Annotated in this window: 48 protein-coding genes and 1 riboswitch (2 of these 49 cut by a window edge); of the genes, 25 read left to right on the plus strand and 23 right to left on the minus strand. The window is 66.9% G+C overall.

The genetic code is table 11. The features are described from left to right. Positions 1 to 1076, minus strand: the 5' portion of a protein-coding gene (locus tag RIC54_RS21260; protein WP_350088914.1) for a GNAT family N-acetyltransferase. Its footprint begins 100 nt before the window's first position; the window shows 1076 of its 1176 coding nt (coding positions 1-1076); the start codon lies at positions 1074 to 1076; its stop codon lies beyond the left edge, outside the window. A gap of 30 nt (positions 1077 to 1106) precedes the next feature. Beyond that, positions 1107 to 1574 carry a RidA family protein gene (locus tag RIC54_RS21265; protein ID WP_350088911.1) on the minus strand — a complete coding sequence of 156 codons (468 nt, stop codon included), beginning with the start codon at positions 1572 to 1574 and terminating at the stop codon, positions 1107 to 1109. A gap of 466 nt (positions 1575 to 2040) precedes the next feature. Between RIC54_RS21265 and RIC54_RS21270 the strand changes: the two genes are divergently transcribed. The 3 genes from RIC54_RS21270 (at position 2041) to RIC54_RS21280 (ending at position 5940) form a co-directional block, all read left to right on the plus strand. Continuing rightward, positions 2041 to 3456 (plus strand): aminotransferase family protein, encoded by a 1416-nt coding sequence (locus RIC54_RS21270; protein ID WP_350151397.1) that lies wholly within the window; start codon positions 2041 to 2043, stop codon positions 3454 to 3456. A 74-nt stretch (positions 3457 to 3530) separates the two neighbouring features. Then, positions 3531 to 4727: a pentapeptide repeat-containing protein gene (locus RIC54_RS21275; protein WP_350088905.1), complete on the plus strand. Its 1197-nt coding sequence runs from the start codon at positions 3531 to 3533 to the stop codon at positions 4725 to 4727. Positions 4728 to 4797: 70 nt separating this feature from the next. Beyond that, positions 4798 to 5940, plus strand: a complete 1143-nt coding sequence (locus RIC54_RS21280) for an aminotransferase class V-fold PLP-dependent enzyme (RefSeq protein WP_350088902.1) — start codon at positions 4798 to 4800, stop codon at positions 5938 to 5940. Positions 5941 to 5971: 31 nt separating this feature from the next. Here RIC54_RS21280 and RIC54_RS21285 read toward each other — a convergent pair whose 3' ends face one another. After that, positions 5972 to 6598, minus strand: coding sequence for a hypothetical protein (locus RIC54_RS21285; protein ID WP_350088899.1), 627 nt, complete (start codon positions 6596 to 6598; stop codon positions 5972 to 5974). A gap of 283 nt (positions 6599 to 6881) precedes the next feature. On the opposite strand from RIC54_RS21285, the gene RIC54_RS21290 reads away from it, so the two are divergent. The 8 genes from RIC54_RS21290 to RIC54_RS21325 all read left to right on the plus strand — a co-directional run bounded on the left by RIC54_RS21290 (position 6882) and on the right by RIC54_RS21325 (position 15877). Next, on the plus strand, positions 6882 to 8180 hold the full coding sequence (locus RIC54_RS21290) for an MFS transporter (RefSeq protein WP_350088896.1): 1299 nt from the start codon (positions 6882 to 6884) through the stop codon (positions 8178 to 8180). 3 nt (positions 8181 to 8183) lie between these two features. After that, the gene (locus RIC54_RS21295) at positions 8184 to 9662 is read left to right on the plus strand and encodes an NAD(P)-binding domain-containing protein (RefSeq protein ID WP_350088893.1); all 1479 of its coding nucleotides are present in this window, start codon (positions 8184 to 8186) and stop codon (positions 9660 to 9662) included. Between the two features lie 66 nt (positions 9663 to 9728). Then, positions 9729 to 10415 carry a 3-oxoacid CoA-transferase subunit A gene (locus tag RIC54_RS21300; protein WP_350088890.1) on the plus strand — a complete coding sequence of 229 codons (687 nt, stop codon included), beginning with the start codon at positions 9729 to 9731 and terminating at the stop codon, positions 10413 to 10415. Beyond that, a complete protein-coding gene (locus RIC54_RS21305; protein ID WP_350088887.1) occupies positions 10412 to 11110 on the plus strand; it encodes a 3-oxoacid CoA-transferase subunit B in 699 nt (232 codons plus the stop codon). Before RIC54_RS21300 ends, RIC54_RS21305 begins: the two co-directional genes overlap by 4 nt. A 260-nt stretch (positions 11111 to 11370) precedes the next feature. Further along, positions 11371 to 12444 carry an ABC transporter ATP-binding protein gene (locus tag RIC54_RS21310; RefSeq protein WP_350088884.1) on the plus strand — a complete coding sequence of 358 codons (1074 nt, stop codon included), beginning with the start codon at positions 11371 to 11373 and terminating at the stop codon, positions 12442 to 12444. Positions 12445 to 12583: 139 nt separating this feature from the next. Then, entirely contained in the window at positions 12584 to 13918 is a 1335-nt protein-coding gene (locus tag RIC54_RS21315) for an ABC transporter substrate-binding protein (protein WP_350088881.1), read from the plus strand. A 74-nt stretch (positions 13919 to 13992) separates the two neighbouring features. Continuing rightward, entirely contained in the window at positions 13993 to 14949 is a 957-nt protein-coding gene (locus RIC54_RS21320; protein ID WP_350088878.1) for a carbohydrate ABC transporter permease, read from the plus strand. 16 nt (positions 14950 to 14965) lie between these two features. Further along, the gene (locus tag RIC54_RS21325; protein WP_350088875.1) at positions 14966 to 15877 is read left to right on the plus strand and encodes a carbohydrate ABC transporter permease; all 912 of its coding nucleotides are present in this window, start codon (positions 14966 to 14968) and stop codon (positions 15875 to 15877) included. Between the two features lie 11 nt (positions 15878 to 15888). On the opposite strand, the gene RIC54_RS21330 is transcribed toward RIC54_RS21325, so the two are convergent. Further along, a complete protein-coding gene (locus tag RIC54_RS21330) occupies positions 15889 to 16863 on the minus strand; it encodes a putative bifunctional lysylphosphatidylglycerol flippase/synthetase (protein WP_350088872.1) in 975 nt (324 codons plus the stop codon). 335 nt (positions 16864 to 17198) lie between these two features. On the opposite strand from RIC54_RS21330, the gene araD reads away from it, so the two are divergent. From araD to RIC54_RS21360, 6 genes are all read left to right on the plus strand, one after another. Continuing rightward, complete coding sequence (gene araD / locus RIC54_RS21335; RefSeq protein ID WP_350151399.1) at positions 17199 to 18923, plus strand: L-arabinonate dehydratase; 1725 nt, start codon at positions 17199 to 17201, stop codon at positions 18921 to 18923. 13 nt (positions 18924 to 18936) lie between these two features. Beyond that, positions 18937 to 19650 carry an SDR family oxidoreductase gene (locus RIC54_RS21340; RefSeq protein ID WP_350088866.1) on the plus strand — a complete coding sequence of 238 codons (714 nt, stop codon included), beginning with the start codon at positions 18937 to 18939 and terminating at the stop codon, positions 19648 to 19650. A gap of 42 nt (positions 19651 to 19692) precedes the next feature. Next, positions 19693 to 20568, plus strand: a complete 876-nt coding sequence (locus RIC54_RS21345; RefSeq protein ID WP_350088863.1) for a TauD/TfdA dioxygenase family protein — start codon at positions 19693 to 19695, stop codon at positions 20566 to 20568. Positions 20569 to 20667: 99 nt separating this feature from the next. Next, positions 20668 to 22089, plus strand: coding sequence for a cytochrome ubiquinol oxidase subunit I (locus tag RIC54_RS21350; RefSeq protein ID WP_350088860.1), 1422 nt, complete (start codon positions 20668 to 20670; stop codon positions 22087 to 22089). 5 nt (positions 22090 to 22094) lie between these two features. Next, positions 22095 to 23126, plus strand: coding sequence for a cytochrome d ubiquinol oxidase subunit II (locus RIC54_RS21355; protein WP_350088857.1), 1032 nt, complete (start codon positions 22095 to 22097; stop codon positions 23124 to 23126). Positions 23127 to 23260: 134 nt separating this feature from the next. Next, positions 23261 to 25126 carry a HAMP domain-containing sensor histidine kinase gene (locus tag RIC54_RS21360; RefSeq protein ID WP_350088854.1) on the plus strand — a complete coding sequence of 622 codons (1866 nt, stop codon included), beginning with the start codon at positions 23261 to 23263 and terminating at the stop codon, positions 25124 to 25126. Positions 25127 to 25138: 12 nt separating this feature from the next. On the opposite strand, the gene RIC54_RS21365 is transcribed toward RIC54_RS21360, so the two are convergent. The 3 genes from RIC54_RS21365 to RIC54_RS21375 form a co-directional block, all read right to left on the minus strand. After that, positions 25139 to 27184: an oxidoreductase gene (locus RIC54_RS21365; protein ID WP_350088851.1), complete on the minus strand. Its 2046-nt coding sequence runs from the start codon at positions 27182 to 27184 to the stop codon at positions 25139 to 25141. Between the two features lie 49 nt (positions 27185 to 27233). Next, positions 27234 to 29084, minus strand: a complete 1851-nt coding sequence (locus RIC54_RS21370) for a TRAP transporter permease (RefSeq protein WP_350088848.1) — start codon at positions 29082 to 29084, stop codon at positions 27234 to 27236. A 78-nt stretch (positions 29085 to 29162) separates the two neighbouring features. Continuing rightward, positions 29163 to 30107 (minus strand): TAXI family TRAP transporter solute-binding subunit, encoded by a 945-nt coding sequence (locus RIC54_RS21375; protein ID WP_350088845.1) that lies wholly within the window; start codon positions 30105 to 30107, stop codon positions 29163 to 29165. 222 nt (positions 30108 to 30329) lie between these two features. On the opposite strand from RIC54_RS21375, the gene RIC54_RS21380 reads away from it, so the two are divergent. From RIC54_RS21380 to RIC54_RS21390, 3 genes are read left to right on the plus strand one after another with little or no spacing between them, the layout of a single operon-like run. Then, positions 30330 to 32123: an autotransporter assembly complex protein TamA gene (locus RIC54_RS21380; RefSeq protein WP_350088842.1), complete on the plus strand. Its 1794-nt coding sequence runs from the start codon at positions 30330 to 30332 to the stop codon at positions 32121 to 32123. A gap of 6 nt (positions 32124 to 32129) precedes the next feature. Continuing rightward, entirely contained in the window at positions 32130 to 36518 is a 4389-nt protein-coding gene (locus RIC54_RS21385) for a translocation/assembly module TamB domain-containing protein (protein WP_350088839.1), read from the plus strand. A gap of 55 nt (positions 36519 to 36573) precedes the next feature. Further along, positions 36574 to 37005 (plus strand): acyl-CoA thioesterase, encoded by a 432-nt coding sequence (locus RIC54_RS21390; protein ID WP_350088836.1) that lies wholly within the window; start codon positions 36574 to 36576, stop codon positions 37003 to 37005. 8 nt (positions 37006 to 37013) lie between these two features. On the opposite strand, the gene RIC54_RS21395 is transcribed toward RIC54_RS21390, so the two are convergent. After that, positions 37014 to 37271 (minus strand): hypothetical protein, encoded by a 258-nt coding sequence (locus RIC54_RS21395; protein WP_350088833.1) that lies wholly within the window; start codon positions 37269 to 37271, stop codon positions 37014 to 37016. Between the two features lie 153 nt (positions 37272 to 37424). Between RIC54_RS21395 and RIC54_RS21400 the strand changes: the two genes are divergently transcribed. Then, positions 37425 to 37703: a helix-turn-helix domain-containing protein gene (locus RIC54_RS21400; protein WP_350088830.1), complete on the plus strand. Its 279-nt coding sequence runs from the start codon at positions 37425 to 37427 to the stop codon at positions 37701 to 37703. Positions 37704 to 37716: 13 nt separating this feature from the next. Here RIC54_RS21400 and RIC54_RS21405 read toward each other — a convergent pair whose 3' ends face one another. Further along, entirely contained in the window at positions 37717 to 38658 is a 942-nt protein-coding gene (locus RIC54_RS21405; RefSeq protein WP_350088827.1) for a 2-hydroxyacid dehydrogenase, read from the minus strand. A gap of 19 nt (positions 38659 to 38677) precedes the next feature. Continuing rightward, complete coding sequence (locus tag RIC54_RS21410) at positions 38678 to 39220, minus strand: DUF924 family protein (protein ID WP_350088824.1); 543 nt, start codon at positions 39218 to 39220, stop codon at positions 38678 to 38680. A gap of 157 nt (positions 39221 to 39377) precedes the next feature. On the opposite strand from RIC54_RS21410, the gene RIC54_RS21415 reads away from it, so the two are divergent. Continuing rightward, positions 39378 to 39977 carry a hypothetical protein gene (locus RIC54_RS21415; RefSeq protein WP_350088821.1) on the plus strand — a complete coding sequence of 200 codons (600 nt, stop codon included), beginning with the start codon at positions 39378 to 39380 and terminating at the stop codon, positions 39975 to 39977. Between the two features lie 25 nt (positions 39978 to 40002). Here the strand turns inward: RIC54_RS21415 and RIC54_RS21420 are convergent, their stop codons facing one another. From RIC54_RS21420 to RIC54_RS21445, 6 genes are all read right to left on the minus strand, one after another. Next, positions 40003 to 41796, minus strand: a complete 1794-nt coding sequence (locus tag RIC54_RS21420) for an acyl-CoA dehydrogenase (RefSeq protein ID WP_350088818.1) — start codon at positions 41794 to 41796, stop codon at positions 40003 to 40005. Between the two features lie 88 nt (positions 41797 to 41884). Beyond that, on the minus strand, positions 41885 to 42679 hold the full coding sequence (locus RIC54_RS21425) for a hypothetical protein (RefSeq protein WP_350088815.1): 795 nt from the start codon (positions 42677 to 42679) through the stop codon (positions 41885 to 41887). Between the two features lie 143 nt (positions 42680 to 42822). Continuing rightward, a complete protein-coding gene (locus RIC54_RS21430; RefSeq protein ID WP_350151402.1) occupies positions 42823 to 43617 on the minus strand; it encodes a hypothetical protein in 795 nt (264 codons plus the stop codon). A 121-nt stretch (positions 43618 to 43738) separates the two neighbouring features. Beyond that, the gene (locus tag RIC54_RS21435; protein ID WP_350088810.1) at positions 43739 to 44518 is read right to left on the minus strand and encodes a hypothetical protein; all 780 of its coding nucleotides are present in this window, start codon (positions 44516 to 44518) and stop codon (positions 43739 to 43741) included. Positions 44519 to 44580: 62 nt separating this feature from the next. Next, a complete protein-coding gene (locus RIC54_RS21440) occupies positions 44581 to 46026 on the minus strand; it encodes an FAD-binding oxidoreductase (protein WP_350088807.1) in 1446 nt (481 codons plus the stop codon). A 125-nt stretch (positions 46027 to 46151) separates the two neighbouring features. Continuing rightward, positions 46152 to 47114 carry an L-threonylcarbamoyladenylate synthase gene (locus tag RIC54_RS21445; RefSeq protein ID WP_350088804.1) on the minus strand — a complete coding sequence of 321 codons (963 nt, stop codon included), beginning with the start codon at positions 47112 to 47114 and terminating at the stop codon, positions 46152 to 46154. Between the two features lie 118 nt (positions 47115 to 47232). Between RIC54_RS21445 and parA the strand changes: the two genes are divergently transcribed. Beyond that, positions 47233 to 47889, plus strand: a complete 657-nt coding sequence (gene parA, locus RIC54_RS21450; RefSeq protein ID WP_350088801.1) for a ParA family partition ATPase — start codon at positions 47233 to 47235, stop codon at positions 47887 to 47889. Here parA and thiM read toward each other — a convergent pair. The 5 genes from thiM to RIC54_RS21475 form a co-directional block, all read right to left on the minus strand. After that, the gene (thiM, locus tag RIC54_RS21455; RefSeq protein ID WP_350088798.1) at positions 47849 to 48700 is read right to left on the minus strand and encodes a hydroxyethylthiazole kinase; all 852 of its coding nucleotides are present in this window, start codon (positions 48698 to 48700) and stop codon (positions 47849 to 47851) included. The genes parA and thiM overlap by 41 nt on opposite strands. Before the next feature lie 56 nt (positions 48701 to 48756). Beyond that, positions 48757 to 48852, minus strand: a riboswitch (TPP riboswitch). Positions 48853 to 48885: 33 nt separating this feature from the next. Beyond that, a complete protein-coding gene (locus RIC54_RS21460; RefSeq protein ID WP_350088795.1) occupies positions 48886 to 49746 on the minus strand; it encodes an NAD-dependent epimerase/dehydratase family protein in 861 nt (286 codons plus the stop codon). Positions 49747 to 49809: 63 nt separating this feature from the next. After that, positions 49810 to 50241: a hypothetical protein gene (locus RIC54_RS21465; protein WP_350088792.1), complete on the minus strand. Its 432-nt coding sequence runs from the start codon at positions 50239 to 50241 to the stop codon at positions 49810 to 49812. 3 nt (positions 50242 to 50244) lie between these two features. Next, positions 50245 to 51015, minus strand: a complete 771-nt coding sequence (cysQ, locus tag RIC54_RS21470; RefSeq protein ID WP_350088789.1) for a 3'(2'),5'-bisphosphate nucleotidase CysQ — start codon at positions 51013 to 51015, stop codon at positions 50245 to 50247. A 16-nt stretch (positions 51016 to 51031) separates the two neighbouring features. Then, the gene (locus RIC54_RS21475) at positions 51032 to 53365 is read right to left on the minus strand and encodes a xanthine dehydrogenase family protein molybdopterin-binding subunit (RefSeq protein ID WP_350088786.1); all 2334 of its coding nucleotides are present in this window, start codon (positions 53363 to 53365) and stop codon (positions 51032 to 51034) included. A 106-nt stretch (positions 53366 to 53471) separates the two neighbouring features. Between RIC54_RS21475 and RIC54_RS21480 the strand changes: the two genes are divergently transcribed. Further along, a complete protein-coding gene (locus tag RIC54_RS21480) occupies positions 53472 to 54176 on the plus strand; it encodes an SOS response-associated peptidase (protein WP_350088783.1) in 705 nt (234 codons plus the stop codon). An 85-nt stretch (positions 54177 to 54261) separates the two neighbouring features. Beyond that, positions 54262 to 54519, plus strand: a complete 258-nt coding sequence (locus RIC54_RS21485; protein ID WP_502989667.1) for an EamA family transporter — start codon at positions 54262 to 54264, stop codon at positions 54517 to 54519. Here the strand turns inward: RIC54_RS21485 and RIC54_RS21490 are convergent. Both RIC54_RS21490 and RIC54_RS21495 read right to left on the minus strand, forming a co-directional pair. After that, on the minus strand, positions 54503 to 55474 hold the full coding sequence (locus RIC54_RS21490) for a hypothetical protein (protein ID WP_350088777.1): 972 nt from the start codon (positions 55472 to 55474) through the stop codon (positions 54503 to 54505). The genes RIC54_RS21485 and RIC54_RS21490 overlap by 17 nt on opposite strands. Before the next feature lie 12 nt (positions 55475 to 55486). Further along, on the minus strand, positions 55487 to 57671 hold the 3' portion of the coding sequence (locus RIC54_RS21495; RefSeq protein ID WP_350088774.1) for an EAL domain-containing protein. The gene runs 305 nt beyond the window's last position; the window shows 2185 of its 2490 coding nt (coding positions 306-2490); its start codon lies off the right edge, out of view; the stop codon is at positions 55487 to 55489.

Consider the following 57671-nt stretch of genomic DNA (forward strand, 5'->3'; position numbering starts at 1 on the left):
AGGCGAGGATCGGCGATGAAGTGCGCGCTGTAGGTTTCGACCGGCAGATAGCCGCGTTGCAGCTTGTGCGGGCCCTGGGCTCCGGCCTCGACCTTCGCCAGGCCGCGCTCGATCGCGAAATCGATGGCCTGATAGTAGCAGGCTTCGAAATGCAGGAACCGGTAGTCCTCCGTGCAGCCCCAGTTGCGGCCATACAGCGTGTCGTCGCCGATCAGGTTCAGCGCACCGGCAACCGGGGTTCCGTCACGTTCGGCGACCACCAGCAGCACGCGCTCGGCCAGGCGCTCGCTCAGCAGCGCGAAGAACCGGCGGTTCAGGTACGGCGAGCCCCATTTCCGGTCCGAGGTGTCGATGTAGAAGTGAAAGAACGCGTCCCAGTGCCGGTCCTGGATGTCGGAGCCGGTCAAGCGGCGGATCGTCAGGCCGCTCTCGGCAACCGCTCGGCGCTCCTTGCGGATCGCCTTGCGCTTGCGAGATGACAACGCCGCGAGGAAGGCGTCGAAGTCAGCATACCCGTCGTTCGACCAATGGAACTGCAGGCCGGTTCGCTGCAGAAACCCGAAGCCGCCGAGTCGCTCCCACTGCGCGCGCGGCAGGAAATTGATGTGGGCCGATGACGCGCCGAGGCGTTCCAGCAATCCGACGATACCGCCGGCCAGGATCTCTTCGACCGTCGCCCGGTCGACGCCGGGCCGGACCAGCATCCGCGGTCCGGGCACCGGCGTGAACGGGACGGCCGACAGCAGTTTCGGATAGTAGCGCCCGCCGGCCCGCTCGTAGGCGTCGGCCCACCCCCAGTCGAACACGTACTCGCCGTGTGAATGGCCTTTGAGGTACAGGGGCATCGCCCCGACCACGCGTCCGGCCGGGTCCTCGACGATCAGGTGCCGGGGCAACCAGCCCGTCTCGGCGGCGACCGAGCCGCTGTCTTCCAGCGCCGACAGGAATGCGTGGCTCAGGAACGGGTTGGCGGTGCCGGCGCAGGCGTCCCAGGCGTCGGCCGGCACATCCTTGATGCCGGCCACCACCTTGACGGCCGCCTCGATTCCGCCGCCCGCGTCGTCACCATCCGGCATCGCCTTGCCCCGATCGGGTCGATGGGGCGGTCAAGCGATCTCGAAGACCGCCTCGACCTCAACCGCCACGCCGCGCGGCAGGCTGTTGGTGCCGACGGCGAACCGGGCGTGCCGGCCCTTGTCCCCGAACGCCGCGACCATCAGGTCGGAGGCGCCGTTGATGACTTCCGGTTGCTCGGTGTAGCCGTCGACGCAGGCGACGAAGCCGCCGAGCTTCACCACCCGGACCACCCGGTCGAGGTCGCCGTCGCAGGCGGCCTTGGCCTGGGCGATCAGGTTGATCGCGCAGATCTTGGCGATCGCCTGGGCCTGCTGTGTGGTCAAATCCTTGCCGACCGTGCCGACGCCCTCGATCTTGCCGGCCACCACCGGAACCTGTCCGGAAACGAAGACAAGGTTTCCGGATCGTACGAAGGGAACGTAATTGGCGGCGGGGGCGGCTGGCGTCGGAATCTCGATGCCGAGCTCTTTCAGGCGTCCGTCGACGGTGCCGGGCATGGTGTCACTCCAGATGAGTTGGAACAGGATCGTGGCCGGAGCCTACCCGCCATCGGGGGGATGATGCCAGCGGGCAACAGGATGAAATTGTCACTGTAGGATCGACGAAAAAGCCGGGTGCGCCACGATGGGGGCGGCGCACCCGCCAGTTTGGACGACAGAGGTTCGTCCTAGGAGCTTCACAGGGTGGTGGGAGCGGCGGAACACGGGATATTGCCACTCCCGGCTTCCGCCGCCGGGGTAGCGGCGAAACCGGTGCCGTCCGTGACCAGAGCTCCATCAGTCCCGAACGGAATCGACGAATGATATGCGATATATTGTATGATGACATGATGGGAGGCACAATATTTATCTGCTCGTCGATCGCAACTTTGTACGCGTTTCCAGACCGCCCGATCGCTTGAATCAGCTTGGCGTGTCCACTTGGCGGCGCCACACTCCGGCAACCGCCGACAGGGGACCTGCAATGACCGAACTGCGTCGCAACGCCTTGGATGCCGCACTGGAACAACCGACGCCGGCGCTCGGCACCCTGCCGCGCGGCGAGCCCGTCCAGGTGTTTGCCGTCCCCCAGGGGACGCCGGCCCGGCCGCGGATCGATCGCGCCGAAGGCATCTACATGTGGGACATCTCGGGACGGCGCTACATCGACGCTGGATCCGGACCGGTTGCCTGCAACATCGGGTACGGCAACCGGCGGGTTCTCGACGCGCTGCAGCGGCAGGCGGAAGCGGCGGCCTTCGCCAATCCATCGACCTTCGAGAGCGCGGCCAATCGGCTGTTCGCCGAACGCCTGACGGAGGCGGCCGGGCCCGGATACGAGCGGGTTTTCGTGGTTTCCGGCGGTTCCGAGGCGAACGAGGCTGCGCTCAAGCTGGCCCGCCAGATGGCGGTGGCGCGCGGCGACACCTCCCGGTGGAAGGTCATCTCCCGCCAGCCGTCCTACCACGGCGGCACGCTTGGGGCACTGTCGGTGACCGGAGACCTGTCGGCCCACGACATGTTCGGGCCGATGATGCAGGTGATGCCGAAGGTACCGGCGCCGATCACCTATCGGATTCCCGACGGGTTCGACCAGGAGAGCTGGGCCGAGCACTGTGCCGAGGTCCTGGACCGGACGATCGTTGACGAAGGTCCCGGCGGTGTTCTGGCGTTCATTCAGGAACCGGTCGGCGGCCTCGCCACGGGGGCGCTGGTGCCGCACGCGGCCTACATGCGGCGGGTGCGCGAGATCTGCGACCGCCATGGCGTCATCCTGATCCACGACGAGGTGATGAGCGGCGGGGGGCGGACGGGTGCCTTCCTGTCGCACGAACACTGGCCGGACTGCCGACCCGACCTGGTTGTGATGGCCAAGGGAGTGGGTGCCGGATACTTCCCATTGGGCCTGGTTCTGGCCCCGCGCGATCGGGTGGCGGAGATCGCCGAAAGCGGCGGATTCATGCACGGGCATACCGCCCACGGCAATCCGCTGGCCTGCGCCGTCGGCCTCGCGGTGCTTGAGGAAACCCTGGAGCGGGGGCTGATCGCCAACGCCGCGGCCCAGGGCGCGCGCCTGCGTGCGCGCCTGGACGCGCTGGTCGAACTGTCGCCGATCGTGGGCGACGTGCGTGGCAAGGGATTGCTGATGGCGCTCGAACTGGTCAAGGACAAGGCGCGCAAGACCCCGTTCGCGTCCTCGGCGATGGCGGCCGGTACCTTGGCGAAGGTTGCGATGGAGCAGGGCCTCATCCTCTACCAGCGTCGGACCAATGCCGGCCGCGACGGCGACTGGGTGATGATTTCGCCGCCCCTGATCGCCACGGAGGCGGAGATTGACCTGATCGCCGACGGTATCGAGACCGCGGTCCGGGAAACCGCCCGGCGCCTTGGCGTGGCCTGAGCGGAACGGCTGCCGGGGGAGTGGTGTTAACGGCTCTTTAAGCACCTGTGCGGTACTCTGCTCCAATGACGCGAGTGTCTTTCACCCCTCATGACGTGGTGTTCAGAAAGCTTGCTGCCCATCGGCGCTGGATCGATGGCGCAGCCGATGGGCAACCTGCGTCGTTTGCGAACGCCAACCTGTTCGGATTCGACTTTACCGGTTCCGATCTGCGGGAGGTCGACTTCGCCGGCGCGGCCCTGCAGGGCGCCCGGTTCGTCGGTGCCGACCTGACCCGTGCGGTTCTGGCCGGAGCGGATCTGTCGGGTGTGAGTTTCCGCAACGCCGTGCTTCTTGAAGCCGATCTGACCGGTGCGCGTCTCGTAGGCGCCGTGTTCGAGGGAGCCGATCTTCGTGGTGTTTCGTTGCGCGGCGCGACGGGCGCGTCGGCTGAGCCGGCCAGCGAGGACTCGCCGCGCCGCGAAGCGGTGACATTTGCCGGTGCACGGATGCATCGCGCCAACCTGTCCGGTGCCAAGTTCGAGAACGTGGTGCTCGCCCAGACCGACTTGACCGGTGCAAATCTGGAGCGGGCGTCGCTGCGTCGGGCGTCGATGTCCGGCGCGGTGCTGCGCAACGCAATCCTGATCGACGCTGATCTGAGCCACGCGGACCTGACGGATTCCCTGGTGACCGGTGCCGACCTGTCCGGCGCGCAACTGGACGGGGCGACCGTCGAGCGTGCCAACTTCGTCGGCGCCCGGTTGCGGGACGTGGATCTGAGCCGTGTCGACACGTCCAAGGCGCGTCTGACGCCGCCGACCGATTCCGTGACGACCGAGATCCAACGAACCCTGATCGACCACGACCGCTGGGTCCGCAGTGAGGGACGCCGTGGCTCACGGGCGTCGCTGGACGGCGTGGACCTGACCGATGCCGATCTGCGCGGTCTCAACCTGTCCGGCGCCGATCTGCGCGGCGCGGTGCTGCGGCGTGCGCTGCTCACCGACGCTCTGCTGGTGCTGGCGGACCTGTCGGGCGCCGACCTGACCCTGGCGTCGCTGGCGCGCTGCAACCTGTCGGGCGCCAATCTTGCCGGGGCCAACCTCGGACGCGCCGATCTGACCGATGCGATCCTGACGGCCGCGCCGATCCTCTCGCAGGCCGGGGCCGACACCGGGCGACGGCAACAGACCCGGCTGGTCGGCGCCGATCTGACCGGTGCGGTCCTTGATCGCGCCGACCTCAGCGACACCAATCTGGCGGCCGAGGCCGCCGGCAGGGACGGGTAAGCGCTGACCGGCTTAACACCGGGGAGATGTGCTTCTAGAGTTGACCGCATTTTCCAGCAGGAGCGGTCGGATGTCCCTTGGCAGTCAGAAGCATCTTTTCGATCTGCCCGACGGGGTGGTCTACATGAACTGTGCGGCGCAGGGTCCGGCGCCGATCGCCGCGCGGGACGTCGGCCGACGGGCGGTCGATCGCAAGGCGCGGCCGTGGGATCCTGAGCGGCAGAAGCTCGGCGCCGAGATGGAGCGGACCCGGGCGCTGTTCGCCGGCTTCATCGGCGCGACCGCCAACGACATCGCCCTGACCGGGGCGACCAGCTACGGCATGGCGGTCGCGGCGGCCAACGTTCGGATTGAACGGGGCCAGGCGATCGTGATGATCGAGGGACAGTTTCCATCGAACTACTACATCTGGCAGCGCGTTGCCGCGCGAGACGGTGGCCGCGTCGTCATCGTCCCGCGTCCGTCCGACGGCGACTGGACCAGTGCCGTCCTGCAGCACCTTGGCCCCGACACCGGGCTGGTGGCGCTACCCAATGTTCATTGGACCGACGGCGGCGTCATCGATCTGGTACCGGTGGCCGATGCGGTTCATGCGATCGGCGCAATCCTGGTGATCGACGCGACCCAGTCGATCGGGGTCTGCCCGTTCGACGTCGGGCGGATCGACCCGGACTACGTCGCATGCTCGGCGTACAAGTGGCTGCTGTCGCCCGATCAGGCGGGCTATCTCTACGTTGCGCCGCGTCGCCAGGAAGGCGAACCGATCGAGCACAACCACGCGACCCGAATCGGCGATGGTCCGATGACGCTGTCACCCGGCTATGGCGATCGTTTCAAGGCTGGTGCGTCTCGGTTCGACCAGGGGACCGCCGACGCCATGATCGACGTGCCGATCGCGGCCGCGTCCATGGAGCAGATCACCGCGTGGGGCGTCGAGGCGATCGCGGCCACAATGGAGCCGCTGATCGATGCGATCGCCGATCGGGCTGAGGAGCGCGGCTGGCGGGTGCCGCCGAAGGCTCATCGCTCGCCCCATTTCATCGGGATCAGATTGGGGGAGACACCCGAACTTGATCTGGCCGACCGCATGGCTGCCGAAGGGGTGTACGTGAGCCTGCGCGACAGCCGCGTGCGCGTTGCGCCCTACATATTCAACGATCTGTCGGATGTGGACGTTCTCTTCGAGGTGTTCGACCGCCAGCTGGCTCGCTAGCGCGGGCGCCGTGTCGGAAGCCGGGGAAAACTCAACCGGCGACCGCCGGTAAGTCGGTCGACTCGGAGCTGTTGGCGGCAACGACCGGGCGGGCCACGGGAACCCGCCGTTGCCGAAGCTCCGAGATCACCACGCCGGACACGCCATCGCCGAGCACGTGATAGGCCGACGCCTTCAGCGTCTGCTCGATCTTCAGCCTGGAAAACCGGATGACCGGGTCAGTCACGGCCACGACGAAGGCGTTCTCCAGATAGGTCCGCAGGATGTCGCCCTTCAGTTTGAGTTCGGCCAACGGCCGCTCGTGATCGAGGGCGAGGGTGACTTTGCAGGAGCATTCGAATTTCGAGAACGTGTCGCCACCGGGCGGGTTCACCGTGATCCGGTAGGGCAGCGGGACCAGGATCGAGGCGCGACGGATGGCCTCCAGCCGCAGGCGGAGGAGATGCGCCACGATCGCCCCGACCCCGAACAACGCGGCGAGTTCAAGCACGCGAAGATAGCTGTCCGGGCCGAAGAGCGTCGCCTTTCCGCTGAAAGTGAAGGCCGCGTCCAGGCCGTAGATCACCGCGACAGCGGTCAGTGACAAGATCGCCATCAAGGCGCAGGCCAACGTGGCGAGCCAGAGCGTGTAGGGAACGTCGATCATTTGTCCGGCCATCGCACCTTCCGGCCCACGCGACGAAAATCCCTTGGAGATCAGGGGCTTTGGGGAGATCGGATCGACTGAGGTGGCGGCCATCTTCGTTGTCACTTCCCGAATGGAACGATCGAAACGAGACTGCATTCCGAATATATATACGATCAACAGTTCGACATTTCAATCTTAATGTACATTCAAGATTGACGTCGAGATTGGATCATGTGTGTCGGTTTGGTCGAGATGGCTGACAGGCGACGTGGTCGGCGCTACGGTTCCGGCCCCTTCCGTTCGGGTTTTCCCCATGCCTCCGGCCACCGGCTCAAGCGCCATCCTGCGTACGCTGCGCCACCCTGATTACGGGCTGTACACGCTGGGCAACAGCGTGTCGCTGATCGGGATGTGGATGCAGCGCATATCGATCGGCTGGCTGACCTGGGACCTGACGCATTCCGGCACATGGCTGGGGGCTGTGGCGTTCGCCGATCTGTTTCCGTCGGTGTTCATCGGCCTGATTGGCGGTGTGGCGGCCGACCGCCTGGACCGGGTGCGTGTCATCATGGCGTGCCAGGGCACGGCGATGCTGCTGTCGGTGCTGATGGGCATCCTGACCCTGTCCGGACATGTGACGGTCGAACTGCTGTTCGTCCTGGTGTTCCTGGGCGGCGTGGTCATCGGCTTCAACCAGCCGTCGCGGCTGGCCCTGGTGCCGAGCCTGGTGCCGCGGGAAAACCTCACGACGGCTGTTGCCATCAACTCCATCGTGTTCAACACCGCGCGCTTCATCGGCCCGGCGATTGCCGGACTGGTCATCGTCGCCAGCGACGTGGCCTGGGCGTTCTTCGCCAACGCCGTCAGTTACCTGGCCCTGCTGGTCGCCCTGGCGGTGATCCGGCGGCGCAACCCCGGGGCGGGGCGTGACCCCGGCGCGGTGCGACCACGCACCGGCATCATCGCCGACATCGGCGCCGGGATCGGCTATGCGGTCCGTCACCCCGGCATCGGTCCGTTGCTTGGACTGCATCTGGTCGGCTCGATCATGGTGCGGCCGGTGCTGGAACTGTTGCCGGGGTTCGCCGACCGCGTCTTCCAGGGCGGTGCCGACACACTGGCGACATTGACATCCACGGTTGGGATCGGCGCGGTGATCGGCGGCTGGCTGCTGGCGCGGCGATCCGGTACCGACGGGCTGGTCACACTGGTGCTTGCCAGCACCGCCGGGATCTCGCTTGCCGTCCTGGCGTTCGTCGCGACCGATGAGCTGTGGGTCGGGATTGCCGCCGCCGCCGTGCTCGGCGCGGTCATGGTAGCGTCGGGTGTCGGGCTGCAAACGGTGGTCCAGTTGGCCGTCGAACCGTCGATCCGCGGCCGGGTGCTTGCCTTGCACGGTTTGATCTTCCGAGGCGGTCCGGCGATCGGCGCGCTGATGATGGGAACCGCCGGGGATCTGGTCGGCCTGCCGATCCCGGTCGGTGTCGGCGCAGTGGTGGCCCTGGTGATGACCGGCCTGGTGGCGCTGCGCTCCGATCGGATCCGGGCCGCGATCGAGGGACCGCCGCCGGCCGTGGCGGGTCGATCAGCCGGCGACGGCGGAGGGACCTGAGCGATGGACAATGGCGGACTGCGAGCCCTGGAACTGCAGATTGTCCGCGACCTGCAGCGCATCGCCTACCCGAAGAGCGAGTGGGTGCCGCCGCGCTACGGCGTCGACGGCGAACGGGTGCTTGACGTCCTGGTCGTGGGTGGCGGGCAGGGCGGGCTGGCGATCGGCCACGGCCTGCTGCGCAACCGCGTGACCAATATTCGTATCGTCGACCGTGCCGAACGCGGGCAGGAGGGGCCTTGGCTGACCTATGCCCGCATGGCCACGCTGCGGTCGCCGAAGGAGGTCAATGGGCCCGACCTCGACATCCCGTCGCTGACTTTCCAGGCGTGGTTCGAGGCGCAGCATGGCGCCGATGCCTGGCAGGTGTTGAACAAGATCGCCAAGGAGGACTGGGTCGCCTACCTGCTGTGGCTGCGCGACGTCCTGAAACTGCCGGTCGAGAATCGCGTCGAGTTCCAGCGTGTCGAGCCTGAGGGCGAACACCTTCGCGCCACGCTGGTTCATCTAGCCGATGGGCGGACCGAGACGGTCTTCACACGAAAACTCGTCCTGGCGACCGGCATCGAGGCCTCGGGGCGGTGGTGGACTCCGCCGGTGGTCGAGACACTCGATCGCCGGTTCTGGGCGCACACCGGCGATGCGATCGACTTCGCGGTGCTGGCCGGCCGGCGGGTTGCCGTGCTGGGGGCCGGCGCGTCGGCGTTCGACAACGCGGCCACCGCCCTTGAGGCTGGGGCCGCCGAAGTCGCCGTGTACTGCCGCCGACCCGACCTGCAGCGGGTGCAGCCGTTCAAGTGGCTGTCGTTCCCCGGCTTCCTCAGCCACTTCGCCGATCTGGACGACGCGTGGCGGTGGCGGTTCATGAACCACCTGTTGAGCCTGCGCGAGGCGTTCCCGCAGGAAACCTGGCAACGCGCGGCCGCGCATCCGAACTTCCGGCTGGAGACCGGTGCCGGCTGGCAGCGTTGCGAGGCCGTCGGCGATACGGTTCGGCTGCACACGTCGAGGGGCGTGTTCGAGGCGGACTTCCTGATCGTCGGTACCGGGTTTGACGTCGACCTGCCGCGCCGTCCGGAGATGGCCGGGCTCGCCGCACACGTTGCCCTGTGGGGCGACCGCTATGCACCTCCGGCCGGCGAGGAGAATGAACGGCTGGCGCGCTACCCGTATCTGGGGTCGACATACGAGTTCCTGGAGAAGTCGGCCGATGTAGCGCCGTGGCTGCGGCACATCAGACTTTTCACCTTCGCGACTACCGTCAGCTTCGGACCGTCGGGCGCCTCGGTGAACGCCATGAAGTTCGCCGCGCCCCGCCTGGTGTCGGGCATCGTCCGCGACCTGTTCCATGAGGACATCGAAGGCCACTGGCGCTCGCTTAAGGCCTACGACCTGCCGGAGTTCCTGTTGCCGGGCGAGGCGGGAGCGGCGGCACCGGCCAAACCGGTGATCGACCGGCTGTCGGACGGGCGTTTCGGCTGAACCGACGGGCTGGACGCCGCAGCGCGCCGCGCTATGGTGGCGCACCGATATTGGAAGAGTTCCAGGATGCCCATCGACAAGATCGTTCCCAGCCTTCAAGCAGCGGTTGCCGGCATCGGCGACGGCATGACGATCATGATCTCCGGCTTCGGCTTCGCCGGGGTGCCGAACGATCTGGTCGAGGCCGTGCTCGACCTCGGGGCAAAGGACCTGACCGTTATTTCCAACAACGCCGGTACCGGCACCGAGGGCCTGGCGGCCCTGATGGGCAGCGGCCGGGTGCGGCGGATCATCTGCAGCTATCCGCGCTCCAAGGGGTCCGACAAGTTCGACGCGCGCTACGCCGCCGGCGAGATCGAGCTGGAACTGGTACCGCAGGGCACGCTGTCGGAGCGCATGCGGGCTGCCGCGGCCGGCATCGGCGCGTTCTATTGCCCGACCGGCGTCGGCACCGAACTGGCGGCCGGAAAAGAAGTCCGAACGATCGAGGGTCGCGACTACGTTCTGGAGATGCCGCTGCGCGCCGATGTGGCGCTGGTCCAGGCGCAGAAGGCGGATCGCTGGGGCAACCTGACCTACTCGAAATCGGCTCGGAACTTCGGGCCGGTGATGGCGATGGCCGCCGACCTGACGATCGTGCAGGCAAAGGACATCGTCCCGCTCGATGCCATGGACCCCGAGACCATCATGACCCCGTCGATCTTTGTCGACCGGGTGGTGCACGTGGACAATGACCGGGAGTGGGACATATGAGCGCCACCATGACCGCCGATACCGTCACCCGACTGACCCGACGGCAGTTGGCGTGGTGCGCGGCCCAGGCGATCCCGGACGGCTCCTACGTCAACCTCGGCATCGGCGTGCCGACACTGTGCGCCAACGTGATGCCGGCGGACCGTGAGATCGTCCTGCACAGCGAGAATGGCGTGCTGGGGTTCGGCCCGGCTCCGGCGGCTGGCGCCGAGGACCGCGATCTGATCAACGCGTCCAAGGAGTACATCACGATGAAGCCGGGCGGTGCGTTCTTCATGCACACCGACGCCTTCGTGATGATCCGCGGCGGACACATCGATCTGGCGCTGCTCGGTGCGTTCGAGGTGTCGGGCTCGGGGGATCTGGCGAACTGGACTACCGGCGATCGTCGGTTCCCGCCGGGCGTCGGTGGCGCCATGGACCTCGCGGTCGGCGCCAAGGCGATCTGGGTGCTGACCGAGCACACCACGAAGAAGGGCGAGCCGAAGATCGTCGATACCTGCCGGTACCCGCTGACGGCCGCCGGCGTGGTGCGCAAGATCTTCACCGACCTGGCCGAGATCGACGTCACGCCGGACGGACTGGTGGTCCGGGCGATGGTCGAGGGTCTGACGCTGGAAGCGCTTCAGGCGGTGACCCAGCCGCCGATCCGGCTTGCCGAGAGTTGCCGGGTGCTCGCAGCGCCGGCTGCGTGACCGCGCTCGGCGTCAGGGAGCCGGCACCTGCCGCAAACCGTTCACTGCCGCGTCGATGAACGGACGGACCGGTCGAAAGCCTCGATTCCTCGTTGGCCTGCATCTGGCGATCCGTGTCCCGGCGCCGGTACCGCAGTCAGCCAGACTCCGTGGTTAATCAGGGCGCTTTCATACGATGACATATTGAATTACGCTCCTCTCCAAGAACGATAAATTCGCCGTCGCTTGAACGGTGGTGGTTCGACTGGGAGGGTGCGCGGATGGCCGAAGTTCGGATTCGCGGCGTGCGCAAATCGTTCGGCAATGTCGAAGTCATTCACGGTGTCGACGTCGACATCTCCGACGGCGAGTTCGTGGTGCTGGTCGGCCCGTCGGGCTGCGGCAAATCCACGTTGCTGCGGATGATTGCCGGATTGGAGCGGATCACCGACGGCGAGGTGATGATCGGCGACCGGGTGGTGAACCAGATGCCGCCGAAAGAGCGCGACGTCGCCATGGTGTTCCAGAACTACGCGCTCTACCCGCATATGAAGGTCTACGACAACATGGCCTTCAGCATGAAGCTGCGCGGGGCCGAGAAGTCCGAGGTCGACCAGCGTGTGCAGAAGGCGGCCGACATTCTGGGCTTGACGCCGTTCCTCGAACGGTACCCGCGTCAGCTGTCCGGTGGTCAGCGCCAGCGGGTGGCGATGGGGCGGGCAATCGTCCGCGACCCGCAGGTGTTCCTGTTCGACGAGCCGCTGTCCAACCTGGACGCCAAGCTGCGGGTGCAGATGCGCACCGAGATCAAGGAACTGCATCAGCGTCTGAAGACCACCAGCGTCTACGTCACCCACGACCAGATCGAAGCCATGACCATGGCGGACCGGATCGTGGTGATGCACGACGGCATCGTCGAGCAGGTGGGGGAGCCGCTGGATCTCTACGACAATCCGACGAACACCTTCGTGGCCGGCTTCATCGGCTCGCCCGCCATGAACTTCGTGCGCGGCACGGTGCGCGCCAACGGCGGTCCCGCCCGGCTTGAGGCGAAGAACGGCGTGACGTTGCCGCTTGGTGACGGCTGGTCCGGGCAGGACGGTCGCTCGGTGGTCTACGGCATTCGCCCCGAGCATCTGGTTCTGGCCGAGACCGGGCAGAGGTCGGTGGAGAGCGAGATCGCGGTGGTGGAGCCGACCGGCGCCGAGACCCTGCTGGTGTCGCGGGTCGCCGGCGGCGAATTCCTGGCGGTGTTCCGCGAGCGTCACGCGTTTCGGCCGGGAACCCGGGTTCCGCTGGCCCCGCTGCTGGACAAGGTACATCTGTTCGATGCGGAGACCGGTAAGCGACTCTGAGTCTGATGTGCCGCTGGATTTCGGGCGCGGCTGCTTCGCGCCTGTGGTCGGACCGGGCGGATCGGCCGGACGACAGGGCAAGGCATCCGATCCATCAATCGACGGCCGCAAACCGGCCGCATGAAGGGAGGAAGCGCTTATGACGGACCACATCATCGGAGGTGTATCCCGCCGGTCGGTTCTCAAAGGGTCGACGGCATTGGCCGCGGGTGTGGCGCTCGGTGGCGCCGGCAGCTTGGCAGACCTGACCCGGGCCTGGGCAGCCGACTCGCCGTTCCAGCCGGAGAAGGGCGCCAAGCTGAGGATGTTGCGCTGGAACCGGTTCGTGGAGACCGAGGACATCCAGTTCGACAAGAACATGGCCGCCTTCACGGAGGCCACGGGAATCCAGGTGCGCCTGGACAAGGAGTTCCTGGACGACATCCAGCCGAAGGCGGCCGTGGCGGCGAACGTCGGTGCCGGCCCCGACATCATCTGGGGTCCGATGGCGATCCCGCACCTGATCCCGGACAAGCTGCTCGATGTCACCGACGTCGCCGACTATCTGGGCGGCAAGTACGGCGGCTGGTACGAGTCACCGGCGGCCTATGGCATTCGCGACGGCAGGTGGATGGCGCTTCCCCTGTGCGTGTCGGGGAACTACATCAACTACCGGATCTCGGCAGTCCAGAAGGCCGGGTTCGAGAAGTTCCCCACCACCACCGCCGACCTGATGAAGCTGACCAAGGCGCTGAAGGCCAACGGCAGCCCGGCCGGCATGGCGCTGGGCCGCGCTACCGGCGACGGCAATGCCTGGTGTCACTGGGTGGTGTGGGCGCATGGCGGTAAGCTGGTCGACAAGGACGGCAACGTCACGATCAACAGCCCGGAGACCGCGGCTTCGCTGGAGTACGTGAAGGAACTCTACGAGAACTGGATCCCCGGCACGGCGTCCTGGAACGACTCCAACAACAACAAGGCGTTCCTGTCCGGCGACGTGAGCTACACCAACAACGGCATCTCGATCTATGCGGCGGCCGTCCGGCAGAAGATGGATATCGCCGCCGACATCGATCACGCATTCTATCCGATCGGGCCGGTCGGCAAGCCTACCGAACTGCAACTGCCGTTCATGATCGAGGCGTTCAAGTACTCGAAGTATCCGAACGCCTGCAAGCTGCTGATGGCCTTCCTGATGGAAGGTCCGCAGTACGATGCGTGGCTGGAGCAGTCGGTTGGCTACTTCACCCAGACCTTGAAGGACTTCGAGAAGAACAAGGTCTGGACCGAAGATCCAAAGCGGGCGGTGTTCAAGGAAGCCTGCACCCGGACCCTCGACATGGGCTATGCCGGGTCGCTGGGCTACGCCGCGGCGGGCGCGCTCGCCGACTTCGTGATCGTCGACATGGTCAGCCAAGCCGCGACCGGGCAGACCAGCGTCAAGGAAGCGATGGAAACCGCGCAGAAGCGGGCCGAGCGGTACTACCGCGTGTGATGACGGATGCCGCGGGAACGGCCTGCAAAGGTCGTTCCCGCCGGCCTCCGCCGACCGTTTGAAGGAGACGCGGCGTGGCGACCGATGCCGAGCGGGTGAGGGCTCAAGGGGCTGAGAGCTTCAGCGATCGCTGGACCCGCCTGAAGTACGACCACAACTGGCTGGGCTTCTGGTTCATGCTGCCGGCGGCGGCATTCCTGCTGCTGTTTCTGACCTACCCGTTGGGGCTCGGCATCTGGCTGAGCGTGACCGACACCCGGATCGGGCGCGAAGGCGGGTTCATCGGACTCGAGAACTTCGAGTGGCTGAACCAGGACCCGGTGTTCTGGCTCAGCGTTTTCAACACCTTCCTCTACACGACCGTGGCGAGCGTCATCAAATTCGGTCTCGGCCTGTACTTGGCGATCCTGCTGAACAGCCACATGCCGTGGAAGGCGATCATCCGGGCGGTGGTGCTGCTGCCGTTCATCGTGCCGACGGTGCTGTCGGCCATCGCGTTCTGGTGGATCTACGACACCCAGTTCTCGATCATCTCCTGGACGTTGATCGAAATGGGCTGGATCGATGAGAACATCAACTTCCTCGGCGAGCCCAACAACGCGCGGGCCAGCGTGATCGCTGCCAACATCTGGCGCGGCATCCCGTTCGTGGCGATCACCCTGCTGGCCGGCTTGCAGACCATCCCGCAGTCGCTGTACGAGGCGGCGACCATCGACGGGGCGTCGCGCTGGCAGATGTTCAAGCACGTCACCTACCCGATGCTGACGCCGATCATCGCGGTGGTGATGACGTTCTCGGTGCTGTTCACTTTCACCGACTTCCAACTGATTTACGCGATGACCCGCGGCGGGCCGGCGAACGCCACCCACCTGATGGCGACGCTGAGCTATCAGCGGGCGATCATGGGCGGCAATCTGGGCGAGGGGGCAGCGATCTCAACGGCGATGATCCCGTTCCTGCTGGCCGCCATCCTGTTCTCCTGGTTCGGCCTGCAGCGCCGCAAGTGGCAGCAGGGCGAGAGCGACGATTGACCGGAAGAGGCCAGCCATGACCAGCAGTACCGGAGATCGTACAGCCGCCCCCGCTTCCGGAATCGCCCGCGACGACAGCGAGGGCATGGACTACCTCACGTCGCTGCCGCGGCGGACGGTGACCGTGTACCTGCCGCTGTTCTGCTTTCTGATCGTGCTGCTGTTCCCGTTCTACTGGATGGGGCTGACCTCGGTTAAGCCGAACGAGGAGTTGATCGATCGCAGCCTGAACCCCTGGTGGGTGGTCGATCCGACCATCGCCCATTACTACCACCTGATCGTGAACACCGATTATCCGCTGTGGATGTGGAACACCATGGTGGTGGCCGTGTCGGCGACGCTGCTGTCGATCGTGGCCAGCGTGATGGCCGCCTACGCCATTGTGCGGATCCGCTACTCCGGCTCGCGCTGGGTCGGCGGGATGATCTTTCTGGCCTATCTGGTACCACCGAGCATCCTGTTCATTCCGCTGGCCCTGGTGGTGTTCCAGTACGGGCTGTTCGACAGTCCGATGGCGCTGATCCTGACCTATCCGACCATCCTGATCCCGTTCTCGACGTGGCTGCTGATGGGCTACTTCAAGTCGATCCCCTACGAGCTTGAGGAATGCGCGCTGATCGACGGCGCCAGCCGCTGGCAGATCCTGACGCGGATCGTTCTGCCGCTGTCGGTGCCGGGCATCATCTCCGCCGGGATCTTCGCCTTCACGCTCTGCTGGAACGAGTTCATCTACGCACTGGTGTTCATCTCGTCCTCGGAGAACAAGACGGTTCCTGTCGCGGTGCTGAGCGAACTGGTCGAGGGCGACATCTACCACTGGGGCCCGCTGATGGCAGGCGCACTGCTGGGCTCGGTGCCGGTGTGCATCGTCTATTCGTTCTTCGTCGAGCACTATGTCTCGTCGATGACCGGGGCGGTGAAGGAGTAGCCCGCGGCGGACTATCGATACCGCGACTTGCGCAGCGAGGCCCCGGCAAACAGCGTCGTGGCGATCGCCAGCGGCCCGAGATAGTAGATCAACCGGTAGGCCAGCATCGCCGCGAGCAGCGGTTCCCTCGGCAGCTCCGGCAGCATCAGGACCATGGCCCCTTCGAACACGCCCAGTCCGCCAGGGATGTGGCTGGCCAGACCGATCGAGGTCGCGACCACGTAGACGCCGACGAACCCCAACGGGCCGATCGGCATGCCCGGCAGCAGGACGTAGAGCGCCACGCCGGCCAGTGCGATGTCGATGGCCGGGACGATGATCTGCAGCGGTGTCAGGATCGGGCCGGGGGTGGTCAGGCGGCGCCCGCGCCACTCGACCTGACGGTGGCGCATGCCGAACACCAGATACCCGACCAGGCCAAGCAGGAGTGCTGCGCCGGCTGCGTGCGCGACCAGCGGTGGCCCGCCGATCAACCGCGAGATCCGTTCCGCCTCGCCGAACATCGAGACCCCGGCGACCAGGGCGGCGCCGAGGCAGAATGTCCAGGCGGTAAACCCGCTGATCAGCACGATCTGCGCGACCGACACCCCGGCCGGGCCATATATCCTAAGGCGGGCAGACCCGCCGGTCAGTAGGGCGAAGCCGAGGTTGTGGCTGAACACGAAGGCGCAGAAACCGCCCACCGACGACCGCACCGGCGATACCCTGGCGTGCGCGTAGGCGATGCCGAGCCGCTCGTACACCAGCAGCGCCATGTAGCTCATCACCGTGAACGAGACCGACAGCGCGATGCCGGTATTCGAAAGCTTCCCGAACTCGGCGATGACTTCGTCCAGGCGAACGTTCGAGAACTCCCGGTGCAGCACCCAGGCGGCACCGGACAGCAACGCCACGGCCACTACCGCCTCGACGGCATAGCGCAGGCGTACAAGCATCACGGCCCGGCGGGTGCGTTCCGCCGGCGGCGGGTCGGAAGTCTTGGTCATGACGCGGTGTATATATGGCAGTCGGTGACACGGCGCCATGCCCGACGACGAGGGTTAAGTCGCGGCCACGCCGCTGTGGCGGACGGCTGGTGCATGCTCGACGATGGTCCCTGTTCTGTTCGCAGAACGAAGCCGTGGACGTTAACGGCGTGGCTTGCTGATTGGCAGCGACCATCGTCGATTCCGTGTGACATATCCGTCACCGTCTCCCGTCAGTGCCACCGGGTGTCTGCACAAGTGGCGCCGCGCCGGCTTGACCCCCGACGGTGCGGATGCTGGACTTCGGTGGGTCGCGCTCGCGGCTCCAAGAAAGTCGGTATTCCGGGAGAAACACGATGGTGCGCAAGCGCTACGAAGATCTGCGCAGCTACCGCTGGTACGGCGCCGATGACCTGCGGTCGTTCGGACACCGCTCGCGCACCTTGCAGATGGGTTATGACCGGGCCGACTGGACCGGCAAGCCGGTCATCGCGGTGATCAACACCTGGTCCGAGATCAACCCCTGCCACACCCACTTCAAGGATCGCGCCGAAGAGGTGAAGCGGGGGGTCTGGCAGGCCGGCGGCTTCCCGGTCGAACTGCCGGCGATCTCGCTGAGCGAGCCGTTCCAGAAGCCGACCACCATGATGTACCGCAACCTCCTGGCGCTTGAGGTCGAGGAGCTGATGCGTTCCTACCCGTGCGACGGCGCGGTGCTGATGGGCGGTTGCGACAAGACCACGCCGGCGCTGCTGATGGGCGCGGCCAGCATGAACCTGCCGTCGATCTTCGTGCCGGCCGGGCCGATGCTGCGCGGCAACTGGCGCGGCAAGAGCCTGGGCAGCGGCTCCGACACCTGGAAGTACTGGGCCGAATTGCAGGTCGGCAACATCACCCGCAAGGACTGGGAGGAGATCGAGGACGGCATCGCCCGCACTCCCGGCACCTGCATGACCATGGGCACCGCCGCCACGATGATGAGCTCGGTCGAGGGATTGGGCATGTCCCTGCCGGGCTCGAGCGCGATCCCGGCCGCCGATTCCAACCACTCGCGCATGGCCAGCCAGTCCGGCCGGCGCATCGTCGAGATGGTGTGGGAGGACCAGAAGCCGTCCGACGTGATGACCGAGAAGGCGTTCGAGAACGCAATCACCACGGTCATGGCGCTCGGCGGGTCGACCAACGCGGTGATCCACCTGATGGTGATGGCCGGGCGCCTTGGCGTGCCGATCGACCTCGACCGGTTCGACGCGCTGTCGCGCAAGACCCCGTGGCTGGCCGACATCCGGCCGTCCGGGCGATTCCTGATGGAGGACTTCTACTACGCCGGAGGCCTGCCGGCGATGCTCAGCCAGTTGAAGGAGCAGCTGCACCTGGACGCAGTCACGGTCAGCGGCAAGACCCTGGGCGAGGACATCGAGCGTGCCGACGTTCACAACGAGGAGGTCATCCGCCGCAGTTCCAACCCGCTCAGCAAGGAAGGCGGGCTGGTCGTGCTGCGCGGCAACCTCGCGCCGGATGGGGCGGTCATCAAGCAGACCGCCTGCGATCCCAAGCTGCTGAAGCATCGCGGTCCGGCAGTGGTGTTCGCCGACTACAACGACATGCAGGCGCGCCTGAACGATCCGGACCTGGATGTCACCGCCGAGTCCGTCATCGTGCTCAAGCACGCCGGGCCGCAGGGCGGACCGGGCATGCCGGAATGGGGTATGCTGCCGATCCCGAAGAAGATCCTGCAGCAGGGCGTGCGCGACATGGTGCGGATCTCCGATGCCCGGATGAGCGGCACCAGCTACGGCACCTGCGTCCTGCACGTCGCCCCCGAGAGCTGGGTCGGCGGGCCGCTGGCGCTGGTCCAGGACGGCGACATGATCGAGTTGGACGTGCACGGCCGGCGCCTGCACCTCGATGTTTCCGACGCCGAACTGGATGCCCGGCGCGCCGCCTGGGTCCCGCCGGCCCGCAAGTTCGAGCGCGGCTTCGGCGCGATCTACGCCGACCACATCACCCAGGCCGACAAGGGCTGCGACTTCGACGTGCTGATGGGCACCAAGGCGACGGCGGAGCCGGAGATCCACTGAGGGGAATGCGGCCATGACCAGGACAGCCATCCTGACCGCCGCCGGGTCCGGCATGGGCGCGGCGATCGCCCGCAAGCTGGCCGCCAACGGATATTCGATCGCCGTCCTGTCGTCGTCCGGCAAGGGCGAGGCCCTAGCCGAGGAACTCGGCGGCATCGGCGTGACCGGCTCCAACCTGGAGCCCGACGACCTGAAGCGACTGGTCGACCGGACGGTCGAGCGCTGGGGTCGGATCGACGCGGTGGTGAACTCCGCCGGCCACGGCCCGAAGGGCCCGGTGCTGGACCTGACCGACGAGGACTGGCACCGCGGGCTCGACGTCTACCTGATGAACGTGATCCGAATGACCCGGCTGGTCGTGCCGGTGATGGAGGCGCAGTTCGAGAAGGACGGGCGCGGCGGCAGCATCGTCAACATCTCGACCTACGCCACCTTCGAGCCGGAGGCGGCGTTCCCGACCTCCGGCGTGTTCCGCGCCGGACTGGCCGCCTTCACCAAGCTGGTGGCTGACAAGTACGCGGCCAAAGGGATCCGCATCAACAACCTGCTGCCGGGCTTCATCGACAGCCTGCCGGAGAAAGAGGTCTTCAAGGCCAGGATTCCCATGGGCCGGTACGGGCGGGTCGAGGAGATCGCCGAGACCGCGGCGTTCCTGGCGTCGGACAAGTCCAGCTACATCACCGGACAGAACCTGCGGGTCGACGGCGGCATCACCCGGTCGGTGTAGCCGCCGCCGGAACCGTACTCGCGAACTCCTGGAGGAAGCACGATGGCCACCGAGCAACGCTACGACACCATCGAGATCGAGCCGATCGGCGGATCGATCGGCGCGGTCATCCACGGCGTCGATCTGGGCGCGCCGCTGTCGAACCGGCAGGCCAAGGAGGTGCACGATGCTTTCCTGGAGCATTCGGTGGTGTTCTTCCGCGACCAGAAGCTTGACGATCCCGAGCGGCAGAAGCGTGCCGCCCGGCTGTTCGGCGAGCCGGTGGCGATACCGTTCGTGAAGAGCCTGGACGGCCATCCGGAGATCATCGACATCGTCAAGGAGGCCGAGGACGCCGGGAAGTACAATTTCGGCGGCAGCTGGCACACCGATACGACCTTCCTGGAAACCCCGGCGCTTGGTTCGCTGCTGTATGCCCTGGAGGTGCCGTCGCGCGGCGGCGATACCCTGTTCGCCGACCAGTACGCGGCGTACGAGACCCTGTCGGACGGCATGCGCCGACTGTTGGACGGCCTGACCGCCGTGCACAGCGGCTCGCGCTCCTACGGCAGCCAGTCGAAGTTCCAGGGCGGGAAGAACCAGTCGGTGTCGATGACCATCGACGCCAACGCCGACGGCGACCGCCTGATCGAGCATCCGGTGGTCCGCACCCATCCCGAGACCGGGCGGAAGTGTCTGTTCGTCAACCCGAACTACACCCTGCGGCTGAAGGACATGACCGAAGCCGAGAGCAAGCCGCTGCTCGACTTCCTGTACGCCCATGCGATCCGCGACGAGTTCATCTGCCGGTTCCGCTGGCAGGCCGGGTCGGTGGCGGTGTGGGACAACCGCTGCACCATGCACCGCGCCGTCAACGACTATGACGGCGCCCGCCGCCACGTGCGCCGGGTCACCCTGCAGGGTGACCGGCCGCACTAATCGGGCCGCGCGCGGCGCCATGCCGCGTTCGAAAGGGTTGGCGAACGGTACCGGGCCGGGTAACCCTGTCGGCGACGCACGCAACCTGCGGGGGTGCCGATGGAATTCGATGCGTTGCTGCTGTCGCGAATTCAGTTTGCGGCCGTCATCTCGTTCCACATCATCTTCCCGGCGTTCACCATCGGCCTGGCAAGCTGGCTGGTGGTGCTCGAGGCGCGCTGGCTGGCCACCCGCGACGAGACCTGGAAGCGGCTGTACCGGTTCTGGCTGAAGATCTTCGCAGTATCGTTCGGCCTTGGCGTCGTGTCCGGCGTGGTCATGAGCTACCAGTTCGGCACCAACTGGGCGCCGTTCTCGGTGTTCGCCGGCGAGGTGATCGGCCCGCTGATGAGCTACGAGGTCATCACCGCGTTCTTCCTGGAGGCGTCGTTTCTCGGGATCATGCTGTTCGGCTGGGAGCGGGTCGGCGACCGTGCGCACTTCGTGGCAACCGTCCTGGTGGCGGTCGGCACCCTGATCTCGGCGTTCTGGATCCTGTCGGCCAACTCCTGGATGCACACTCCGGTGGGCTTCGAGATCGTCGATGGCAAGGCGGTCCCGACCGACTGGTGGGCGATCGTCTTCAACCCGTCCTTCCCGTACCGCTTTGCCCATATGGTCGCCGCTACTTTCCTGTCGACCAGCTTTGCGGTGGCCGGCATGGCGGCGGTGGCGCTGCGGCGGCGGCCGGACGACCTCGGCGCCCGCCGCAGCCTGACGATGGCATTGGGGCTAGCGGCTGTGCTGGCGCCCCTGCAGGTGTTCATCGGCGACCTGCATGGACTGAACACCGCGGAGCACCAGCCGGCCAAGCTGGCGGCGATGGAAGGTCACTGGCGCAACGAGGGCGAGCAAGGCGTGCCCCTGTTGCTGTTCGCCTGGCCCGACGAGGCGGCCGAGCAGAACCGTGCGGAGATCGGCATCCCTCACTTGGGCAGCCTCATCATTACCCACAGTTGGACCGGGACGTTTCCGGCGCTGACGGAGTTTCCAGCGGACGAGCGGCCGCCGGTGGCCGTGGTGTTCTGGACCTTCCGGGTGATGGTCGGCCTCGGCCTGCTGATGATCGTGGTGGCGTTCTGGGCGCAGTGGCGGCGCTGGCGCGGCCGGCTGTTCGAGGACGGGCTGCTGCTGCGTCTGCTGCCCTGGATGATCCCGTCGGGATTCGTGGCGTTGCTGGCGGGCTGGTTCACCACCGAGATCGGTCGCCAGCCCTGGGTGGTCTATGGCCTGTTCCGCACAGCAGACGGTGCGACCGCACTGGCCCGGCATCAGGTGCTGACGTCGATCGGCGGTTTCGCGGTGGTCTACTCGATCATTTTCGGGGCCGGGCTCTACTACGTCGGCCGGATGGTCCTGCGTGGCATCGCGCTGCCCGACGACAGCCGGCCCGCAGCATCGGAGACCCTGCAACAGGCCAAGCGGCCGCTGTCGACGCTGAACGAAACGCTGGATGTCGACCGGCCCGGCGAGGGGAGGTGAGCGTCATGTTTGAGAGCTTCACCGACGCGACCGGCCTGGCCCTGTGGTTGCCGCTTGCCTCGGCCGGGGTGGTCGGCTTCGCGGTCGCCATGTACGTGCTGATGGACGGCTTCGACCTGGGTGTCGGCATCCTGTTCCCCGGGGCGGCCAAGCCGGAGTGGCGGGACGCTATGATGGTGTCGGTGGCGCCGGTCTGGGACGGCAACGAGACCTGGCTGGTGCTGGGTGGGGCGGGGCTGTTCGCCCTGTTCCCGGTCGCCTATGCGACGCTGCTGCCTGCCTTCTACCTGCCGCTCACCGCCATGCTTCTGGCGCTGATTCTGCGTGGCGTGGCGTTCGAGTTCCGGTTCAAGACCGAGGCGCACAAGCCGTTCTGGTCGGCGTCGTTCCATCTCGGATCGGTGGTGGCGACCTTCACCCAGGGACTGGTGCTCGGCGCGTTCGTCGAAGGCAAGGCGATCGAGGCCGGTGCCGGGCACTGGGCGTGGCTGTCGCCGTTCTCGGTGTTCGTCGGCCTGGCGCTGCTGGTCGGCTACGGCCTGCTGGGGGCGACCTGGATCGTGAAGAAGACCGAAGGCGAGATGCAGGCATGGGCCCGCGATGTCGCCGGCCGGCTGGTGGCGGTGGTCGCCGTGGCGCTGGTGATTGTCAGCCTGTGGATGCCGGTGATGGCTCCCGAGATCGCGGCGCGCTGGTTCGCCTGGCCGAACATGGTGCTGCTGGCGCCGGTGCCGATCGCGGCCGGGGTGCTGTGTGTCGCGATCTTCGTGTCGCTGCGCCGAGGCGGTGAGAGCCTGCCGTTCTACGGCAGCTTCGCGCTGTTTCTCAGCGGGTACGCCGGCCTGGCGGTCAGCCTGTTCCCGGCGCTGGTGCCCGGTCGCTACGACATCTGGCAGGCAGCTTCCGGTCCATCGTCGCTTGCCTTTGCGCTGGTCGGCCTGGGCGTGCTGATCCCGATGATCCTCGGCTACACCCTGTACAATTATTACGTCTTCCGCGGAAAGGTTCGACTGGAGGATGTCGACGGGTATCACTAGTTCCCGTGTCGCAGGCAAGCAATCGGCGTAGCGGGTATGGCAAATTAGTCAGTAATTTAAGAAATTGTTTACTTACATTCGCGAAGATCTGAACGGCGAGCGTTCCAGTGAATGCCTGCCCGTTGAGAGGCGCGATGAGATCCAGCCCGACTTTGCGGATGTACCTGTTCTGCAGCTTGCTTGCGCTGTCGTGGCTGCCGATCGTCCTGCTGGCGACATGGACCTATCAGAGCGTGGTGGACCGGGCGCGAAGCGAGGTTCATGAGCGGCATCTCCTGGTCTCCCACCACCTGACGCTTGCGCTCGACCGCTATACCCGCGACGCGGAGTCGGCATTCCAACTGGCCGTAACGAGCGTGATGCAGGGCAGCAGCACAACTCTTTCCGGAACCCCGCTGTCCGGGTTTCTGAGCGATCTGGGATTCCGCCATGTCTGCGTCGTGGACAGCCAGCGGCGCATCCAGCGCGCCTACTGCGCGCTGAACTGTCCCGCATCCGATGTGCTGCCGCAGCGCACGTTCGACCAGATCGCCGGCGCCCTGACAGCCATTGACGCCGCCCCCGGGGAAGTCGCGTGGAGCGGGGTGATCGAGAAGCAGGACGGGACACCCGTCGTCATCCTGGCGCTGCGGCGTCCGGACGGTCTGATCGCGCTCGGTGAACTGACCATGGACTACGTGCGAAGTCTTCAGGGTGCGGTTCGCTTCGGTGAGAAGGGTCATGCCGCGATCGTTGACCAGAATGGGCGGGTGCTGGCGCATCCCCGCGCGGCATGGGTCGATGAACGCAAGGACATTTCCAAGGTGAGTGCCGTCCAGGCGATGATGCGCGGGGAGTCCGGGGTTACGGAGTTCTTCTCGCCGGCTTTGCAGGCGGACATGATTGCCGGCTTCTCGACCGTCTCGCGCACCGGGTGGGGAGTCATGGTTCCGCAGCCGGTCCACGAACTGTACCTTCAGGCACGCAACGTCGCCTGGGTCGCGGCGATCCTGGCGTTCGCCATGATGTGCATCACCGGGATCGTCAGCTGGTTCCTGGCGCGCCACCTGTCGAATGCGTTCGAGCCGCTTCGGGCGGTCGCGTTGCGGGTCGACGAGGGCGACCTCTCGGCCCGGGTCGGCAACACCATAGCCCCGGGCGCCCCACGGGAGTTTCACGCGGTCGGTCACGCCGTCGACGGCATGATGGACCGGTTGGCGGAAGCCAACCACAACGAGGTCGCGGCCCAGATCAACGCCCAGCGCGCCGAGGACCTGCATCGCGCCAAGGCGGCCTTGCTCGCTCACGTCAGCCACGAACTGCGCACGCCACTGAACGCAATCATCGGATTCTCCGACGTGATCCGTGCCCAGCTCCTCGGCCCGATCGGGCAGGCCCGCTATCTTGAATACGCGAACGACATCTGGGCGAGCGGGCGCAGCTTGCTCGGGCTCATCGACCGGGTGCTGGAGGTGTCGCGCTCCGACCTGAGCTCGGACGCACACGACGACGATGAGGAATGGCTGGACGTCTCGGAGCTGGCGTCGCGGGCCCTGGACATCGTGGGAGCCGCGTCGACCGGGAGGCGCCGGCGGGTGTTCGATACCGAACCGAACCTTCCGCTGGTGCGCCTGCACCGGGCCCGCTTCATGCAGGTGCTGATCAACCTGATCGACAACGCCGAGAAGTTCACCGACGACAACGGCTTGGTTCGTGTTGCCGTCACCGTCGACGCCCATAACAGGTTGATGGTCGCGATCGAGGACGATGGCATCGGAATGACCGATGAAGACATCGCCACCTGCACATCGGCGTTCGGCCGCAGCCGGGATCCACTGGTCCGGCAGCGAAACGGCGTCGGCCTCGGCCTGTCGCTCGTCGCCAGCATAGTCGATCGCCTCGGCGCGGCGCTGGCGATTGACAGCCGGCCGGGACGCGGCACGCGGGTGTCGGTGATCCTGCCGGAAGAGCGCTCGCTGCGTCCCAATCTGCGGGAGCTTGCGCCAGCCGCGGCCAGCTGAAACGGCGGTTGTCTATAGCGTCATGCACAACCGGGTGGCGTCATAGATCGCGGCGTGGACGTTGCGCGAAGCGACGGCGTCGCCGATGCGGTACAGGCGGAACCGTCCATCAGGATGGCGCATCACGGTTTGCGGTCGCGTCGCGATCAGGGCATCCAGGTCGACCGCACCGTCGTTGATTGAACCGGACTTGAGCGCGACGTACAACGCGTCGAGCGGCAGGGTGCCGTGCTCGACCACCACCTGATCGATCCGGCGCTCCACCATCAGCCGGCCATATTCGTCCCACAGCTCGGCAACCAGTTCGTTGCCGTCGCGGCGCACCCGGTGCAGACGCTTGTTCAGGGTGATGCGCACATCATGCCGGGCGAACGCCTTGAAGTAGCCGGGATAGTTGATTCCGCCGAGCTCCGGGGCGAGCACCCGTTCCGGAGTGGCGATCTCCAGCGCCGACCCGGCGGCAGCCATGAACTCGGCCGCGGTCATGCCGGGATGGGCACCGTTGTCGTCGAACAGCAGCACCCGCTCACCCGGCTTTGCGCCGCCGGACAGGATGTCCCACGTGGTGGTCACCAGGTCTTCGCCGTCCGTTAGGAAGCCGGTGTTCGGCAGGCCGCCGGTCGCCACGATCACGACATCCGGCGTTTCCGCCAGCACGTCGTCTGCCTCGGCGTAGACGTTGCAGCGCAGATCGACGCCAAGCCGCTCCAGTTCGGATACCCGCCAGTCGACGATACCGATCAGCTCGCGTCGCCGCGGCAGGGCGGTGGCGAGACGGAGTTGGCCCCCCGGCTGCGGCGCGGCCTCCAGAACGCTCACGTGGTGTCCCCGCTCGGCCGCCACGCGAGCGGCTTCCAGACCGGCCGGCCCGGCACCGACGACCACGACCCGTCGCATCGGACCGGTGCTGCGCGGGACAAGGTGCGGAATCGTCGCCTCGCGGCCGGTCGCCGGGTTGTGCAGGCACAGCGCTTCACCGCCGAAATAGATCCGGTCGATGCAGTAGGCCGCACCAACGCAGGGCCGGATTCGGTGTTCCTCGCCAGCGATGATCTTGGCGACGATGTGTGGATCGGCGATGTGGGCCCGGGTCATGCCGATCAGGTCGACCCGGCCCTCGGCCACCGCGTGGCGTGCGGTCGCCACGTCGTTGATGCGGGCAGCGTGGAACACCGCCACCCCGGACTCCGCCCGGATTCGGCCCGCCAGGTCGAGATGCGGTCCGGCCGGCGTGCCCATCGGCGGGATGACATGGCTCAAGCCCTCGTCGGTGTCGATGTGGCCCTTGATGACGTTGATGAAATCGATATCGCCGGTAGCCGCCAGGCGACGGGCGATCTCGGCACCCTCGCGTTCGCTCAGCCCGGCCTCGACATCCTCGTCCACCACCATGCGGAGGCCGACGATGAACTCCGGACCAACCGCGTCGCGGATCGCGGCGATGGCCTCCAGTCCGAAGCGCATCCGGTTGTCCAGGCTGCCGCCGTACCGGTCGGTGCGCTTGTTGGTCAGCGGCGACCAGAATCCGTCAAGGAAATGGCCGTAGGCCTCGATCTCGACTCCGTCGAGCCCGCCGTCCCGGCAGCGTCGCGCGGCGGCGCCATAGGCGGCGGCGATCCGCTCCAGGTCGAAATCCTCGGCCTCCTTGGGGAAGGCGCGGTGCGCCGGTTCGCGGATCGGCGATGCGGCGACGACCGGCAGCCAGTCACCGGAAGTCGAACTGGTGCGCCGTCCGAGATGGGTGATCTGGCACATGATGGCGGTGCCGTGCGCGTGCACCCCGTCGGCCAGTTCGCGCAGCCAGGGCACGATGGCGTCGTCCCAGATGTGCAGGTTGCCGAACGCGGGCGGACTGTCGCGGTCGACGATGGCCGAGCCGCCGATCATGGTCAGCCCGATGCCGCCCTTGGCCTTTTCCTCGTGGTACAGCCGGTAGCGCTCGGTCGGCATCCCGGCTTCGGAGTACGCCGGTTCGTGCGCGGTCGACAGGATCCGGTTCTTCAGAACCAGATGCTTGAGCCGGTAGGGCTGAAGCAGGGGGTCTTTGGTCTGCGCCATGGCGCCAGCCTAATCCAAACAGGCAGGCTGGCGCCACGCGGTCCCATTCCTACACGGTATCAGGCGCCTCGCGGTTCTTCACCATCAGGTTGAGGCCGGCAACCGCGACCAGGATGCCGATGCCGATGGCGTCGGTGGTCAGGCCCGGTTTGATCAGCACGATCGCCGCCGTGATCAGCGCCAGGCGTTGCCAGAGCGCAAGCGACGCCAGCAGGTAGCCGGCGAGCCCGGAGGCCAGGCAAACCACGCCGATCATGGCGGTGGTCGCCGTCGTCAGGATCCACAACGGCTCGCCGATCATCAGCAGCGACGGGCCGAAGACGAACATGAACGGCACGATGTAGCCGGTGGCGCCCAGCTTGAGCGCCAGGAGGCCGGTTTCCCACAATCCCGCGTTCGACAGGCCGTTGGCCGCGTAGACCGCCAATGCCACCGGCGGCGTAATGGCCGACAGGATGGCGAAGTAGAAGGTGAACATGTGGGCGGCTTCGACGATGATCCCGAGCTTCACCAACGCCGGCACCAGCAACGCGACCTGCACGATGTAGGCAGGGGTGGTCGGCATCCCCATGCCGAGCACAATGCCGGCCATCATGGTCAGGACGAGGGCCAGCACCAGGTGGTTCTGCGAGGCGGCCAGCACGAGGCTGGTGAACTCGATGCCGAGGCCGGTGAGCGAGATCACCCCGATCACGATGCCGGCACAGCCGCAGGCCAGCGCCACCGAAACGGTGTTGCGCGCGCCCGAGACCAGTCCGTCCATGATGTTGGCCGGCGTCAGGTAATGCCGGGTGGATTTGCGCAGGCCGGCTGCCACCAGCACCGAGGCGATGCCGAACAGGGCCGACAGCGGCGCGCTGTAGCCGGCAACCAGGGCGCCGACGATCACGACCAGCGGCAGGAACAGGTGGCCCTGCTCCTTCAGCACGGTGAGCAGGCGCGGCAGTTCCGAGCGCGGCAGGCCGCGCATGCCGGTGCGCTTGGCTTCGAAATGGACCGCGAGGAACACGGCGAGGAAATACATGGCTGCCGGGATCAGGGCGTAGGCAGCAACCGTCAGGTAGCTGACGCCCAGGAACTCGGCCATCACGAATGCGGCGGCGCCCATGATCGGCGGCATGATCTGGCCGCCGGTCGACGCCACGGCCTCGACCGCGCCGGCGAAGGCCGGCCGGTAGCCGAGCTTCTTCATCAGCGGGATGCTGAAGGCGCCGGTGGTCATAACGTTTGCGACGGCGCTGCCCGAGACCGTCCCGAACAAACCACTGGTGATGCAGGCCACCTTCGCCGGTCCGCCGGCGGTATGGCCGGTGAGCGCCATGGCGAAGTCCATGAACAGCTTGCCGGTACCGGTGCGTTCGACCATGGCGCCGAACAGGATGAACAGCATCACGTAGGTCGCCGACACGCTGACCGGAATGCCGAAGATGCCCTCGGTTCCGAGATACATCTGCTCCATCAGCTGCGGCAGGTCCGAGCCGGCGCCGAACACGGCGTAGGCCAGGAACGCGATGGCTGTCATTGGCAGCGCCAGGCCGACGCAGCGCCGCGTGGCCTCCAGCAGAAGCAGGATGAGCAGCGACCCCAGCACCCAGTCTTCCGGGCGAAGGTCGTCGACATAGATCATCCGATTGTTGATGTACTCCTGGCCCCACAGGATGTAGCCGGACGCAACGATCGATAGGCCGGCGAGCACCAACCGGCCGATGTCCGGCGTGTTGGAGCCGCCGTTCCTGGCCGGGAAGATCAGGAAGGCCAGGACCAGGGCAAACGCCACGTGGATTGCGCGGAAGCTGAGCGCATCGGGCGCGCCGAACCAGGCGGTGTAGAGATGATAGAGGGTCATGGCGAGGCCAACGGCCGTAATCAGACCCTGCGCGAGGCGCGTCCAGCGGGGCATGCCTGGTCTCCGGATTTGGATGAGCGACGCGACGGCGAGGGCGGCGATGGCCGCCCTCGCGCTACGCAATCAGTCGCGTCAGAGGACGCCCTGTTCCTTGTAGAACTTGGCGGCACCCTTGTGGAGCGGCACGCCGGTCTCCACAGCCATCGACTTGGCATCGGCCTTGCCGACCGCCTTGGCGATCGAGGCCAGGTCGGGGACGTTCGCCACGATGTTCTTCAGCACGTCGTAGACCAACTTCTCGTCCAGATCGCAGCGGGCGATGATGTGGGTCGAGTAGCCGATGGTCGGAACGTCGGCGTCCTGGCCCGGGTAGCTACCGGCCGGAACGATGATGCGCTGGTAGCCGGGATTGATGGCCTTCATCTTGGCAAGGCCGTCATCCGGAACCGGGACCAGCGTGATCGCACGCGCCGAGGCGAGGTCCATGATGGCGCCAGCCGGGACCGTCGTGCCGAGGGTGAACCAGTCGGCGTTGCCGTCCTTCAGCTGATTGACGCTGTCGGTGTACGAGCCGTAGCTGACCCGGGACATGTCGTCGTAGGTCAGGCCATAGGCGGTGAGCAGGTGCTCGGTGATCGCCTCGCCGGTGTTGCCCTTCTTCTGGGTGGTCAGCGCCTTGCCCTTGACGTCGGCCGGCGACTTGATGCCCGACGACGCGTTCGCGACGACCTGGAAGTACTGCGGGTACAGGGTGCCGACATTGCAGACGTTGGCCGCCTTGGACTCGAACGGCGGCTTGCCGTTGATGGCGTCGACGGTCGACACCGAGTTGGCGAACCCGAAATCGGTCTTGCCGGCTTCCACGGCCTTGACGTTGGCGATCCCGGCGCCGGGCAGGATCTGCACGCTGCTGCCGGCGATGTTCTGCTCCACGATGTTCTTGATCGCGCCGCCGAGCGGATACCAGGAACCACCCTGCGGACCGGTCATCAGCTTGAGATCCGCTGCCTGAGCGGACACCCCGAGCCCGATGGACATCAACCCTGCGGCGGCGACGCGCGCCACTAACTTCGACATCTCACATTCCTCCGTGGGAGGGCCGACGTTCAGTCGCCTGCCCGATTGGTTGGTACGGCCGGATTATTCACGCCGAGGCGAAGACGGTCCAGACCGCAGTGTCATGTCGTCGTATCACCTGTTCACCGACGCTTGTAGTGGTGTTTGAGACCGGCTGCCGTGACTCGGGGGCACCGCAGGCTCTATAGTCCGCACTTCCCAACCGGTCTGTCCGATGAGTTGATGCGCGTTGCCATCTTCATTCTGCTTGCGCTCACCGTCCTCGGGCGGGCCGCAACTGCCGAGGTCAAACCCGGGCAGGGCGTGCGGTATACCGTCGCGTTCGCCGGCATGGAGGCCGTGGCGGACCTCGCCGATCTGATCAGGCAAAGCTCGGCGCTGGTGTCGAAGACGGACGACCCTCCGCCGTCGCGGGCGGCATTGCAGCGTCGGGTCGACGACGACGTCGAGCGCTTTGAGAGCGCGGCGCGGTCGCTCGGCTACTACGACGCGGCGTTCGATGCCGCGATTCAGCCGGCCTCTGCGGCGGGCGAACCCATGACCGTGACCGTCATGGTGGAGCCCGGGCAGGCGTACCGGATCGCGCTGGTGGAATTCAGGACAGCCGACGATGCACCGCTGGCCGTCGGTGCCGAACTGCCGGCGAAGCGGATCGGCCTTGCGGCCGGCGCCCAGGCGCGGGCCGCCGATGTGGTGTCGGCGCAGACCACCGCCCTTCGGATTCTGCACGAGCGCGGCTACCCGCTCGCCGAGGCCGGAAAGCGAACGGTCCTGATCGATCGGGATGCGAAGGAGATGCGCGTCACCTTCCGGTTCACACCCGGACCGGCCGCACGGCTGGGATCGGTTTCCGTGTCGGGCGCCGAGACCGTCGATCCGGGTTTCGTCCTGCGTCGCCTGCCCTGGCGCTTCGGTGAGTCGGCCGACATCCGCAAGATCGAAGACGGGCGCCGCAACCTCGCCTCGACCGGGGTTTTCGATACGGTCGACGTCCGGTTCGGCGATGCCGTGGATGCCGAGGGCCTGATCCCGGTCCAGGTGTCGGTCACCGAACGGGCGCCGCGAAGCATCGGCGCCGGCGTCAGCGCCTCGACGTCGGAAGGTCTTGGCGTCAACGCGTTCTGGACGCACCGCAACCTGTTCGGCGGGGCCGAGCGTCTCGACGTGAACGGCCGGGTCAGCGAGGTCGAGACCCATGTCACCGGCGACTTGCGGTTGCCGGACGTGATTCTCAACGATCAGGACCTGGTGCTGAGCTCCGGTCTGGTTCAGGAGTCGACAGATAGCTACGACTCGCAGAAGGTCAGCGTTGGCGGCCGTTTCGAGCGCCGGGTGAACGACATCCTGACCGTCGACTACGGCGCTGTCCTGGAACGCAGCCTGATCGACGAAGGCGATGTCGAGAATCGCTACACCCTGGTGGGCTTGCCGGTCGGCGCGACGATCGACACATCCGACGATCTGCTGAACCCGACGCGCGGAGGGCGATCACGCGTGCGCTTCACGCCGTACCTTGAATACCTCGGCTCGACGATCAGCTTCTACTCCATGACCGCCCGGCACGCCCACTACGTTGCCCTCGACGACGCCCGTGACTTCATCCTCGCCGGCCGGGCGGCGATCGGGTCGATCCTGGGTGCGTCGACGAACAACATCCCGGCGGACAAGCGGCTGTATTCCGGCGGCAGTGGGTCGGTACGAGGCTACGGGCTGCAGAAGATCGGACCGCTTGACGGCAGCGGCGACCCGACCGGCGGCCGATCCATGGTCGAGGTCGGCGCGGAGTTGCGCTGGCGCATCCATGGCGACTTCGGGATCGTGCCATTCATTGACGGTGGTCAAGTCTACGACACCGAGACACCGGACCTCGGCCAGGAACTGCAATGGGCGGCGGGCCTCGGCTTCCGGTATTACACGCCGATCGGCCCGATCCGTGCCGACATCGCGTTCCCGCTGAACCCGCGCAGCTCCGATGACCGTTTCCAGGTGTATTTCAGTCTCGGCCAGGCGTTCTGAGTCATGATGCGCCGGATCATTGTGGTGGCGGCGCTGGTCGTTCTCGGCGCACCGGTCGCCCTGGCGCTTGCTCTTCTGGTTGCGATCAACACCGATTGGGGGCGAGCCCATCTGGCCGACGCCGTGCGATCGGCGACCGCCGCAGGGCCCGTCCAGGTCGAGATCGGCCGGCTGACGGGGGCTTTGCCCGGCCACTTCCGCGTTGAACGTTTGCGGCTGAGCGATGCCTCAGGTGTGTTCGCCGAACTCGATCGGGTCGAGCTGGCCTGGTCACCCTGGGCGTTGCTGACCGGAACGGTGGCGATCGAAGCGATCACCGCCGACGGCGGCAGGATCACGCGAGCACCGGTGTTGCCCGATTCCCCGGCCCCGGAGCCGGAGCCTGCGAGAGGATTGTCCCTGGCGTTCCCTGCACCTCCGGTGGCCGTTCGTCTTGGCGGCCTCCGGGTGGCCGGTCTCCAGCTCGGCGAGGCATTGGTGGGACAGGCCGCCACTGTGAGCGCCGAGCTGTCCGCGTCGGTGACCGGATCCGCGGCGACAGCCAAGGGCTGGGTGGAGGCCGCATCGCAGGATGCTGCCGCGCGCCTCGATCTCGACCTTGCTGTTGTGCCCGGTGATGGAACGTTACGCGTCGAACTGCGGGCGCACGAGCCGGCGGGCGGTGTCGCGGCCGGCCTGATCGGGCTAGCCGATCGGCCGCCACTGGATCTCGTCCTGACCGGCACGGGGACACTGGCGGACTGGAAGGGGCGCCTGAAGGGCGGGTTCGGGACGGGCGCCGAGGCCGACATGAAATTGGGCATCGGCAGCGACGAGGCCGGAACTCGGGTCACCGTTGATGGTACGGCGGATCTGGCTGGCGTGCTGCCTGACGAGATGCGGACGGCAATCGGACCGTCGCCCGGCCTTGGCCTGACGATCCGGTTCGCGCCGGATGGCAGCATCGCGCTCGAGCGGGCAGCAATGCGCACGGCGGCGGGAACGCTAGAGGGGGTGGCGCGCATAACAGTGGACGGCCAGCCGATCGAGGCGGACGCAAGGGTACGGGTCGAGCGGCTCGACTTCCTGTCGGATATTGCCGGCGTCGAACTGGCGGGCGCCATGGCGATCCAGCTTCGGCTCGTCGATGAGGGCCGCCGGGTCGAGGTGTCAGCAACGGGCTCCCCTGTCGTGGCCTCGACTCCCTTGGGCGGCCTGACGATTGAGATGTCGGCGGATGCAAACACCGCCCTTGCCGGCTTGCCGGAGTCTGTCGCATGGACGGCAGCCGCCTCGGTGGAGACGCCCGGCCTGCCCGATGTCGACGCGCCGGCGCTGCTCGGTCCGAGGATCGCGGTGCGGGCCTCCGGTACCACCACGGGCAATGGCCAGAACCTCCGGGTCGACGGGCTGAACGTGGTGTCCGACGCCGGGTTGATCGAGGCGACGGCCCGGCTCTCGGACGCTCGAAAACTCGACCTGAACGGCACGATCACCCTGACCGATCTCGCCCGTTTCTCCGAAGTGGCCGGGCGCTCGCTGTCGGGCTCGACGACGCTCGGCATCGACGGCAGCGTGCTGCTCGATCCGTTCGATGTGTCGGCCGTGCTCGATCTGACGGCCGATGCCCTTGGGCTGGGTGACCCGGCATTGGACCGGCTGGTCGGGTCCGGACCCGAACTGAGCGCCGGTGTCACCCTGGACGCGGAGAACCGGCTGTCGGTGCACGGTCTGACGGTTCGGATGGCGGCTGCCCAGGCGAATGGGGATGCCGAACTGATCCTGCCGGACGGCGCGCTGGATGGGCTGATCGAGGTGGCGGCGCCGGACCTGTCGGTGGTCGGCCGTGCCCTGGCGGTGGACGTATCCGGACGAGGTGGTCTGTCATTGGCCCTGGGCGGTACCCTCGGCGAGCCGACCGCTTCGGCTTCCTGGCGGTTGGCGCCATTGACGGTCCAGGGAACCCGTTTCACTGAACTGACGGGCTCGGCGACCTTGGCGGGGCTGCCGCAAGCTCCGGCCGGGCGGCTCGACCTGCGGGCATCGTCAGGCGGCGAGGCGGTTACCCTCGGAGCGGCCTACGCCGTGGCCGGCGATCGGCTGCGGGTCGACGGGATCGCGCTGGATGGCGCCGGCCTGAAGGGCAGGGGCGATGTCGCCGTGAACCTGGCCGGCCCCTTGGCTGACGGCCGCATTACGCTGGCGGTGCCGGACCTCGGTCGCGTCGGTGTGGTTGCCGGGTTTCCGGGGATGACGGGGAGTTTGGACGCCCAGGTCACCTTGTCGGCCAGTGACGGCCAGTCGGCCACGCTGTCCGGGCGGGTCCAGGACCTCGCCGTCGACGGTTCCACCCGTGTGAGTTCGATCATTCTGTCAGGCGTGGGGCGGTCGCTGCTCTCAAAGCCTTCGGGTTCGCTGCGCGCCGAGTTCGGCGAAGTGCTTCAGGGCGACGACACGTTGCTGAGCCAGGGGCTGCTGACCGCGGAGTCCGACGGCTCGACCGCTCGCCTGGCGCTGTCCGTGAACGGCGAGGGGGAAGTGCCCTATCGGGTCACGGCGGGAGTCTCGGCCGGAGTGGGCAAAACCCCGCTGCGGATCAGCGTCGACAACCTCGACGCCGAGGTCGCTGACGCGGCGTTTGCCCTGCAGCAGCCGACCCGAATTACCCTCGGGGCGAAGCCGCGGATCGACGACGTCGCGCTTCGCGTCGATGGAGGCACGATGACCGGCGGCGGCCGCATCGACCCGCGTGACCTCGACATCAAGCTTGCCGTGCGCGACCTCCCGGCGGCCTTGGCGCGGCTGGCCGACCCGGATCTGAAGCTGACCGGCACGATCGACGCCGACCTCGTGCTCAGTGGTCCGGTCAATGATCCGACCGGGCGTCTTACGATGTCGGCGCCGGCGATACGGACCACCGACCCGGCGCTGGCCGACCTGCCGCCGCTGTCCGCAACGGCGGAAGCTCGAATCGAGAAGCGACGGCTGACCGCGACGATGGCTGCTTCGGTCGGCACCGGGGTCGAAGCGAAGCTGGCGGCCACGCTTGGTCTGGCGGCAGCGCCCGTCGGTTCGCCTCCACGCCTCGATAACACCGCACCTCAGGACATCAAGCTTGATGTCGAGGCCGCGCTCGAACAGCTCTCGGCCTACCTGCCGCTCAATGGTGGTCGGATGGCGGGCCAGGCATCAATCCACGTGGCGGTGGCCGGCACGCCGGCTGATCCCGTGGTGAACGGCACCGCCTCGCTGCGTGACGGGGCGATCGACCAGCCGGCGATCGGGCTCTACCTGGAGGACGTCCGACTGGAGGCCAACGGGCGGGGCGATCGTCTGGAGATCGAGACGCTGACCGCCTCGGCGGTGTCCGGCGGGACGTTGGAGGGCAGCGGCGGGGTCTCCTTCGACGTCGACCAGGGCATGCCGGCCGATCTGAAGCTGGCCGCGCGCCGCCTGGTGGCGGTGGACACCGACGAGGCGGAAATCATGCTCGACGCGGACCTGACCTTCACCGGAATGCGTCCTGACTACCGGCTTGCCGGCACGGTGACGGTGCTGCCGTCGGAGGTCCGTATTCCGGACCAGCTTCCGCCGTCGGTCGTCGAACTGCAGGTGACCGAAGTGCGCAACGGCGTCGTGGTCCGGTCGCCGGAGATCAAGGAGAAGGATGGCGATGCTGAATCGGCAGGCGTCCCGATCACCCTGGACATCAAGATCGACATACCTGGAAAGGTCTTCGTGCGCGGGCGCGGTTTGGACAGCGAGTGGGGCGGCGACCTCACGGTAACCGGCCGGGCCGACGATCCCGACGTGAAGGGCGGCCTGCAGGTCCGTCGTGGCAAGTTTGACGGCCTCGGTCGGACCTTCACGTTCGAGCGCGGCCAGGTCGTGTTCGATGGCAGCCCGCCGGACGATCCGACGCTGAACATGGCGCTGGTCACCGAAGTGGCCGAGATCAAGGCCAAGGTCCTGGTGTCGGGGCGTGCGCAGGACCCCACCATCGAACTGGCCAGCGAGCCCGCGATGCCGAAGGAGGAGGTGCTGTCGCACATCCTGTTCGGCTCGTCGCGGGCGCAGTTGAGCCCGTTGCAGGCGCTGAAGCTGGCGCAGTCGGCGGCAGTGCTGTCCGGGCGCCTGGGTTCGGGCGGCGGCATCACCGATACCATCCGGGAAACCCTGGGGGCCGATACGCTCGACGTCGACGCGGGCGACGGCGCCGAGGGATCGCGTGGCGCGTCGTTGTCGGTCGGCAAGTATGTGGCGCCCGGCGTGTTCCTGAAACTGCAACAGGGGCTGAGCGGCGCCGGTAGCAAGGCGGTGGTCGAGGTCGAGATCACCGACAGCATCTCGGTGGAAACCGACGTCGGCGCCGATTCCCAGAGCCGGGTGGGCGTGAACTGGAAGGTGGACTATTGAGGCAGCTGCCGCCATCACATCAGTTCCGCACCGCGCTCTCACAGGACCGACGCCCATGACCGCCGTTGATTTCGACCCGACCGACCCAGCCAACTTCTCGTTCTGGACCGAGGAGCGGCTGCGCTACGGCGACCTCGATATGCTGGCGCATGTAAACAACAACGCGATCGGCGTGTTTCTGGAGAACGGCCGGGTCCATCTGTTCCGGGCATCGGGCGAGGACATTGCCGGCGGCCTGTCGTGGGTGGTGCGCCGCCTGGAGATCGACTTTGTCCGGGAGATCCAGTTTCCCGGCACTGTGCGGACCGGCACCAGGGTCGCGGCACTCGGAAACACCTCCTGCACGATCCGGCAGGGCATCTTCGTGGATGGGGAGTGCCGTGTGACCTCGACGGCGATCGGCGTGTGCTTCGACCTTGTCGCCCGCAAGTCGGTGCCGATTCCGGATGTCGTGCGAGCCCGGCTGGCTGGGCACCGCCCTTCGTAAACTTGACCCTATTGCGCCATCGGCACGATCGAAACCTCGGCGGCCGGATGGTCGGCGAGGTAGCGGCGCACCGCGATGTCGTCATCGGTGATCAGCGGCGGGGTTCCCAACACGTCGGCGCGATCGGTCACGCGGTACAGGAAGCGCGGGCGTAGCCCCGGAAGGTCCGCCGTTTCAGCCGCGGGCGCGCGGACATGGGCGCGCCGGAACAGCTCCAACTCGCCCTCGTAGCCATGTCCTCCATAGAGATAGAGATGTCGTGCCATCGCCGCCTCCTCGTGACCGCAGTCGTGCCACCCGGAGAATATATGCGCACGCTGTGCGCATATTGCAAGATCGGCGAACGCACGACGTGCGCTTTGTGCTTGGCGCCAAAGGCCTGAAGGGCCTATATCGTGGGCGTTCGCAAGGAGCCTTACGTGAAAAAGACGGCCGCCAACGACAGCGCAATGAAGCCCGGTGATTTCAAGCGCTGGCGCAAGTCGCTCAAGCTGTCGCAGAAGGAAGCGGCCGAAGTTCTCGGCCTCAAGCGGCGTGTCGTCCAGTACTACGAGAAGGGCGAGCGTGACGGCGAGGTCGTGACCATTCCGAAGTATATCAGGCTCGCCTGCTCCGCCGTGGCCGCCGGCGTGCAGGACTACGCCGGCCCGAGCAAGGACAAGCCGGCCAAGCCGGACGCATCCGACCAGGCCGACTGACCTGCAAGGTCGTTCAGTTCACCGGCGTGATCAGCGGCTTGCCGGCGATCCCCAACAGCAGGTTCTCCATCACCAGCCGGCCCATGGCGAGGCGGGTGTCGTGGGTGGCGCTGGCCTGGTGCGGCTGCAGCACGACGTTTTCGGTCATGTCCTTCAGCGCCTGCGGCACCCGAGGCTCGTCGGCGAACACGTCGAGGCCGGCGGCCCCCAGCCGGCCGTCCTTGAGCGCGGCAATCAGCGCGTCCTCGTCGACCACGCTGCCGCGCGCCACGTTGATCAGCGTGCCGTTCGGGCCGAGGGCGTCAAGCACTTCGCGGTTGACGATGTGCTTGGTGCTGTCACCGCCCGGCACGATCGCGATCAGGATCTCGACATCCCGGGCCATGTCGACCAGCGACGCGTAGTGCTTGTAGGGCACTTCCTTCCGGGTGCGGGTGTGGTAGGCGATGTCCATCTTGAACGCAGCACAGCGTTGGGCGATCTCGATGCCGATGCGGCCAAGCCCGAGGATGCCGACCTTGCGGCCCCAGACCCGGTGGGTGAACGTCATGTCGCCCTCGCGCTCCCACCGCCCCTCTCTGACGTAGCGGTCGGCCTGTGGGATGCGCCGGCAGGTCGCCATGGTCAGGGCGATCGCGAAGTCGGCCACCTCGTCGCTCAGCACGTCGGGGGTGTTCGACACCTTGATCCCGCGAGCCGTGGCGGCGGCCACGTCGACGCCGTCATAGCCGACCCCATGATGGGCGATCACCTTGACCTTCGGCAGGGCATCCATGGTCGCGGCGTCGCACGTCTTGCTGTCCGCGATGCCGACGCAGGTGTCGCGCAGCGAGGCGAGCAGGGCCGCCTGGTCGTCGGCTTCCCAGAGCTTGTGGACGGTAAAGTGCTCGTCCAGTTCCGCCATGGCGACGTCGTACCAGGGCGACAGGATCACGATATCGGGTTTCTTGGTCACGGCGGCGGTCCTCCGGAAGTCAGAACGACGAATTCGGCTGAGTGAGGAACTCGAGCTCCTCGGCTGTACTGGTTCGGCCGAGCGCGGCGTTGCGGTGCGGGAAACGGCCGAAGCGCTCGATGATGACGCGATGGCGTACGCCGTAGTCGATGAGTTCGGCATCGCCGAGCGCACGGAACAGCGCGTCGCACATCAGTTGGTCGGCCAGGTCCTCGCTGTGCTCGAACGGCAGGTACAGGAACAGGCAGCGGTCGCGCGACCCGAACACGTGGTCGCCGGCGGCGATGGCGCGGCGGGCAAGGTCACGGGCGCGGGCGTCCTGGGCAAAGGCCCGCGGGTCGCCGCGATACAGGTTGCGCGACATCTGGTCGAGCACCAGCAGCAGGGCCAGCCGGCCGTCGGCGCTCGTCTCCCAGTCGGCAAGCCCGCCCGCGGCCGCTTCGGAATGCAGTGCGCCGAACCGCTCGCGCAGTGTCGCGTCGAACGCGTCGTTCTTTTCGAACCACTGCTGCGGCGTGCATTCGCCGAACCAGAACGCCAGAACGTCCTCCGGTGCTGCCACGGTCCGCGCTCCTTTCGTCGATGAGGTCGCCGGGGTGAACCCGGGCGCGACGATAACCGATCGCCCCGTCCTGGCAAACGGCGTCGCGACACCGCAACGTCTTGCCGGATGGACGTCCAGGCATCATCTGATGCGGGCATCGAACAGGAGACCACCGATGAATCGCCTTGCCGTGCTTGCCCTGCTCCTGCTGACCGGATGCGTGACCGCCCAGGACACCATCACCGGGGTCGAGGCCGAGCCGCGACGGCGGTTTCTGACGTTCGCCGGCTACCAGTCGCCGGTCCTGCTGATCTCGGTCAACGCGCCGTTCCATCTGCCGCAGCACGACATCGCGGTACGCTTGGCCGAGCATGCCAACGGCTCGGTCAGCGGTTCCGACGTGACCTACACGGCGAAGGCGGCGCAGGCCAAGCACGCGAGCTACCGGATCGTGGCGCGCTTCGACGCCGAGCAGGGGTCCGACACCAAGGATGTCTGCAAGTCGGCGTTCGGGCCGACGCCAGCGGCGCGTTACGCCGACCGCACCAACCTGTTCATGGCGTTCTGCGATCAAGCCGAGCCGATTGCCGGGGCCAAGGTATCCGGGCCGAAGCTCACCGGACTGAGCGACCCCAATCTGCGCGAGATGCTGCGCCGGGGGATGCAGGCGATGTTCCCGAACGCAACCAATTCGGGGCGGGCCGGGTCAATGGGGTCGATCCAGGTCAATCCGGTACCGCATTTCCGCCTGAACCCGCTGGACGGGATCATCTGATCGGGTTGCGTGCCTCAGGCGACGCTTAGAACTGGTCCTCGTCCAGGGCCATCACCGTGCCGCCGCCGGCCTCGATCGCCGCCAGCAGGCCTGGGGCCTGCGCCAGCAGGTGATCGGCGTAGTGGCGCACCGTGACCAGCTTGGTCTCCAGGTAGCGGATGTCGGCGTCGGACCCGTTGGCCAGCGCTTCGCGGGCCGCCAGGGCGGAACGGGCCATCAGCCAGCCGCCGGCGACCAGACCGAAGAGTTTCAGGAACAGCGCGGACGGTGAAGCGGCGGCGGCCGGGTCGGTGGGCATGGTCGCGACCACCCAGTCGGAGGCCCGGGCCAACGCCTCGCGCCCCGACGCCAGACGGTCGCGGATGATCGCAAGCGGAGTGTCCGCACCCGCCAATGCCGACAGGGTGTCGTCGACATCGGCAAGGAAGCTCTGCATCGCGGCACCGCCGTCGCGGGCCACCTTGCGGCCGACCAGATCGAGCGCCTGAACCCCATTCGCGCCTTCGTAGATCGGAGTGATGCGCGCGTCGCGGTAGTGCTGGGCGGCGCCGGTTTCCTCGATGAAGCCCATGCCGCCATGCACCTGGACGTTGGTCGAGCAGATCTCGATGGCGGCGTCGGTGCACCACGCCTTAACCACCGGGATCAACAGGTCGACGCGGGTCTGGGCACTGGCTCGGGTGGCGGCGTCCGGGTGCCGGTCGGCGATGTCGGTGCCGGCTGCCACGTCGTAGATCAGGCCACGCATCGCCTCGATCTGCGCCTTCATGGTCAGGAGCATGCGGCGCACGTCCGGATGGTGGATGATCGACACCGCGCCGGCGGAGCCCTGCAGTGCCCGGCTCTGCACCCGGGTGCGCGCGAAGTCGACCGCCTGTTGGTAGGCGCGCTCGGCCACCGCCAGTCCCTGCAGGCCGACCGCGAGACGGGCGTTGTTCATCATGATGAACATGTACTCGATGCCGCGGTTCTCCTCGCCGACCAGATAGCCGACGGCACCCTCGTTCTCGCCATAGGCCATGACGCAGGTCGGGCTGGCGTGGATGCCAAGCTTGTGCTCCAGCGACAGCGGCTTGGCATCGTTGCGCACCCCCAGCGAGCCGTCCGGGTTCACCAGGAACTTCGGCACGATGTACAGCGACAGCCCCTTGGTCCCGGCGATGCCGTCGGGCGAGCGGGCCAGCACCAGGTGGATGATGTTGTCGGTGAAGTCGTGGTCGCCATAGGTGATGAAGATCTTCTGGCCGCGCAGCCGGTAGCTGCCGCCGTCGGCTTTCTCGGCGCGGGTTCGGATGGCGCCCAGGTCGGTGCCGGCCTGCGGCTCGGTGAGGTTCATGGTGCCGGTCCATTCGCCGGTGACCAGTTTCGGCAGGTAGGTGGCCTTCTGTTCGTCGGTGCCGACCTCGCGCAGCGCGTCGATCGCGGCCTGGGTCAGCAGCGGGCACAGGCCGAAGGCGAGATTCGCGCCCTGCCACATCTCCTGCAGCGCGGTGGCGACCAGCCAGGGCAGGCCCATGCCGCCCCACTCCTCCTCGAACGGCGCGCCGTTCCAGCCGCCCTCGACGAACTGCCGGTAAGCGTCCGCGAACCCATCGGGGGTACGCACCACGCCGTTCTCCAGCCGCGAGCCCTGCTTGTCGCCGACCGGGTTCAGCGGCGCCAGCACACCACCGGCCAGCTTGCCCGCTTCTGCGAGGATCTGCTCGACCAGGGCGCTGTCAGTGCCGTCAAGGCCGGGCAAGGACGAAACCCGGCCGAGCCCGACCACGTCGTCGATGACGAAGCGCATGTCGCGCAGCGGTGCGGCGTAGACACTCATGGCAGCCTCCCATGCGGACCCGGCGCTCTTTGGCGGCGATGGTCTCTCAACGCGTTCTATCGCGGGAGTGGGGAGGGGGCAATTGGGGTTACAGGAACTCTGGATCGTAGACCTTGGCCATGGCGCCCTTGTCCAGCAGCGAGCCGAACATCAGCAGCCGGCGCCGGGCGGCGCCCAGGTCGTGCCGGGGTACGCCGTGGAACGACCAGGGGCCGTTGACGTAGGCGAGCAGCCGGTTGTCCTGCCAGCCGATCTCGCCGGCCTCGCGCAGCAAGCCGTCCCGGATCGTTTTCGGGATCGAGGTGTTCGACGGCCAGGCGAAACCGAGCGACCGGTAGAGCATGGTGCCCCGGCGCGGATCTGGGGTCGGCTGGTCGGGGTCGTCAAGATAGACGAACCCGTTGATCACCACCCGCGCGTTGTCCACATGCGGGACCAGATCGACGACTCCGCTGTACTCGGCGAGCAGGGAGTCACGCTCGGTGAACGGCGTTTTGCCGAGCTTGCGGTGCCAGTCCGGGCCGATCATCGGGCGGAACTTTTCGGCCAGATGCCGCGTCAGCCGCAGCCGGACGGCGCGTCCGACGGCTGTGCCCAAGTGCCGGAGCGCCGACCAGAACTGTCGCTCCCGCCCCTCTGACGACTCCGCGAGAACCGATATCCGGAGCTCGCCACGCTGGAAATAGTTGGTGGTGGCCAGCCGATCCTTGACCGGCCAGAACATGTCGAGCGATTGGCGCACAGCGCTTGGGAGCAGATCGTCGATGACGATGTGCGGGAACGGCTTGGTGCGGATGGGTGCGCGCGCGACCCGCGCCTCAATGTCGGCGAGCGCCTGGGGAAGGGTCATCGGCGCTGGCGCCGCCGGTACGATGTCAAGCATGCCGAGCCCGATGATGCATTTGGAACCTCTGTATACGCTCCACCGGCCGTTGCCTATCCGGATCATGTTCGAGGAATTGAGCGACGCATCGTCGTGCGGCGTGCGCTACTCGACCCGGTCGATCTCGGACCTCATTTGGCTCGCTAGTGGAACTCCGGATCGTAGACCTTGGCCATGACGTCCTTGTCCACGATCGAACCGAACATCAACAGCCGGCGCCGGGCCTCGCCGAGATCGTGTCTGGAGACGCCGTGGAACGATCGTGGCCCGTTCACATAGGCGAACAGGCGGTTGTCCCGCCATTCGATCTCGCCGGCTTCGCGCAGGAACCGGTTGCGGATGGCGCTCGGAATCGGTGCGTTCGAAGGCCAGGCAAAGCCGAGCGAGCGATACAACGTGGTGCCGCGGCGTGGCTCGGGCGTCGGCTGACCGGGGTCGTCCAGATAGACAAAGCCGTTTACCACCAGCTTGGCGTTGTCGATGTGCGGCACCAGGTCGACCACGCCATGATACTCGGCCAGCATGGAATCGCGCTCGATGAACGGCGCCTCGCCGAGCTTGCGGCGCCAGTCCGGTCCGATCAGCGGGCGAAACTTCTCGCCGAGATGGCGGGTCATGCGGATCCGGACGGCCCGGCTCATCGGTATCGCCAGATGACGGAGCGCGTCCCAGAACTGCCGGTCGCGCCCGCGCGACGACTCGGCAAGCGCGGATACGCGAAGCTCGCCGCGGTGAAAGTAGTTGGTGGCGTTCAGGCGATCCTTGGTTGGCCAGAAGGCATCGAGCGACAGTCGAACCACCGGTGGCAGCACGTCATCGATGACGATATGCGGGAACGGCTTGGTGCGAATTGGCGCTCGTGCGATCCGGTCTTCGACGCTGGCAACGACCTGGGCAAAGGTCATCGTCGTGGGAGCCGCCGGTGCCGTGTTGAGCATGCCAAACCCGATGAAACGTTTCGCTTTGCAGGATACGCGCGGTGGACGTGCTCTTATCCGGATCTAGCCGGCAGGGTACCTGCGATGGATTGTCGCGTCACGCGTTTGCCGAACGGTGGTGTCAGCGCAGTTCGGGATCATAGATCCGCTCCATCGTCGTGTCGTCCAGGAGCGCGCCGAACATCAGCAGTCGCCTCCGGGCGGCACCGAGGTCATGACGGGGCACGCCGTGGAACGACCACGGGCCGTTGATGTAGGCAAGCAACCGGTTGTCGCGCCAGCCGACCTCGACCTCTTCGCGCAAAAACCGGTCACGCACGACTTTCGGGATGGTCATGTTTGACGGCCAGGCGAAGCCGATCGAGTGGTACAGCATGGTGCCGCGGCGCGGCTCGGGGGTCGGCTGGTCCGGGTCGTCGAGGTAGACGAAGCCGTTGATCACGACCCGGGCGTGATCGACATGCGGCGCCAGATCGACCACCCCGGTGTAGTCGGCCAGCATAGCGTCGCGGTCGAGATAGGCGGCGCCGCCGAGCGACCGTCGCCAGGCTGGTCCGAGCAAGGGCCGAAACTTGTCGACGAAGTGCCGTTGCAATCGGGCGCGCGCGGCGCGGTTGCTGCGGACCGAGATGGCCCGGAGGTTCTGCCAGAACGCCTGTTCATCGCCGTCGGCGGCTTGCGCGAGGCTCGACACCAGCAGTTCGCCACGCTGGAAGAAGTTGGATGCGGCGAGCCGATCGGCGTTCGGCCAGTACTGGTCGAGCTGCCGGCGCATGCTTGGCGGCAACAGGTCGTCGACGACGATGTGCGGAAACGGTTTCAGCCTTACCCGCGTCCGGGCAATTCGCTGCTCGATCTCGACGACGGCTTCATTCAGGGACTTGGGTGGCGGAGCCGTCATGTCGGAGAACTGTACGGTTGCAATGAGCGCGCACTCTACGGCAACAGCTGCTGCATGTCCGCTCAGAGCACCTTGCCGGGATTGAGAATTCCCTTGGGGTCGATGGCTGCCTTGACAGTACGCATCAGATCGAGCGAGACGCCGTCTTTGTAGTGCGCCAGTTCCTCGCGCTTCAGCCGTCCGATGCCGTGCTCGGCGCTGATCGACCCGCCCATCTGCACCACGGTGTCGTGGACCACCCGGTTGAACCGCTCCCACTGGGCCAGGAACGCCTTGCCGTCGCTTCCTTCCGGCGCCTGAAGATTGTAGTGCAGGTTGCCGTCGCCGACGTGCCCGAACGCCACAAGACGCACGGTCTGGTCGACCACCATCACCTTGTCGTGTGCCGCCGCATAGAACTCGGCGATACGTGACACCGGGACCGAGATGTCGTGCTTGATCGACGCCCCTTCGAGCTTCTGGGCTTCCGACGCGTTCTCCCGCAGTTTCCAGAAATCCTGGCGCTGTGCCTCGGACTGCGAGATCGCGGCGTCCAGCACCAAGCCGTCTTCGAACGCCGATTCCAGGATGGCTTCCAGCTTGGCGGCCAGATCACTCTCGCCGCTGGCGGTGGAGACCAGTTCCAGCAAGACATACTGGTCGTAGCGGGTCTGGATCGGGTCGTGGGTGTCCGGGAAGTGCTTCAGCACCAGGTCTACGACCAGCCGCGGCATGAACTCGAATGTCTCGACCGCGTCGCCGCTCTCGGCTCGGGCGCGACCCAGCAGCGTGACGGCCGAGGCGATGTCGGGCACCGCGCAGAACGCGCTGCGCACGTCAGTCGGCTTCGGGAACAGCTTGAGCACCGCGGCGGTGATGATGCCGAGCGTGCCCTCGGCTCCCAGGAACAACTGCTTCAGGTCGTAGCCGGTGTTGTCCTTGCGCAGGCCGCGCAGCCCGTTCCAGATCCGGCCGTCCGGCAGCACCACCTCCAGCCCCAGCACCAACTCGCGGGCATTGCCGTACTTCAGCACATTGGTGCCACCGGCGTTGGTCGACAGGTTGCCGCCAATCATGCAACTGCCTTCGGCCGCCAGCGACAGCGGGAAGTAGCGGTCGGCGTCGGCGGCGCGGTTCTGCACCTCGGCAAGCACGCAGCCGGCTTCGACGGTCATGGTGTAGTTGGCAGGGTCGAGATCGCGGACCCGATGCATTCGGGCCAGCGACAGAATGATCGCCGCACCGTCGTCCCCGGGTGTCGATCCGCCGCACAGCGAGGTGTTGCCGCCCTGCGGCACGATCGGGATGCCGAACTCATGGCAGACCGAGACCACTCCGGCCACTTCCCCGGTGGTCGCCGGCTTGACCACCAGGCGCGCCGCTCCCTTGTACAGGCCGCGCCAGTCTTCGGTGTACGGCCGCATGGCATCGGTGCCGTCGATCCAGCCTTTCGGCCCGACGATGGTCTTGATCCGGTCGAGGGCAGCGTCATGGGTCCGCGCCTCGGCGACGGCGGCGGGAGCGGCCATCGAAATCTCCTGAAAAGACGAGCTACGGCAAGATATTCGGCTGGATATTAGGCCGTGAGGCACAGCACACAACCCACCACCGCCGATGCGCGATCCGGCACGCGGCGCTTGGCCTTATCGACGGGTCATGACCGTGGGGCCGCAGCCCGACGCAGGCGGTCGTTGATTGCGGCACCCAGCCCCTCGGTCGGTATCGGCGCCACGGCAATGGTGGCGACGCCTGGGCGGTCGAGCACCCGGAGCGCAGCGAACAGCTTGGCGGCTGCTGCCAGCAGGTCGCGTGACGGGCTGAGATCGGCGTCCGCGTCCGAAACAGTCGCTCCGAAGTCCAGGAATGCCTCGCCCGGGCGGCGTTCTGTGGCGTCGAGGCGGACCGATGCATTGGGGGCGTAGTGACTGGCCAGCATGCCGGGCGCAGTGATCGCATCGCCCTCGACGGCCAGTTCGACCGGGCCGAGCAGCGCCTCGATCTGCTCGCGGGTCACGGCACCGGGGCGCAGCAGACGCGGGCGGTCCCCGGACAGGTCGATCACGGTGCTTTCCAGCCCGACCGGGCACGGGCCGCCGTCCAGGATCAGGGCCGCCCGGCCGTCCAATTCCTCGGCGACATGGGCCGCCGTCGTGGGACTGACCCGGCCGGAACGGTTGGCGCTGGGCGCGGCGATCGGACGGTCGGCTTCGGCCAGCAGCGACCGGGCGGCCGCGCTGCCCGGCACCCGCAGGGCGACGGTTTCCAGTCCCGCGCTGGTCAGCCAGGCGATCGGGCAGCCCGGGTGCCGTTGCAGGACCATGGTCAGCGGCCCCGGCCAATGGGCTGCCGCCAACCGCTCGGCCCCCGCCGTGGCCTGCCCGAGCGCGAACGCGGCATCCGAGGTGGGAACGTGACTGATCAGCGGATTGAACCGGGGACGGTCCTTGGCGGCAAAGATCCGGGCGACCGCATCCTCGTTTGTCGCGTCGGCGCCGAGGCCGTAGACGGTCTCGGTCGGGAACGCCACCAGCGCGCCGCCACGCAGCAGGCGTGCGGCCTCGGCGCGGGCGTCCGGATCGTCGACCGGGCGGGTCGGAGTGGGGGGCAGTGTGGTCATGAAGCGGCTGGGTCGCGCAAAGCGGCGTGTTCGTCAAGCCCGGGTGTGTTCGCAGGTGCAGCATAAGCGCTGACGCGCTACACTGCACGAATCGACCGCCGACCGGAGGAGGGGCCGCATGACCGCCCGCATCGTTACGATCGCCCAGCAGAAGGGCGGGGCCGGCAAGACCACGCTGGCCGCCCACCTCGCCGTCGCCTGGGCGCAGTCCGGCAAGTCCGTCGCGGTGGTCGACATCGATCCCCAGGCGTCGCTCAGTTCCTGGTGGGCGATGCGCGAAGAGATCGGCCTGCCGGCGCCGGCCGGGCCCAAGGGCAAGGGTGGCCTGTCGGTGCACCGGATCACCGGCTGGCGTACCGCCAACGAAGTCGAGAAACTGGCCCGGACCCATGACGTGGTGGTGATCGACTCTCCGCCGCATGCCGAGACGGAGGCCAAGATCGCGGTGCGCTCGGCCGACATCGTCGTCGTCCCATTGCAGCCCAGCCCGATGGACTTCTGGGCGACCAAGGCGACGCTCGATCTTGCCGCCGGCGAGAATACCGCGGCACTGCTGGTGCTGAACCGGGTGCCGCCGCGCGCCAAACTGACCGGTGCAATGACCGACAAACTGGCGGGGCTCGGCGCGAAGGTCGCCAAGGCCCGCATCGGCAACCGGGTGGCCCTCGCGGCGTCGTTGCTGGAGGGGCTGGGGGTGACCGAGTATCAGAAGAGCGGGTCCGCGGCCGTCGAGATCAAGGCGCTGGCCGCCGAGGTTCTGAAGGCGGCGGGTTGATTCGAACCCCGGTCAGGGTTTGGGCTTCGTCAAGGTTGAACAGCGCGTCGATCAAGGCGACCTGAAACGACGCCGGGCCCGCAGAGGCTGCTGCTGCATGTTCCGCAGCAAGACCAAATAGAGCCAAGCCCTGCGCCGTGGTTGCAAGCCAGTCGCTGCTGGCGGCACGCGTGACGGCCAGGCAAGCGGCAATCACGGCGGTCGCAGAGCATCCCATGCCGGTCACCCGGGTCTGCATCTGGTGGCCATTGTGAACTTCCAGCAACCGGTCTCCGTCGGTTATCCGGTCGATCCTGCCGGTGATCGCAACCACGCAGCCTGCCGATTGCGCCAAACGCTGAGCGGCACTGACGGCGGCTTCCGGGTCCAAGGTACTGTCGACGCCTTTGCCGCCGCCGTCCCCGCCCGCCAGACTGAGGATCTCCGACGCGTTGCCCCGGATCACCGTCGGCCGGTGTGCCAGCAGCCCTCGCGCCACCTCGCTGCGGTACGATAATGCTCCAACGGCGACCGGATCCAGCACCCAGGGCGTGCCGCTGCGATCGGCAGCCAGTGTCGCCGCCTGCATCGCATCGGTACGGGCAGCGGACATCGAGCCGAGGTTGATGACGACCGAACCCGCCACGGCTGCGAGTTCGCCGGCCTCCTCCACGTTCTCGACCATCGCCGGAGAGGCCCCCAGCGCCAGCAACACATTCGCCGTCAGGTTGGTGACAACCAGATTGGTGACGCTGTGAACCAGGGGAGCCTTGGCTCGTATGGCTTCCAGCGTGTCCCAGGCGGACTTGGCGTGATGGTCGATGGCAGGCATTGCGCGCTCCTTCGGGTCGATGTCCGAAGGCCCGCCGGCGTGGGTGCATGCTGATAGCGCTGCAACAGCGACTCCCTCCGCCGGCATGACCCGGATCAGGTTCTGCGGGTGTGATCTCAGCCCGGACGGTCCGGGCACCCCGTGTCGTAGCTATGAATTGGGATCGATTCCCGACGCTGTCCAGGTCAGAGGTGCGTGGCGCCAAGCAAGCGCGTGGGTCTCCACCCAAGCCGATCGCGCGCCAACGCGCCGCTCATCCGTTGGCTGCGTGCGAAGCCGCGAGCCCACTCTCCGCGCTCGCGGGCGGCATGGTCTTCCGAAACGACCTCGATCACTGTTTCGCCACCGGAAACTTGGCGCGCCAGGACGCCGACCGGGACGCCGGAATCGGCGACGCCGATCACTTGGCCGGTGAACTCCGCATCCTCCAACACCAGCCGATACAACTCGGCCAGGTCATCGGCGTGAACCAGCGGCCACAGCACGTCTTGTGATCCAACCACCTGGACCGGCCGACCGTTGCGCGCCTGCTCTGCCATGGCGGCCAGAGGCCCAGCTTGATCGGCGTGCACCATGGCCGGGTGCACGACCGCGCCGCGGATGCCGGGTTCGGCCACGACCCGTTGCAGGTTCGGAACCATCCAGGCGAAGGCGGGCAGCGGGTCGAACGCGGTCTCCTCGTCGATCGTCTCGTCCGGTGACGGTCCCCACAGCCAGCATCCGCCGGTGTAGATCAGGGATGGTCGCCGACGTGTTCCCGCGAGCGCGGGCAGGAGGGCATCCAGCAGCCCGGAATCGAGCGTTCCCATGTCGTCGGCGAAGCTGCAGGCCGCGTGCACCACCGCATCAAGGTCGTCCGCGACCGCCCCGGCCCAAAGACGTGGATTGCCGATGTCGCCGGCGACCGGTTCTGCGCCGATCTCCATCAGCCGTTCCGCAGCTTCCGGGCTGCGGGCCAGACCGCTGACGGCATGACCGGCGGCGATCAGGTTCCGCGCGATGGCGCTGCCGATCGTCCCGGTTCCGCCCAGTACGAGCACACGCATGGATGCATCCTTTATAGCAAGAATAGTCTTGTTTAAAAGATGACGAGGATTTTGGGAACCCCCTTAGCGCGGAACCTCGATCGTGCCCGGATTCGTACGGATCGTGCCGGGGCGCTGGTCGATGGTGCCGACCGGGGGTCCAGGAGCAACCGGCTGCTGCTTGCGCTGCTGTTCCAGGTCGCGGCGCAGGTCGTCGATGTTCTTCTGGGAAGACGGCAGGTTCGGGCGATCGGCCGGGCTGACGCGCGGCGCCATGTCGGGAGTCGGCGACACCCGGGAGTTCGGTCCTGGGTTGGTCCGCGACGTTGCGGCGGTCGAGCCCGGCCGTGGATCGGAGCGAGGCTGGTCCGGCTGAACCGTCTGGATCGGGTGACGGGGGGCGGCGCGGACCGTCGATGCCGGTGTCGACACGGTCTCGCAGGCGGACATTAGGAGCAGCGAGGTGATCGCGGTGGTAACGCGCACGACCGACGGCAAATGCCGAGCCGCCCGCATGGTTCAGCCGCCCCGGGCGATGAAATGCCCGTTCCGGAAGTCCGGCTTGGAGTACAGGAACGGTTTGCCGTCGAAGGTCGTGAGCGAGCCGCCGGCGGCCAGCAGGACGGCGTGGCCGGCGGCGGTGTCCCATTCCATGGTCGGCCCGGTACGCGGGTAGATGTCGGCTTCGCCGCGGGCCACCAGGCAGAACTTCAATGCCGATCCGCGCGACACCGACTCCTTGACGGTCAGCGTGGCGATGTAGTCTTCCAGTTCCGGGTTGCGGTGGCTCTTGCTGGCCACCACGGTCAGGCCGTTGGCGTCCGGCCGGCGCACGGCAATGGCCCGCCGTTGGCCGTCACCGTCCTCTTCCCACGCGCCAGTCCCGACAGCACCGGCCCAGGCCATTCCGTCGACCGGGGTCAGGACAACCCCCAGCACCGGCGTGCCGTCTTCGACCAGCCCGATGTTGACGGTGAAGTCGTCGCGCCGGTTGATGAACTCCTTGGTGCCGTCCAGCGGATCGACCAGCCAGAACCGGCCGCCGGAAACGTCGGGAATCCGTCCGGCCTCCACGCTTTCCTCGGCAACCACCGGAATGTCCGGGGTCAGCTTCTTGAGAGCATCGATGATGACGACCTCGGCAGCCCGGTCGGCGGCAGTTACCGGGCTGCCGTCGGCCTTGCCGTCGACGGCGGTGTCGGCGCGGTAATAGGGCAGGATCACTTTCCCGGCGTCGCGGGCAATGGCGACGATGCTGTCGAGCAGGGCGGTGTTGTCGTACTCGGTCACTCGGTTCACTCCGGAGTCATTCGGCTGCCGCAGGGCGGGCCGCCTGGATGGCCGACCACACCCGTTCGGGGGTCGCCGGCATGTCGATGTCGGTCACCCCGAGCGGGGCCAGCGCGTCCAGCAGGGCGTTGATCACCGCTGGAGGTGCACCAATGGCACCGGCCTCGCCGCAGCCCTTGACGCCCAGCGGATTGGTGGCGCACCGGGTCGGGCTCATCGTGAAGCCGACCAGCGGCAGGTCGTCGGCGCGCGGCAGGCAGTAGTCCATCAGCGAGCCGCTGACCAGTTGCGCGTCGGTGTCGTAGACGCAGCGCTCGTACAGCGCCTGGCCGATGCCCTGGGCCACGCCGCCGTGCACCTGGCCCTCCAGAAGCATCGGGTTCACCACCTCGCCGAAATCGTCGACGACGGTATAACGCTCGACGCGGACGAGGCCGGTGTCCGGATCGACCTCGACCTCGCAGACATGGGTGCCGTTCGGGTAGGTCGACGCTTTCGGCGTGTACGACTCGTTGGCCGACAGTCCCGGCGTCATGCCTTCCGGGAGCTGCGCCGGATCCTCGGCCCGTCGGGCAACTTCGGCGAGCGACACCGTTCGGTCGGTCCCGGCCACCGTGAATTGCCCATCGGCCAGTTCGATATCGGCTTCGGCGGCCTCGAGCGCATGGGCGGCGATCCGCTTGCCCTTCTCGATGACGACATCGACGGCCGCCTTCAGCGCCGAGCCGCCGGCGGGCAGCGAGCGCGATCCGTCGGTGCCGGCCCCCTTGGCAATGGCGGCGGTGTCGCCCTGAATGACCGTGACCAACTCGTTGTCGATACCGAACGCCTCGCTCACCAACTGGGAGTAGGCGGTCTCATGGCCCTGACCGGTCGAGCGGGTGCCGATCGGTACCACCACCGTGCCGTCGGGCTGCACCCGCAGGTCGGCCCACTCCGGACCGCCGCCGCCGCAGGCCTCGACATAGGTCGACACCCCAATGCCACGCAGCTTGCCGTGCTTGCTGCTGCCGGCCTTGCGGGCGTCGATGCCGCTCCAGCCGGATTCAATGAGGGCCTTGTCGAGATGGGCGGAGAAGTCTCCGGAATCGTAGACCTCGCCGAGCGTCGTGGTGAACGGCATCAGGTTGGCGCTGGCGAAGTTTCGCCGACGGATGTCGTCCGGCGCGATGCCGGTGACCTTGGCACACTGATCGACCAGACGCTCCACGAGATAGGCTGCCTCCGGGCGTCCGGCGCCGCGATAGGCGTCGACCGGCAGCGTGTTGGTGAAATAGCAGCGCACCCGAACGTGAATGGCCGGCGTCGTGTAGAGCCCGGCCAGCATCCCGGATCCGGCGACCGTCGGGATTGCCGGTCCGTACAGCGACAGATAGGCCCCGAGATCGGCCTTAGTGTCGACGGACAGGGCCAGGAACCGGCCGTCGGCGTCGAGGGCCATGCGGGCGGTCGAGCGGTGATCGCGCCCCTGGGTGTCGGAGACGAAGGATTCCGTGCGCTCGCCGATCCACTTGACCGGCCGGCCGATTCGCTTGGCGGCCCAGGCCGCCAGTGCATGCTCGCGGTAGGGAAAGATCTTCATGCCAAAACCGCCGCCGACGTCCGGCGAGATCACGCGCATGCTGGCCGGGTCGGCGTTCAGGATCCCGCACAGCACGTCCCGCACGCCGTGCGGACCCTGGGTCGAGACATGCAGGGTGTAGGTGCCGTTGGAAGCGTCGTAGGCGGCGACCACCCCGCGCGGCTCGATCGAATTGACGATGATCCGGTTGTTGACCAGCGACAGTTCGGCGACCGTGGCAGCCTTGGCGAAGGCGGCCCTGACGGCGGCCGCGTCGCCGGCCTCCCAGTCGACGCAGAGGTTGCCGGGCGCTTCGTCCCAGACCAGCGGGGCGTTGGCCGCCGACGCACTCACCACGTCCGACACGGCCGGCAACTGGTCGTAGGATACGTCGACGGATTCGGCGGCGTCGCGCGCCTGGTCCAGCGTTTCCGCGACCACCAGGGCGACGGCGTCACCGACGTGCCGGACCCGATCGCGGGCCAGCAGCGGGTAGGCGGGCCCGATCGCCGGCTTGCCGTCGCTGCCATTGACCAGCGCCGCGCATGGAAGATCACCCAGCCCGGCGTCGGCCACATCTTGCGCCGTGAGGACAGCCAGAACGCCGGGCATGGCGGTCGCTTCGGCGATGTCGATGCCGGTGATCCGGGCGTGCGCCATCGGCGCGCGGACCAGGACGGCTCGCACCATTCCGTCGATTGAGAGGTCGTCGGTGTACTGTCCCTGGCCGGTCAGGAAGCGCTGGTCTTCCTTGCGCTTCATGCCTTGCCCGACGCCGAATTTCGCCATGGAAGCCTCGCCTGCTAGCCTGGAAGTCCGCGCGATGGTAGCGGTGGGTCGATGCACCGCCAAGCCGCGATCCGGTGCTCCCGCCGTCGATCTCCAGGAGGCCCGAATGTGCGGGCGTTACAGCGTTACCACCGACCCGGAAGCCCTGCGGCGGATCTTCGGCGTCGATACCCTGATGAACCTCATGCCCCGGTGGAACGTAGCACCCACCCAGGAGGTTCCGGTGATCAAGGCCGATGATCGCATCGGTCGGATGCTGGCCATCATGCGTTGGGGGCTGGTGCCGTTCTGGGCCAAGGACATCGGCATCGGGGCCAAGCTGATCAACGCCAGGGCCGAGACGGTGAACGAGAAGCCGGCGTTCCGCGGGGCGTTCCGATACCGGCGCTGCCTGGTACCGGCCGACGGGTTCTACGAGTGGAAGACCGAGTCCAGGGTCAAGCAACCCTGGCGGATCGCGCGCCGGGACCGCGCGCCGTTCGCCATGGCCGGCCTGTGGGAGCTGTGGGAAGGCGCCGGCGAGGGCAGCGCGCTGGAAACCTTCTCGATCGTCACGACCGAGGCCAACCCGGCGATCCGGGATATCCATCACCGGATGCCGGTGATGCTGTTCGGGGAGGAGCAGTTAGAAACCTGGCTCAAGGGCTCGTTGAAGGAAGCGGCCGGGATGATGCGGCCGTGTGATCCAGCGGCGATCGAGGCATTCCGGGTCGATCCGAGGGTCGGCAACGTCCGCAACGACGATCCGTCCCTGATCGAGCCGATCGCACGGCCTGCGCCGCCGACGGTGGCGCAGGGCAGCCTGTTTTGAACGCGCCCGAGTTCGAAGCGGAATCCGGCGACCGGGTCGAGGCCTTGGCCAGTAGCGTGGCCAGCGTCGACCGTCTGATGGCCCGATTGCCGCGCTATTGCTTCCCGTGTTCTACAGCACGGCCGGCCGTGTGCTGGCCTTCCTGTTGTGGTTCCAGAGCCTTCGAACGGTCGACGCTGGCGTAGCGGGCACGTTCACGGTCCTGATTCCGATCAGTGGCGCGCTGCTGGCGGTGCTGGCACTGGGCGAAACCTTCACGACGGCGCACGTCGCAGCATTCGGATTTGCCTTGGGAGCGATCGCCCTGGCGACCTGGCCGGTGGAGCCTAGGGGCAGCGGGTGAGGATGTCCGAGGTTCGTGCCATGAATCCGCTGCGCGTGGTGTCGCCGACGAGTTGCAGGTCGTTGGAACCAAGCTTCTGGAAATGCTCTACCAGGTCCGGCGAGCGTCGCACGAACCACGTGTAGTCATCCTCCAGGGTCTCGACCACCGGAACCTTGAGCGACTCCGGCCGTCCAGGCGTGCCGACCACCAATCCATCAGCATCGAACTCGATGTACGATTCATCGCAACGCCCGGGCGACCACCGGCCGCGCAGCGACGGTGCCACGCCCCGATATGTGACGACCTGGCCCGTCGTCTCCGGTTTGACCTCGTCGGCGCTGGATGTGGCGGTCGCGTCGCCGCTCGTCATCCCGCCGGTCAACTCCTGGAAAGTCGAAACCAGCGGGCGGATCTGCGGCAGGTCGAACGCGATGCCCAGCGCCAGAATGGCGGCGCCCGTCAGCATCAACGCGATCAGAACAGTACCGATGACGAAGAAAACCTGTCCGCTGCGTCGGCGAGCCGGGCGGAAGCTCGGCGGTGGGCCGACCGGTACATCGTCGTCGAGCGGGTCATCGTCGTCCCTTGCCGCCATCGCACGCGGTGACCAGATCCGGGTCTCGGTTGCATCGCCATCGTCACTCGCCCGATGGATCGCATCGGCGAAGTCCTGCCCGCCGGGAACCGGAGCGGGTTCGTCATCGAGACCGGTTCCGAATCCGGCATCATCGTCGTCATGCTCGGAGAGGGCCAACTCGATGGCCGTCCGGTCGACGAAGAAGATCTGGGTGAACTCCCAGTCCTCAGACGACTCGTTGTAGGTGCCCGCGAGCACCCGCACCTCGGCGTCGTCTCGGGCATCGAACTCGCGCACCAGCGAGGAGACAAGCACCGACACGGACTGCGCCCGCTCGAGCGTGTCCCAGACACCGTCGATCTTCTTCTGGAGGAAGTAGACTTCGAAACGCCTCATGCGACAGCAATCCTACCAGACCCGGTTTTCGGCGAGAAGGTGCCGAACGCTGTCGGCGGTCAACGGTCGCGAGAACAGGAAGCCCTGGGCATAGCCGCACCCGATGGCGCGAAGCTGGGCCAATTGCTCGGGCGTTTCCACACCCTCCGCGATGACATCAAGGCGCAGATTCTGCGCCAGAACGGCAATTGTTCTCACGATTTCAAGGTTATGTCGGTTTCTGCCCATGTCTTGGACGAAGGATTTGTCAATTTTCAGCGTATCGATCGGGAATTTATGCAGATAGCTCAAGGAGCTGTAGCCAGTTCCAAAGTCATCAACGCAGACTTTAATGTGCAACTCTTTGAGATGTCGCAGCATCTGGGCGGAGCGTTGAGCGTTTTCCATGAGCGCGCTCTCGGTAATCTCCAGTTTGAGGAAGCTGGCGTCCAGCCCCGTTCCGTCCAGGCTGCTCGTAACCATCTTGACCAGATCAAGTTGGGTGAACTGGCGCCCGGACAGGTTGACGCTGATCTCGAACGGACCCTGTTCCGGAAACTCCTTGTTCCACTCGACCATCTGGGCGCAGGCATTGCGCAACACCCACTGCCCGAGTTCCACGATCATGCCGGTCTCTTCAGCGATCGGGATGAATTCGGACGGCGGGATGTCTCCGCGCTCCTTGTGCCGCCACCGTGACAACGCCTCGAAGCCTCGGATGCGGCCGTCCGCCAGCGAGACGATCGGTTGGAAGTTCAGGATCATCTCGTTGCGGTCGAGCGCCCGGCGCAGATCGGTCTCGACGTCGAGAGGAGTGACGGTGGTGCCGCGCATCGCCGGGTCGAAGGCGACCGAGCGGGCCTTGCCCAGCTCCTTGGCGCGGTACATGGCGAGTTCGGAGTCGCGCAGGATGTCCTCGGGCCGGACGTAGTTGTCGGTGGAGTGCGCGATGCCCATCGACGCGGTCGTGAACACTTCCTTTCCGCCGAGGACGAACGGGGTCGACAGAGCCTTCTGGAGCATCTCCGACAGCGCGGTTCCTTCGTCCTTGTCGTGCACATCCTCCAGCATGATCGCAAACTCGTCGCCGCCCAGCCGGGCGACGGTGTCGCCAAACTTCAAATTCTGTTCGAGGCGTCGAGCAGCAGCGATGATCAGATCATCGCCGTGAACATGACCGAGACTCTCGTTCACGACCTTGAAGCGATCCAGGTCAAGATAGATCACCGCGAACTGGGCCGATTGCGATCGACGCTGGCGGGCAAGCGCCTGGCGGACCCGCTCCAGGAACAGGGTGCGGTTGGCGAGCCCGGTCAGGCTGTCATGAAGGGCGTCGTGGATCGCCTGTTCTTCGGCCCGCTTGCGCTCGGTGATGTCGGTCATCGACCCGGCAATGCGGTAGGCGTTGTTCTCGTCGTCGCGCACGGCGAGGCCGCGGACCAGCATCCAGCGGTAAGTGTCGTCGAAGTGGCGAACCCGATGCTCGCTTTCGAAGTTCGTGGCCGTGCCGTTGAGATGCGCATCGATCTGGGCAGAGACGCGCTGGACGTCTTCGGGGTGGATGCGGCTGAACCACTCTTCCGCGCCGTCCTCGATCTCATCGGTGGCGTAGCCGAGCATCTGCTTCCAGCGATCGGAGAAGAAGATCCGGTTGCTGCCGAGGTTCCAGTCCCACAAGCCGTCGTTCGCGCCGGCCGCGGCGAGCGCGTATCGTTCCTCGCTCTCACGCAACGCGTTCTCGGCCTGGCCGCGCTCGGTCACGTCGCTATAGGTCGCAACCAGCCCGCCGTCGGCGAGCGGCCGTATCCGTACTTCGAGCAACTTGCCGCGGGTATCCAGGCGCTCGTAGATCGATGCCTTGGCCGATGTCGCCATGGCATAGGTCTGATCGACCACTTCGCCGGTGTTCCCGGGGCCGAGGTCGCCGCGCTTGGCCAGGAACCGAATGATATCGATCATCGGAGTGCCGACCTGGGCGTAGGCAGGCGGCAGGTCCAGAAGCTCGAAGAACCGGGCGTTCCAGGTGATCAGACGATAGTCCCGATCGAATGCGCACAACCCCTGGCTGATGTTTTCCAGAGTGCTGCGCAGCAGGGATGTGTAGCGCGCCGCATCGTCGCTGTGGTGTTTCTCGTCGGTGATGTCGCGGGTGATGACCACGCGCCCGCCATCGGGCATCGCTCGGTCTTCGGTGCGAGCCCAGCGTCCGTTCGGTTGC

Source organism: Thalassobaculum sp., from assembly GCF_040219215.1.
Taxonomy (GTDB): Bacteria; Pseudomonadota; Alphaproteobacteria; order Thalassobaculales; family Thalassobaculaceae; genus Thalassobaculum_A.

What these genes read in the sequence shown, in the direction of transcription:
- RIC54_RS21265 (WP_350088911.1), bottom strand. Translation starts at nt 1,574, where the DNA reads ATGCCCGGCACCGTCGACGGACGCCTGAAAGAGCTCGGCATCGAGATT.
- RIC54_RS21270 (WP_350151397.1), top strand. Translation starts at nt 2,041, where the DNA reads ATGACCGAACTGCGTCGCAACGCCTTGGATGCCGCACTGGAACAACCG.
- RIC54_RS21280 (WP_350088902.1), top strand. Translation starts at nt 4,798, where the DNA reads ATGTCCCTTGGCAGTCAGAAGCATCTTTTCGATCTGCCCGACGGGGTG.
- RIC54_RS21285 (WP_350088899.1), bottom strand. Translation starts at nt 6,598, where the DNA reads ATGGCCGGACAAATGATCGACGTTCCCTACACGCTCTGGCTCGCCACG.
- RIC54_RS21290 (WP_350088896.1), top strand. Translation starts at nt 6,882, where the DNA reads ATGCCTCCGGCCACCGGCTCAAGCGCCATCCTGCGTACGCTGCGCCAC.
- RIC54_RS21295 (WP_350088893.1), top strand. Translation starts at nt 8,184, where the DNA reads ATGGACAATGGCGGACTGCGAGCCCTGGAACTGCAGATTGTCCGCGAC.
- RIC54_RS21300 (WP_350088890.1), top strand. Translation starts at nt 9,729, where the DNA reads ATGCCCATCGACAAGATCGTTCCCAGCCTTCAAGCAGCGGTTGCCGGC.
- RIC54_RS21305 (WP_350088887.1), top strand. Translation starts at nt 10,412, where the DNA reads ATGAGCGCCACCATGACCGCCGATACCGTCACCCGACTGACCCGACGG.
- RIC54_RS21310 (WP_350088884.1), top strand. Translation starts at nt 11,371, where the DNA reads ATGGCCGAAGTTCGGATTCGCGGCGTGCGCAAATCGTTCGGCAATGTC.
- RIC54_RS21315 (WP_350088881.1), top strand. Translation starts at nt 12,584, where the DNA reads ATGACGGACCACATCATCGGAGGTGTATCCCGCCGGTCGGTTCTCAAA.
- RIC54_RS21325 (WP_350088875.1), top strand. Translation starts at nt 14,966, where the DNA reads ATGACCAGCAGTACCGGAGATCGTACAGCCGCCCCCGCTTCCGGAATC.
- RIC54_RS21330 (WP_350088872.1), bottom strand. Translation starts at nt 16,863, where the DNA reads ATGACCAAGACTTCCGACCCGCCGCCGGCGGAACGCACCCGCCGGGCC.
- araD (WP_350151399.1), top strand. Translation starts at nt 17,199, where the DNA reads ATGGTGCGCAAGCGCTACGAAGATCTGCGCAGCTACCGCTGGTACGGC.
- RIC54_RS21340 (WP_350088866.1), top strand. Translation starts at nt 18,937, where the DNA reads ATGACCAGGACAGCCATCCTGACCGCCGCCGGGTCCGGCATGGGCGCG.
- RIC54_RS21345 (WP_350088863.1), top strand. Translation starts at nt 19,693, where the DNA reads ATGGCCACCGAGCAACGCTACGACACCATCGAGATCGAGCCGATCGGC.
- RIC54_RS21350 (WP_350088860.1), top strand. Translation starts at nt 20,668, where the DNA reads ATGGAATTCGATGCGTTGCTGCTGTCGCGAATTCAGTTTGCGGCCGTC.
- RIC54_RS21355 (WP_350088857.1), top strand. Translation starts at nt 22,095, where the DNA reads ATGTTTGAGAGCTTCACCGACGCGACCGGCCTGGCCCTGTGGTTGCCG.
- RIC54_RS21360 (WP_350088854.1), top strand. Translation starts at nt 23,261, where the DNA reads ATGAGATCCAGCCCGACTTTGCGGATGTACCTGTTCTGCAGCTTGCTT.
- RIC54_RS21365 (WP_350088851.1), bottom strand. Translation starts at nt 27,184, where the DNA reads ATGGCGCAGACCAAAGACCCCCTGCTTCAGCCCTACCGGCTCAAGCAT.
- RIC54_RS21370 (WP_350088848.1), bottom strand. Translation starts at nt 29,084, where the DNA reads ATGCCCCGCTGGACGCGCCTCGCGCAGGGTCTGATTACGGCCGTTGGC.
- RIC54_RS21375 (WP_350088845.1), bottom strand. Translation starts at nt 30,107, where the DNA reads ATGTCGAAGTTAGTGGCGCGCGTCGCCGCCGCAGGGTTGATGTCCATC.
- RIC54_RS21380 (WP_350088842.1), top strand. Translation starts at nt 30,330, where the DNA reads ATGCGCGTTGCCATCTTCATTCTGCTTGCGCTCACCGTCCTCGGGCGG.
- RIC54_RS21385 (WP_350088839.1), top strand. Translation starts at nt 32,130, where the DNA reads ATGCGCCGGATCATTGTGGTGGCGGCGCTGGTCGTTCTCGGCGCACCG.
- RIC54_RS21390 (WP_350088836.1), top strand. Translation starts at nt 36,574, where the DNA reads ATGACCGCCGTTGATTTCGACCCGACCGACCCAGCCAACTTCTCGTTC.
- RIC54_RS21395 (WP_350088833.1), bottom strand. Translation starts at nt 37,271, where the DNA reads ATGGCACGACATCTCTATCTCTATGGAGGACATGGCTACGAGGGCGAG.
- RIC54_RS21415 (WP_350088821.1), top strand. Translation starts at nt 39,378, where the DNA reads ATGAATCGCCTTGCCGTGCTTGCCCTGCTCCTGCTGACCGGATGCGTG.
- RIC54_RS21420 (WP_350088818.1), bottom strand. Translation starts at nt 41,796, where the DNA reads ATGAGTGTCTACGCCGCACCGCTGCGCGACATGCGCTTCGTCATCGAC.
- RIC54_RS21425 (WP_350088815.1), bottom strand. Translation starts at nt 42,679, where the DNA reads ATGCTTGACATCGTACCGGCGGCGCCAGCGCCGATGACCCTTCCCCAG.
- RIC54_RS21430 (WP_350151402.1), bottom strand. Translation starts at nt 43,617, where the DNA reads ATGCTCAACACGGCACCGGCGGCTCCCACGACGATGACCTTTGCCCAG.
- RIC54_RS21435 (WP_350088810.1), bottom strand. Translation starts at nt 44,518, where the DNA reads ATGACGGCTCCGCCACCCAAGTCCCTGAATGAAGCCGTCGTCGAGATC.
- RIC54_RS21440 (WP_350088807.1), bottom strand. Translation starts at nt 46,026, where the DNA reads ATGGCCGCTCCCGCCGCCGTCGCCGAGGCGCGGACCCATGACGCTGCC.
- RIC54_RS21445 (WP_350088804.1), bottom strand. Translation starts at nt 47,114, where the DNA reads ATGACCACACTGCCCCCCACTCCGACCCGCCCGGTCGACGATCCGGAC.
- parA (WP_350088801.1), top strand. Translation starts at nt 47,233, where the DNA reads ATGACCGCCCGCATCGTTACGATCGCCCAGCAGAAGGGCGGGGCCGGC.
- thiM (WP_350088798.1), bottom strand. Translation starts at nt 48,700, where the DNA reads ATGCCTGCCATCGACCATCACGCCAAGTCCGCCTGGGACACGCTGGAA.
- RIC54_RS21460 (WP_350088795.1), bottom strand. Translation starts at nt 49,746, where the DNA reads ATGCGTGTGCTCGTACTGGGCGGAACCGGGACGATCGGCAGCGCCATC.
- RIC54_RS21465 (WP_350088792.1), bottom strand. Translation starts at nt 50,241, where the DNA reads ATGCGGGCGGCTCGGCATTTGCCGTCGGTCGTGCGCGTTACCACCGCG.
- RIC54_RS21475 (WP_350088786.1), bottom strand. Translation starts at nt 53,365, where the DNA reads ATGGCGAAATTCGGCGTCGGGCAAGGCATGAAGCGCAAGGAAGACCAG.
- RIC54_RS21480 (WP_350088783.1), top strand. Translation starts at nt 53,472, where the DNA reads ATGTGCGGGCGTTACAGCGTTACCACCGACCCGGAAGCCCTGCGGCGG.
- RIC54_RS21490 (WP_350088777.1), bottom strand. Translation starts at nt 55,474, where the DNA reads ATGAGGCGTTTCGAAGTCTACTTCCTCCAGAAGAAGATCGACGGTGTC.